Origin of the sequence: Streptomyces sp. NPDC007856 (genome assembly GCF_042868225.1) — a bacterium.
GTDB lineage: Bacteria > Actinomycetota > Actinomycetes > Streptomycetales > Streptomycetaceae > Streptomyces.
This window is the reverse complement of the sequence record NZ_JBIAEC010000002.1, coordinates 727,770-773,831: the sequence shown is the minus strand read 5'-3', so window position 1 is coordinate 773,831 and position 46,062 is coordinate 727,770. Positions and strand designations below refer to the sequence as shown.

Sequence of the window (46,062 nt, the reverse complement as noted above, 5' to 3'; positions counted from 1 at the left end):
TGCATTGGAGTTGGGAACAGATCTCCTCCGGAACCGCCATACCCTGACAACGAGCCCGCCCATGTAAAGCAGCACCTTGATTCTTTACGGCTTCACAAGATCGCAAACGTGCTCGACGCTCTCCCGAAGTCGGCCCAGCCCGGAGCGAAAAAGGCCCTGCAGGAGATCTACAACGCTGAGGACCGCGACCACGCACTCCTGGCGGTCGCGGCGTTCGAGAAGGCCTACGGCGCGAAGTTCCCCAAAGCCGTCAAGAAGATCACCGAGATCGCATGCTGAAGCTCGGGTTGAGCCGCGCCAGTCCGGAGTTCGGCCCAACGGCCCAAGAGGGGACATGTAGCGCTCTGAGCCTCCTGGGCCCTCGTGAGGATGTGCGAACAGCCACGGTGAACGCGTCCTGCGGGCGGACATCGCCGTTGGCGTGGCGACTTTCTGCGTTGTGGTGCGCCGTGTGCGTGTGCTGGTGTCGACGTGCCGGGGCGGTGGTTGCGTCCTGGATGGGTGATGGCCACCGTGAACGGGTGATTCTCGTTCCGGGCTGGCTGTGGCAGCGGGGGACGGCGAGCCGGGCTGTGGGCGCCGGCCTCGCCGCCGGCGTTTTTTTCGGGGCTTTCGTTCTCGTCGAGGCGCAGTCATGGGCGGGCGCCGCGGTGGTCTTCGTGGTGCTGAGCCTGTTCTACGGAGTCCGAGTGGCGCGCCGGATGGACGGGATCTGGTCCGCGGCCAAGGACCTGAACCGCGTCGACCGCGCGGCCGTGGTACGCGCCACCCGGCGAGGCGAGGCCATCGACGATCCCCGGCTGGCGCCCTCGGTCGTCGAGTACGCCGGCGCCCTGCGCCGGACCGCCGAGGGGGACCGGCTGGGCCGCCGGGTGGCCCTGCTCGTCACCGCGCTCGCGGTCGCTCTCGCCGTGTATGACACGGTTATGAGCACGGCTGGCGAGACCGTCGCCTCGTGGCTGGTGGTCGTGCTCTTCCTGGCTGACCTGATGTGGTGGCCTCGCCGTCGAGCCGTCCTTCTGGCTCGAGCCGATCGTGCAGCGGCATCGGCCCGCCGCATGGCAGGCGCGGGCTGACCTGGGCGGCACACCTGTGCTCCAGCGGTCCGCCAGTCCGAGGGGCCACCCTTCGGCCGATGTCGCACGGGGCGCCGCTCGCCGCGAAAGGTGGCCACTCGCGGTTCCACCGGCCGGGAAGAGGCCCCGGCCGGGCCTGGTTCAGGAGACCGCAGACGTCAGGTACGTCAGGTAGACCCCTCCCTCGCAGTCGGGCATCTTCCGCAGCGTCCAGCGGCCCCGGACGGTCGTGGTGGAGAAGTTCGACTCGGCGTCGTCCTCCTCCACCTCACCGTCCTTCGGGGTGTATCCGGCCTCGGGGAGCCGCTTGTGCAGAAAGGCCAGGGTGGCGTCGAAGCCGCTCCGTACGACCGTGGCGACGATGAGCCGGCCGGCGGTGCGGTGCTCCACCGAGGTCACGACCGCGCCCTCGGGCACCGGCAGATCCGCCGGGAAGTCCTTGGGAAGCGGCAGTGAGGCAGCGGTGGGGCAGCCGCCGGGCGCGGAGGCGGCCGTGTACGGCGTCGCAGGCAAGGGCCCTGCGTTCCGGGGCGTGGGCGAGCATCCGGTGACGGCCGCCAGGCCGAGGACGGCGCCGAGCAGCACGGCAGCCGGGGCGAACGGCTTCACCTAGCGGCCTCCCGTGGACTTCTTGTGCTTGCCGGCGACCACGGCGTCGTACGCGCCGTACAGCGTGTTGCCGGAGGACTGGCGGGCGGTGGAAGCCAGTGCGTCGTAGTTCTGCGTGCCGCCGGTGGCGCAGGTGCCGGTGCAGCCGTCGGCGTAGGCAGCGAGCACGCGGCCCTGGGCGTCGAGGGTGACGTCGATGAAGTCCAGGAGGTTGCGGTCCTGGCCGCAGGTGGTGCCGCCCGTGCAGATGGACCCCTTCTGCACCGGGTCGGTGGGGGTGGCGTCGACGGTGACCCAGGACTGGCCGCCGTCGTAGGTGGTGGCCACGTACAGGTGCCAGACGCCCTTGAAGTTGGCCGTGTCCTGGTAGTTGCCCCCGGTGGTGGTGCCCAGGAAGGCGAAGGCGGCGCGGCTGTCGTCGCCCGCGGTCACGGCCGGGAAGACGATGTTCTTGATGCCGAGGGACGCGCCGACGTTCTGGTCGTACAGCCACGTCTTGCCCTTGTCGTGGCTGGCGGCGATCCGCGCGGTGCCGTCGCTGTTCTGGTAGCCCATGTACACAGTCCCGCCGGCGCCGATTCCGACGCTCGGGTCGGAGTCACCGGGAGTGCTGGACGGGTTCTTGCGGACGGTCCACGTGAGCCCGTTGTCCTCGGAGACGGCCACGGCCTGGTTGCCGCCGCAGCCCTTGTTGGGCACGTACACCGTGCCGTCCGGGGCGACCTTCACGTGCCCGTGCAGGCCGCCGCAGTCCAGCAGCGAGTACATCGGAACGGCCGGCCCGTACGTCAGGCCGCCGTCCCGGCTGACCGCGCAGGAGGCGTCGGCGATGTCCTGGGAGCAGTAGTACACGGCGTTGGGGTACGACGTGATGGCGCCCGGCCCGCCCGGGGCGAAGGTGCCGCCGCCGATGGTCTGGTGGTCGACGCCGGAGTTGATGCCCGAGCCGCCCGTCGGTGTCCACGTCTCGCCGTCGTCGTCGGTGTAGCAGGTCAGGGCCGTCTTGCCGGCGAGCTGCGATTCGAAGGTGCGGTGGGTGGCCGGGTCGGTGAACAGGATCGGGTCGAGGCTGGTGGTGCTGCCCTGGGGACAGCCGTTGGCCGCGTTGGCGCTCTTGTCCTGCCAGGTGGCGCCGCCCGCGCCGGCGTAGGTGACCTTCAGCGTCGAGGTGTAGGCCTGGAACATCGCGGCACCGGTTGCGCGGTCGACGCCGATCGAGGGTTCGCCGGCGTTGTGCGCGTCCTTGATGCTGTCGGGCGCCGAGGAGTTCGCGTACGTCGGCGGGGTCGCCGTACTCGGCGGCGGATCGGCCGGATCGGCGACCAGGCTCGCCGTGCCGGTGAAGCTGTCGCCGAGCGGGGCGTACGGCACCACGCGCACGGTGTACGACGCCGTCACCGCCGGAAGCAGCACGGTCTCCGGGTCGCTGGAAGACGCGGAGGCGGCCACCTCGCGGCCGTCCGCGTCGAGGACGTACAGGTCGAAGTCGGCGGCGGAGTCCGGCCACTTGACGTCGACGCGCAGGCTGTGACCGGTGTCGTAGCCCACGGGCACCGACACCTTCAGGGCGTAGTCGTCGCAGGGTTGCGCATTCCCGCAGCTCACCGTCCCGGTAGTGCCGGAGACGTTCGGGACGGCGAAGGGACCGGCGCTCCACGTGGTCGTGGGCGCAGTGTCGCTGACCGATCCGGAGGGCGGCGTGGCGGCGTCGGCCGGCACACTCGGCAGGGTTCCGGCGATGAGTGCCAGCAACCCGACGGCGAGACGCCCCTGCGACCGCGGGTGGCGGTGAAGACGGAGTGTCGAAAGGAAAGCCACAGGTACCTCGTAGGTTCGCGAGTCGGACCAAGGGTGGTGGTGCGTAGCGGTACGGGTGGTGCCTTCGTCTGCTCTACGAGGAGGCGGGCGGCGTCCGTCGCGAGAAACCGAACTCTTTTCGAACCGGACCGGACCGTGCGCGAGCGCCCACTCGAAACCCGCCCGGTGTGCACGCGGCCCGCGACCAGTGGCGCGCGGAGGTCGCCGAGTGCCCGGTGCGCGATCAGCGGGACCCTCCGGCCCAGCCCGGCGGTCGACGCGCTCTGTCCTGCTCCCCGCCGGCAGGGGGCTCGGCCGGCTCGGCACGGTCCTCGTCGTCGTACCGGCGCTCTGGTGCCACCGGTGCCTGCTCACGCCCGCAGGGCACGCTGTCGCGTGGCTGGCGCGCGGGGTCGGCGCCGGGCTCGCCCGGGTGCACGCGTGCGTGCTGCGCCCCATCGGCCAAGCGGTCGCCTGGCTGCTGACGGGCATCGGCGCGGTCCTGGCCGCCATGGGCATCGGCGTGTACACGGCCGTGGCCCGACTGGCCCGGTGTCTGCTCGTCCTCCCCGCGCACTGGCTGTACGACCGGGTCCTCGCGCCCGTCGGACGTGCCGTCGCCCGGTGCGGACGAGGGCTGGGGTGGCTGCTGGGCGTGTTCGGCACCGGCGTCGCGATGGCCCTGTACTGGGCCCTCCGCGTCCTCATCGTCCTGCCCGCCCTCGCGCTGTGGCGCCGGGTTCTCGCGCCGGTCGGCCGGTTCCTCGCCGTCGTGACGCGCGAGGTGGGCGATGCCCTCGGGCACGCCTGGCGGATCGCCGGCCGGATCTCGCGGGCTGTCGGCCGCGTGCTCGGGACCCTCTTCCGGTGGATCTTCGTGGAGCCCCTGCGCTGGGTGTACCGGACCGTCCTCACCCCGGTCGGCCACCTCGTCCGGGGCGCGGTCCTGCGTCCCGCGGCCGAGGGCGCGCGCGTGGTGGGCCGGGCCGTCCGCGAGGCCCTCACGAGCGCCCGCGACACCGTACGGCAGGCCCGCGCCGACTTCCGGCGGATCCTGTTCGGCGAGCCCCGGCAGCCGGCCGCAGTGGACCGGCGGGAACCTCAGGGGCCCGCGACACGTACTCTTGGTAGCAGTACGACCGCACTCACGAAGGACTAGGACACTGGGCAAGCGACAGCCCGAAGGCCCGCCGCCCGCACCCGCGGTGCAGCGCATCCGACTGCGCTACACCAAGCGCGGCCGCCTGAGGTTCACCAGCCACCGAGACTTCCAGCGCGCCTTCGAGCGTGCGCTGCGCCGCGCCGCGGTGCCCATGGCGTACTCGGCCGGATTCACGCCGCACCCGAAGGTGTCGTACGCCAATGCCGCACCCACCGGCACGGGCAGTGAGGCGGAGTACCTGGAGATCGCGCTCACCGCCGCGCGCGAGCCGGAGACCCTGCGCGTCCTCCTCGACGAGTCGCTGCCCCCCGGGCTCGACGTGATCGAGGCGGTCGAGGCGCGGACCCCGGGCCTCGCCGACCGGCTGACGGCCTCCGTCTGGGAGCTGCGGCTGGACGGCGTCGACCCGGCCGACGCCGAGCGCGCGGTCGACGCGTTCAACCGGGCCGGCACCGTCGAGGTCCAGCGGATGACCAAGAACGGCGTCCGCACCTTCGACACCCGCCCGGCCGTGGTGAGCCTGGAAACGCACGGTTCACCGGCTGATAGGCCTAGCGACCAGCCCTGTGCGATACTGCGGCTGGTTGTTCGGCACGTGACGCCTGCCGTACGACCCGACGACGTCCTGTCCGGTCTCCGCGCCGTGGCCGACCTGGCGCCGCCGGTCCCCGCAGCGGTGACCAGGCTGGCGCAGGGGCTGTTCGATGAAGAGACCGGCACGGTGACCGACCCGCTCGCGCCCGACCGCGAGGCAGCCGAGGCCCTGACGGCCGCACCGGCCGCCGCCGCGACGGCGCCGACGCCGGAAGGTCCCGCGTAGGGACGGACGTCGTAGCGCCGCCCTCGTACTCGGGAGCCACCTGGGTCGGGCAGCGCACCGACCAGAAGACTTTCGCCAGGCCGTACCGACAAGGCGTACGGAACCGGCGAGACAGGACACAGAGTGCTCCCGTGCGGCGCCCGCGCCCCGGACGGCGGCCTTCGCGTACGACGCGGGCCGCGGACGTCAACGGCGGACGGTCCATCGAGACCGACGCCGGACCAGGCGCGGCGCCCGGGAGCCTGACGGGAGAAACGCCCGCATGCTCGAACCGACCGAACCCAACCAGGGTTCTGAACTGAACACTCCGAGCGACACCCTGCCGCCGCGCAGGAGTCGCCGTGCCGCCTCGCGCCCGGCCGGACCGCCGGCCGCGGCGGAGGCTCCCGCCGAGGTGACCGTGCCGGCCATACCGGCCGCCGAGTCCGACGAGGTCGCCGAGGTCCTTGCGGCCGCTGAGGCTCAGGCAACTGAAGAAGCAGCAGAGGCGATTGAGGCCGAAGAGGCCGCTGTGCTGGGCGCTGAGGCGCAGGCGGAAGCGGTCGAGGCCGCCCCGGCACCCGCTGCCGAGGAGGCCGAGCCCGCCGCGCGTCCGCGCCGCCGTGCCGCGCGTCGCGCCTCCGCGCCTGCCGGGGCGCCGGTGTCCGCCGAAGCCGTCGAGACCGTCGTTCCGGCCGCATCCGCCGCTGAGACCGAGAAGCCCGTCGCCGAGGGCGGCGAGGTCGTCTCCGGCGAAGAGGCCGCGCCCCGCCGCGTCCGCCGCCGCGCCACGCGCAGCGTCTCCGCGCCGGCCGCGGTTGTCTCGGGTGCCGATGAGGCCTCTGTGACGGAGGAGGCCGCAGAGGCCCCGCTCGCTGCGGAAACCGCCGCCCCCGCTGCCGCTGCCGCTGCCGCTGCCGCTGCCGCTGCCGCTGCCGCGGAAGAGGCCGAGCCCGCCGCGCGTCCGCGCCGCCGCACCACGCGCCGTGCGTCCGCGCCCACCGGCGCCCCGGCGGCCGCCGAGGCCGTCGAGGCCGTGGTTCCGGCCGCCGCCGCGTCCGACGCCGACCAGGCTCGGGAAGAGACGGCGGTCGTCGAGGCGCCCGCTGCCGAGGAGGCCGGTCGTCCGCGTCGCCGGGTCGCCCGCCGTGCGTCCGCGCCCGCCGGGTCCCCGGCCTCCGCCGAGGCCGCCGAGACCGTCGTCCCGGCCACCGCCGCGCCGGGTAGGGCCGCTGCCGCCGAGGCCGACGGCCTCGCTGAGCAGCCCGCCGTCCAGGCGCCCGCCGCCGCGGAGGAGGCCCCCGCCGCGCGTCCGCGCCGCCGTGCGACCCGTCGCGCGTCCGCGCCCGCCGGTGCGCCGAAGGCGGCCGAGTCCGCTGCCGCCGAGGCTCCCGCTGCCGAAACCCCCATCACCGAGGCTGCCGCTGCCACCGAGGTGAGCGGTGTCGCCGAGGAGGCCGCCGCTGCCGGTCGTCCGCGTCGCCGGGTCGCCCGCCGCGCGTCCGCGCCCGCCGGTGCGCCGAAGGCCGCCGAGGAGGCTCCCGCCGCCGAAGCCGTCCCCGCCCGGGCCGTCCGGGAAGCGGAGGAGACCGCGGAAGCCGTCCAGGTGCCGGTCGCCGAGGAGGCCGCCCAGCGCCGCACCCGTCGCCGGTCCACCCGCCGGGCGTCCGCGCCCGCCACCGACACCGCCGAGTCCGCGGAGGCCACGGCCGACGAGACCGCCGCCGGTGCCCAGACCCCGGAGGTCCCCGTCACCACGCACACCACCGAGCCCGCCACCGCCGCCCAGGCGGCGCAGGCCCCCGCGTCGCACGCCCCCACCGAGGAGGCCCCCGCCGAGGCGGCCGGCCCGCGCCGTTCCCGGCGCCGGGTCGTGCGCCCCGTGTTCGGGTTCTCCGAGCCCGCGCAGCCCGCCGAGGCGGAGACCCGCGAGCCCGAGCCCGAGCCCGAGCCCGAGGCCGCGCGCCGACCCGCGCGCCCGGCCGTCGCCGTCTTCCAGGCGCCGGTGTTCACCGAGCCGAGGTTCCAGACCCCGGAGCGCGCCGCCGCCCAGGCAGCTGCCGAGGCCGCCGAGGCGGAGGAGCCCGAGGAGTACCCGGAGGAGCGCGCCGAGACCGGCACGCGCCGCCGCCGTCGCCGCCGGGGCGCCGCCGAGGAGACCCCGGCCCTCGAGGCCGCCGCCGAGGAAGAGCCGGAGGAGCCCGCCGAGGCCGTCGCCGAAGCCGAGGAGGCCGAGGAGGAGGCCGAGGAGACGGAGGGCGCCGAGGGCTTCGAGGAGTCCGGTGCGCGCCGCCGTCGCCGTCGTGGCGGTCGGCGTCGCCGTCGCGGTGAGACCGCCGAGGGCGAGGGCGCGGAGGCGGAGGCCGAGGAACTGGCCGCCGAGCAGGCCGCGCAGGACGCCGAGGACACCGCCGAGCAGGAGGAGGAGGACGCCGAGGAGGCCCACGACGAGGCCGGTGTCTCCAGCTCCAGCAGCCGTCGCCGCCGGCGCCGTCGTCGGCGCGCCGGGGACACCAGCGTCGACACCGAGCCCGGCGAGGGCGACCCGGAGCGTACGGTCGTCAAGGTCCGCGAGCCCCGCAAGCCCGCCGAGCCGTCGGACGAGGTGCAGTCCATCAAGGGCTCGACCCGTCTGGAGGCCAAGAAGCAGCGCCGCCGGGAAGGCCGTGAGCAGGGGCGCCGCCGTGTCCCGATCATCACCGAGGCCGAGTTCCTGGCCCGCCGCGAGGCCGTCGAGCGCGTGATGGTCGTGCGTCAGCACGGCGAGCGCACGCAGATCGGCGTCCTGGAGGACGGCGTGCTCGTCGAGCACTACGTCAACAAGGAGCAGGCGACCTCGTACGTCGGCAATGTCTACCTCGGCAAGGTCCAGAACGTGCTGCCGTCGATGGAGGCCGCCTTCATCGACATCGGCAAGGGACGGAACGCCGTCCTGTACGCCGGTGAGGTCAACTTCGAGGCGCTGGGCATGGCCAACGGCCCGCGCCGCATCGAGTCCGCCCTGAAGTCCGGGCAGTCGGTCCTCGTCCAGGTGACGAAGGACCCGATCGGGCACAAGGGCGCGCGTCTGACGAGCCAGGTGTCCCTGCCCGGCCGCTACCTCGTGTACGTCCCCGAGGGCTCGATGACCGGGATCAGCCGCAAGCTGCCCGACACCGAGCGGGCCCGGCTGAAGACCATCCTCAAGAAGATCGTCCCCGAGGACGCGGGCGTCATCGTGCGCACAGCCGCCGAGGGCGCGAGCGAGGACGAGCTGAGCCGGGACGTCGAGCGGCTGCAGGCGCAGTGGGAGGACATCCAGAAGAAGTCGAAGAACGGCAACGCCCCGACGCTGCTGTACGGCGAGCCGGACATGACCGTCCGGGTCGTGCGCGACATCTTCAACGAGGACTTCTCCAAGGTCATCGTCAGCGGTGACGACGCCTGGGACACGGTCCACGGGTACGTCTCGCACGTCGCCCCGGATCTGGCGGGCCGGCTGTCGAAGTGGACCTCCGAGGTCGACGTCTTCGCCACCTACCGGATCGACGAGCAGCTCGCCAAGGCCCTGGACCGCAAGGTCTGGCTGCCCAGCGGCGGTTCGCTGGTGATCGACAAGACCGAGGCGATGGTCGTCATCGACGTCAACACCGGCAAGTTCACCGGCCAGGGCGGCAACCTGGAGGAGACGGTCACCAGGAACAACCTGGAGGCGGCCGAGGAGATCGTGCGCCAGCTGCGGCTGCGCGACCTCGGCGGCATCGTCGTCATCGACTTCATCGACATGGTCCTGGAGTCCAACCGCGACCTGGTGCTGCGCCGTCTGCTGGAGTGCCTGGGCCGCGACCGGACCAAGCACCAGGTGGCCGAGGTGACCTCGCTGGGCCTGGTGCAGATGACCCGCAAGCGGGTCGGCCAGGGTCTGCTGGAGTCCTTCTCCGAGACCTGCGTCCACTGCAACGGCCGCGGTGTCATCGTGCACATGGAGCAGCCGAGCGTCGCCGCCGGCGGTGGCGGCAAGCGCAAGAAGCGCGGGCGTGGCGGTGAGGTGCACGAGCACGTGCACGAGACCGCCGCCGTGGCCGTGGAGACCGGCGAGGCCGTCGAGCCCGAGGTGGAGACCGCCGCCGAGGTGGCCGCCGAGGTCGCCGAGCCGGTCACCCTGCCGGCTCCCGACTTCGCGCCGGACGAGGAGCTGTACAGCAGCGTCGCCGAGGCGGAGGCGGCGGCCACCCGTGGCCGTACGCGGCGCCGGGCGAGCCGCCGGGCCTCGGCTCCGGCGGGCGCGCCGAAGGCGGAGGCGCCTCGCCAGAAGGCCCGGAGGACCGAGACCGCCGAGGCGCCGACCGCGCAGGAGGTCACCGTCCAGGAGGCGGCGGCGCGCCCGGTGCGTCCGGAGCCGGCCGCCGAGGCCCTGGCCCAGCCCGCGGCCGTCGAGGACCAGATGGTCGCGGCGCCGCAGGCCGAGGCGGCCGAGGAGGCCGCGCCCAAGGGCCGTACGCGCCGTCGTGCGACCCGGAAGGTGTCGGCGCCGGCCGGTTCCCCCGCGGGATCCGAGGCGGCGGTGGTGACCGTGCCCGAGGCCGAGGAGCCGGTGGCACAGCCCGCGGCCGAGGAGGCCCCGGTCCCGGTCGCCGTCGAGGAGGCGCCCGCCGAGGCCGCCGCCCCGGCCCGCCCGCGCCGTCGTGCCGTGCGCAAGGTCGGCGCGCCGACCGCGTCCGAGGAGGCGGCCGTCGTGGTCGTCCCGTCGGCCGCGGCGGAGGAGGCGCCGGCCGGCGATGTCACGACCGAGGAGGTGGCCGAGGCGACCGCTCCGGCCAAGAAGGCGGCTCGCAAGACCGCCAAGAAGGCCACGGCGAAGAAGGCCGCCGCCAAGAAGACCGCGGTGAAGAAGACCGCGGCCAAGAAGACGGCAGCCAAGAAGACCACGGCCAAGAAGACCACGGCCAAGAAGGCGGCCAAGACGCCCGCCGCGAAGTCGGCGGCGAAGAAGACCACCACGGTCGTGGCCGCTTCGGACGCCTCCGACGAGGGCTGACGCCCGGGGTGTGGGGCCGGTCCGGGTGACCGGCCCCACACCCACCGGGGCCCGGTTTGACCCTCCAGGTCATGGCCCCGTAACCTTGACCGTCGGCGTGTCCACTGAACATGCCACATCCCCGTAAACCTCTTCCTCCCGGGCACAGGGTTGGCCGGGAGAGGTCGTCCGTGGTGTTTCTGGGCGGCTGGCCTGCGGGGGTGCCGTTTCTTCGAGCGAAAGAGAGATCCGCGTGTACGCCATCGTGCGCAGCGGTGGTCGCCAGCACAAGGTTGCTGTCGGCGACATCGTTGAGGTTGACAAGATTTCCACCGCCAAGGTTGGCGACACGGTCGAGCTCTCGACCCTGCTCGTTGTCGACGGCGACGCTGTGACCAGCGACCCGTGGGTGCTGGCCGGCATCAAGGTCCAGGCCGAGGTCGTGGACCACCACAAGGGCCAGAAGATCGACATTCTGCGCTACAAGAACAAGACCGGCTACCGCCGTCGGCAGGGCCACCGCCAGCAGTACACGGCGATCAAGGTCACGTCGATCCCCACGGCTGCGAAGTAAGGGACTGAGGAGACATGGCACACAAGAAGGGCGCATCGTCCACCCGGAACGGTCGCGACTCCAACGCCCAGCGGCTCGGCGTGAAGCGCTTCGGCGGTCAGGTCGTGAACGCTGGTGAGATCCTGGTCCGTCAGCGCGGCACCCACTTCCACCCCGGCGCCGGTGTCGGCCGTGGCGGCGACGACACGCTGTTCGCCCTGCAGGCCGGTGCGGTGGAGTTCGGTACTCACCGTGGCCGCAAGGTCGTGAACATCGTTCCGGTCGCCTGAATCGTCTGATTCGGCGCCGAACGCTTTCGCGAGGCGGACCTCACTTCCCGGTCGGGAAGGCGGGTCCGCCTTTCGCGTGTTGACCACTGTGTCGACGACGAGACATACCCGTACTTTCTGGAGGCACTGAACCATGACCACCTTCGTGGACCGCGTCGAACTGCATGTCGCCGCGGGTAACGGAGGTCACGGCTGTGCCTCCGTCCACCGCGAGAAGTTCAAGCCGCTCGGCGGCCCGGACGGCGGCAACGGCGGCCGTGGCGGTGACGTCATCCTCACCGTCGACCAGTCGGTGACGACACTTCTCGACTACCACCACTCCCCGCACCGCAAGGCCACCAACGGCAAGCCCGGCGAGGGCGGCAACCGCTCCGGCAAGGACGGCCAGGACCTCGTCCTGCCGGTGCCGGACGGCACGGTCGTGCTGGACAAGGCCGGCAATGTGCTCGCCGACCTGGTCGGCCACGGCACCTCGTACATCGCCGCGCAGGGCGGCCGTGGCGGCCTCGGCAACGCGGCGCTGGCCTCCGCCCGCCGCAAGGCGCCCGGTTTCGCGCTGCTCGGCGAGCCCGGGGACCTGCACGACATCGTCCTGGAGCTGAAGACCGTCGCCGACGTGGCGCTGGTCGGCTACCCGAGCGCCGGCAAGTCCTCGCTGATCTCCGTGCTCAGCGCGGCCAAGCCGAAGATCGCCGACTATCCCTTCACGACACTGGTGCCGAACCTCGGTGTCGTGACGGCCGGTTCGACCGTCTACACCATCGCCGACGTGCCGGGTCTGATCCCGGGCGCCAGCCAGGGCAAGGGCCTGGGCCTGGAGTTCCTGCGGCACGTGGAGCGGTGCAGCGTGCTGGTGCACGTGCTGGACACCGCGACCCTGGAGTCCGAGCGCGACCCGGTCTCCGACCTCGACGTCATCGAGGAGGAGCTGCGCCAGTACGGCGGCCTGGACAACCGTCCCCGGCTCGTGGTCCTGAACAAGGTCGACGTGCCGGACGGCAAGGACCTCGCCGAGATGGTCCGCCCCGACCTGGAGGCGCGCGGCTACCGCGTCTTCGAGGTGTCGGCGGTCGCCCACATCGGGCTGCGCGAGCTGTCGTTCGCGCTCGGTGAGCTGGTCGGCAAGGCACGCGCGGCCAAGCCGAAGGAGGAGGCGACCCGGATCGTCATCCGGCCCAAGGCCGTGGACGACGCCGGTTTCACCGTCACCCACGAGGAGGTCGGCGGCGAGCCGCTGTTCCGGGTGCGCGGCGAGAAGCCCGAGCGCTGGGTCCGTCAGACCGACTTCAACAACGACGAGGCCGTCGGCTATCTCGCCGACCGGCTGGGCCGCCTCGGCGTGGAAGAGGAGCTGATGAAGGCGGGCGCCCGGGCCGGCGACGCCGTCGCCATCGGTCCCGAGGAGAACGCGGTCGTCTTCGACTGGGAGCCGACGGTCATGGCCGGCGCGGAGATGCTGGGCCGCCGCGGCGAGGACCACCGCTTCGACGCGCCGAGGCCCGCGGCACAGCGCCGCCGGGACAAGCAGGCGGAGCGGGACGAGGCGCTGCGCGAGTACGACGAGTTCGACCCCTTCGAGTAAGGCTCGGACCGGCGCCGGGGCAACCCCGTTCCGCTCCGGTGAGTCGAACCGTGGGGGGGGGGGGGGGGGGGGGGGGGGCCCCCCCCCCCCGGCCCCGGCCCCCCGCCCCCCCCCGCCCCGGGGGGGCCGGGGGGGCCGGGCCCGGGCGCCCCCCGGGAGTCCCGCGCGACGCCGCCGGGGGGGCCGCCGGGGCGGGGGGGCGCCCGCCCCCGCCGCGGGGGGGGGGGGGGGGGCGCGCGCCGCCCCCCCCCCCCCCCCCCCCCCCCCCCCCCCCACTTCTCTGTCACCATGACTCCCGGAGCCGAGGTGTCCCGGTCGTCCCGGTCCCGTTCCGCCGCCGGTGCACGCTCGCGATCGCACCGGTGTCGCCCTGGCCGCCGCCCGCACCCGAGCCCGGGACTCATCCCGGTCCCAGGCTCCTCTCAGCCCCGCCTCAGGCAAGGCTCTTACCGTCCCCTGACCATGGAGACGGCCTGTACGACGACCCCCGCACCCCTGCCCCCGGGCACCCGCCTGCTGCACATCGGCCCGCACAAGACCGGGACCACCGCCATCCAGGGCGCCCTCTTCGCAGCCAGGGAGCGCATGCCGGAACACGGCGTCGCGTTCCCCGCGCACACCCGGCATCCCATGGAAGCCGCCCTCGCCGCCTGCGCCCGGCCGGCGATGATGGGCGACACCGTGCCCACCGACCGGCACTGGCGGCGGCTGCTGCACCAGGTGGCGGCCACCGGCGGGCTCACCTCGGTGATCAGCAGCGAGTTCTTCGCCGACGCCGAGGGCGACGGAACGATCGCCCGGATCGTGGAGCAGCTCGGCGGCGACCGCGTGCATGTGCTGGTCACGCTGCGTCCCCTGGTGAGGATCATGCCCTCGCAGTGGCAGCAGTACGTGCAGAACGGGCTGCGCATGGGCTGTGCGGACTGGCTGGAGCACATGCTGCGCAGGCCGCCGTACGAGAAGCCCAATCCGAGCTTCTGGCACCGGCACCGGCACGAGCGGCTGGTCGAGCGCTGGGCGCGGGCGGTCGGCCCGGGGCGGGTGACCGTGGTCGTGGTGGACGACCGTGACCGCGGTGGTCTGCTGCGCACCTTCGAGGCGCTGCTCGGGCTGCCGGAGAATCTCCTGCGGCCCGTTCCCGACGCCACTAATCGTTCTCTTACCCTCGCAGAGACCGAAATGCTGCGGAATCTTAATGTCGAATTCCGCGGCAATGGACTGCCGGCCGAGCTCTATTCCCGGCTTGTCCGGGGCGGCGCCGTGCTCCATATGAAGAACGCGTGCCCTCCCGAGCCCGGGGGAGTGAAGATCGTGACGCCGCGCTGGGCGGTCGAGCTGGCGGCCGGGATCGGCGCCGAGTCGGCCGAGCGGATCGCCGCGCTGGGGGCGCGGGTCCTCGGCGATCCGGCCCTGCTGTCCGCCGTTCCCGAACAGCCGCAGTCCGGGCAGGTCGAGCCCCGGATCGCCCCGGAGGTCGCGGCCGGCGCGCTGTACGGGGCGCTCGCCGCGGCGGCCGGGCAGGCCTCCGTCCGGACCGTGCGGCAGACGCCGTCGAGGGAACTCGTGCGGGTCCTCGGGCACCGCTGTCCGAAGCGGCTCGGGCGGCGCTGAACCGCGCCCATGACCCGTGACGGACCTGTGGACTTACTCACAGGAAATTCACGGGTGTTCGCCAGGTTCCGGACCCAATCACCGGGGTGCAAGGTGAATGACAGGTTGCGCTCACATATGCATGGGATGTCGCTCGCCTTGCACTGCGCTTACCTAAAGTGGGAGCATTTCACGGTTCCCTGACGCCCCAAGGTAGGTCACCTGTGTCCCAGCACATAGCCAAGCCCCGAACCACCGCAGTGATCCTGGCCGGTGGCACCGGCCAGCGGGTGGGTCTGTCGATCCCCAAGCAGCTGCTGAAGATCGCCGGCAAGGCAGTCATCGAGCACACCATGACCACCTTCGAGAAGGCGGACTCGATCGACGACGTCATCGTGCTGATGGCGCCGGGCTATGTCCCGGACGTCGAGAAGATCGTGGCCAAGGCCGGCTTCACCAAGGTGAAGAAGATCATCGAGGGCGGCTCGACGCGGAACGAGACCACCGAGCGCGCCATCTCCGCGCTGCGCGAGGGCCTGGCCGAGGGCGAGGACCTCAACGTCCTGTTCCACGACGCCGTACGCCCCCTGCTCTCGCGGCGCGTCATCGACGACTGCGTGGCCGCGCTGGAGCGTTACCAGGCCGTGGACGTTGCCATCCCGTCCGCGGACACCATCATCGTCACGCGAACGCACGGCGAGGACGGCGAGTTCATCACCGAGATCCCGGACCGCTCCCGGCTGCGCCGCGGCCAGACCCCGCAGGCCTTCAAGCTGTCCACGATCCGCCGCGCCTACGAGGTCGCCGCCGGCGACCCCAACTTCCAGGCCACGGACGACTGTTCCGTCGTGCTCAAGTACCTGCCGGACGTGCCGATCCACGTCGTCGCGGGTGACGAGTACAACATGAAGGTGACCCAGCCGGTCGACGTCTTCATCGCCGACAAGCTGTTCCAGCTCGCCTCCACCGCCGCACCCGAGCAGGTCGGCGAGGACGCCTACCGCGACCTGCTCACCGGCAGGACGCTCGTCATCTTCGGCGGCTCCTACGGCATCGGCAAGGACATCGCCGAACTCGCCGAGTCCTACGGCGCGAACGTCTACGCGCTGGGCCGCTCCACCACCGGCACCCACGTGGAGAACCCGGAGGAGGTCGACGACGCGCTGTCCAAGGCATACGCGGAGACCGGCCGGATCGACTACGTCGTCAACACCGCGGGCGTGCTGCGCATCGGCAGGCTCGCCGAGACCGACAACGCCACCATCGAGGAGGCGCTGAAGGTCAACTACCTGGCCCCGGTGCAGATCGCCCGGTCCAGCTACAAGTACCTCGCCGAGACCAACGGCCAGTTGCTGCTGTACACCTCCAGCAGCTACACCCGCGGCCGCGCCGAGTACTCCCTGTACTCCTCCACCAAGGCCGCCATGGTGAACCTCACCCAGGCGCTGTCCGACGAGTGGGCCGGCGACGGCATCCGCGTCAACTGCATCAACCCCGAGCGCACCGCCACCCCGATGCGCACCAAGGCCTTCGGCCAGGAGCCCGCGGGCTCGCTGCTCTCCTCCGAGGCCGTGGCCCGCACCTCTCTCGACGTGCTCCTGTCGGAGCTGACCGGCCATGTCATCGACGTCCGTCAGCAGGACCCGACGGCGGGTGCCGCCATGGCCTCCGGTTTCGAGCAGGCGCTGGCCACTGTTCTGGACCGCCAGGACGGCATGTAACAATTCGTCAAGAGCTTTTAGGAATTTCAGACCTCTGCCGTCGCTCATTAACCGGACGTTAGTAGAGGCCTGAATCCGTACATCTCTCACCATTTCCCGCGAACCGGCACTCTCCCTCCCAGAGCAGGTTTCTCCGTGATATCCACCGCTATTCGCGTCGCCCGGGTGGGCAGCGCGGCCGAGCTGACCGCGGCGGCCCTCATGATCCTGGGCTTCCCGGCGCTCATGCTGGCCGCGCTCGCCCCGAGCGTTCCCGCCTTCGCGGCCCTGGCCGCCGTGACGTACCTGGCGGATCACTATCTGCACCGCAAGGGCAGCTATCTGATCAGCCGCCTCAGCAAGATCCGGGCGGGTCTGTCGATCCGCTTCCTGATCCGGCAGCTGCTGCTGATCCTGCTGCTGGCCCGCCTGTCGCACGCGGACGACCTGATCTTCTACGGCGCCGTCGCCTGCTTCATCGCCTTCTACGGCCTCCAGGCCCCGCACGGCGCGCTGGTCACCCTCATCCGCAACCGCCGCCGGATGCCGGTCGCCACCCGCAACATCGACCTGAAGTCGCGCATCCGCATCCCGGACGCCCCGCCGCGCCGGCTGCTGCACCGCAGCGCGGAGAAGATGCTCCACCTGGACCTGTTCGCGATGATCGGCATCCTGGTCTCGGCCGGGCAGGACTCACCCGCCGCGCCGGGCTTCGCCGGCGTCGGTCTCACCGTCGGCCTCGGCGTCCTGTACGTCCTCGTGCTCGTGCCGTACATGCGCGGCCGGAAGATCCCGCCGAAGGCCGAGACCGTCCTCGCCGCCGTCGACGACTGGCTGGCCGGCTACAAGCCGGAGACGGTCCTGTACTTCTCCGGCTCCAAGGACTCCGCGTACCAGGTCAACATGTGGCTGGAGACGATGGAGCAGCTCGACACCCGGCCGCTGATCATCCTCCGTGAGCGGGCCATCCTGAGCAACCTCGCGCCGACCACGGTCCCCGTCATCTGCGTGCCCGGAGGGGTGCACCTGATGAACCTGGACCTGTCGACCGTGCGCGTGGCCCTGTACGCCGCGAACGTCGGCAAGAACATCCACCTGCTGCGCGTGCCCACCATGAAGCACGTCTTCATCGGCCACGGCGACAGCGACAAGCTCGCCAGCGTCAACCCGTACAGCAAGGTCTACGACGAGGTGTGGACCGCCGGCCGGGCCGGCCGCGACCGTTACGCCATCGCCGACGTCGGTGTCCGCGACGACGACATCGTGGAGGTCGGCCGTCCGCAGCTCGCGCCCATCGAGAGCCGGCAGGGCGGGCCCGACGGCCCCCGCGGTGGAGCCGCTGACGGACACTGCCCGACGGTTCTCTACGCCCCGACCTGGGAGGGCTGGGACGGCAACCCCGGCAACACCTCGATCGTGCTCGCCGGCGAGACCATCGTGAAGAAGCTGGTGACGGCGAACCCGCCGGTCCGCGTCCTGTACAAGCCGCACCCGTTCACCGGCACCGTCAGCAAGAAGGCCGCCGCCGCGCACCGGCGGATCACCGCCCTGGTCGAGAAGGCCGCCGCCGAGCGCGCCGCCGACTCCCGCTTCGCAGCCGACGGCAAGGCGCTCGCCCAGGCCAAGGCCGAGCTGACCCGGATCGAGGCCCGGCTCGCCGAACTGGTCGCGGCCGGCGACGACAAGGGCGACGAGGCCGAGGCCACCCGGGACGGCGTCGTCGACGTGGCGAAGCACGCGGAGATCGCCCGGCTGCGCGCCGAGTGGAACACCGCCTACTGGCGCTCCTTCCCGTCGTACGAGCACCGCGTCATCACCGGCGCCGAGCCGCGTCTGTACGACTGCTTCAACGTCTCCGACGCGATGGTCTCCGACATCTCCTCCGTGGTCTCCGACTTCATCGCGAGCGGCAAGCCGTACGCGGTCACCGACTCCGCGGCGCTCGGTCACGAGGAGTTCAAGCGGCAGAACACGGCGGTGCGCGCCGCGGTGATCCTGTCCAACGACGCGGGCGAGCTGGGCGCGCTGCTGGACGCCGTGCGCGATCCGTCGGCCGACCCGCTGACGGAGGCCCGCAAGGAGCTCAAGCGCTATCTGCTGGGCCCGGACGAGCCGAAGTCCATCGAACAGTTCAACACCGCGGTGGCCGACCTGGCCCGCAAGGCCGAGGCCCGCAACGTCGGCCAGCACTCCCGGCTGGGCGCCGCGAGCGCGGACCCCGCCGGGGCCGCCGGGCTGACCAACGCGGTGCCCAGCCAGCGGACCGCGTCGGCCGCCGACCAGGACGGTGTGAACGCCGGCTGACACACCCACTGCCCAGGAGGGCCGGCCCCGGGAGAGATCCCGGGGCCGGCCCCTCGCCGTTGTCCGGAAGCCATTGTTCAGATTTTCTTATGGGCGCTCTTACCCCGGCCCCCGACCGACGGTGAGCAACTCTTACCGACCCTACGTACTGTCGGGTGGACACCCGAGCCCGGCGTGACGTGCGTCACCGATTTCTCGATGCGGGGCAACCGCTCCCATGAGAAGACTGTCTGACAGGTTGCCATTGTGGCGATACGGGGAAAATTCTCTTTTGGTAAGTAAGGGGAAAGTGTGACCGTCGTGACGCAGCCTGATGTGAGCGTGATCATCGGGGCGTACGAAGCGATGCCTTACCTGGTCGAGTGCCTGGCGTCCGTCGAGGCTCAGACCATGGACCCGGCACGCTTCGAGGTCATCGCGGTCGACGACGGCTCGACGGACGGCACCGGGGAGTGTCTGGAGGAGTTCGCCGCCCGCGCCCCCATGCGCGTCACCGTCATCCGCCAGAAGAACTCCGGTGGCCCCAGCGGCCCGCGCAACGTCGGCCTCGGCAGGGCGGCCGGCCGGTTCGTGTTCTTCCTCGACGCCGACGACCGGCTCGGCCCCGAGGGCCTTGAGCGCATGGTCGCCATGGCCGACGAGAACGGCACGGACGTGGTGCTCGGCAAGGTCGAGGGCATCAACCGCATTCCGCCGAAGACCATGTGGGGCAAGACCCTCGGCCGTACCGACGTCTTCTCCTCCAACATCAAGTTCACGCTGAGCGCGCAGAAGCTGTTCCGTCGCGAGCTGCTCGACAGGCACGGCATGCGGTTCGACGAGTCGCTGTTCACCGGCGAGGACGCCCTGTTCACCATGGAGGCGTACCTGCGCGCGGAAGGCGTCTCGGTCCTCGCCGACTACCCCTGCTACTACCTGGTCGGCCGCGACGACGGCAAGCACGTCACCAAGAGCGGCAGCTACACCCTGCGCTTCGACTCCGCGCGGTCCCTGATGACGCTGATCGCCGACATGGTCCCGGCCGGCGACAAGCGGGACCTGCTCATGGTCCGGCCCTTCCTCATCACCCTGCTGCCGCAGTTCGGGCCGAAGTTCCTCAAGGACGGCGAGACGGTCCGCCGGCACAAGTTCGAGCTGGCCAAGCCGCTGATGGACGCCTACTGGACGCCCGGAGTGGCCCGGCGGCTGAAGGTGCACGAGCGGCTGCGGCTGCACCTGGTCGCCTTGCAGCGACCCGATCTGCTGCTTGACGTCGTGGAGTTCGTCAAGGCGAAGAAGCAGCCCGGCGCGATCCTGGAGAAGCGCGGCACCCGCGTCTACCTCGCCTACCCGCACTTCCGCTCGGAGACGGCCGCTGTCCCGGACGACATCTACCTCGCCGCACCCCGCGAGGCCCGCGCCGTCCACGGCTACCGCGAGGCCGCCGCCAACTCCTTCCTGCGCCGGGCGCTGCGCAAGGTACGGCGGACGCTGTCGGCGAAGAAGTTCAATCCGGCGGCGGCCTGACCGGGCGAGATCGCGGCGTGGCCGGGGTTGTGTGGCCCGGTTCGCTCGTCACTGACGGCGGATTGCGGGTGGAAGTCCGCTTGCCCGGTTGCGCGACCGGGCCGGCTCCTCGCGCGACTTCGCGTGGTCTTCGGCCAGTTCGCCGACCTGGGTGTGCAGCCGGCCGAACCGGCTGCCGAGCGAGGCGAGGTCCGTGTCGTTCCACGGCCGGCACGGTCGCGGGCGTCTCCGCCAGCAGCGCCGCGATGTCGCGTGGATGCGCGAGCCGAAGGATCTTCGACTTACGTCTGGACGAGTTTTAATTTCCATACACGACCAGTGCAGCCTTTTTGCCGTACGCAAACCGTGAAGGAACGGCTACGGACCGCGTGTCCGGAGGCTGGACCGGTGGGCGAGGGGCGATCCGCTTCGCGTAGATTGCCGCTCAGGCAGCCGGAACAGCGCGCGGGCCAAAGAGGGGAACAGAGGGCAAGGTGGCAAGGGCAAGGCAGGCCGTGGGCGAGGCCCGCAGGATCGTCGTCAAGGTGGGCTCCTCGTCGCTGACCACCGCCGCCGGCGGTCTGGACGCCGACCGCGTCGACGCGCTGGTCGACGTGCTGGCCAAGAGCCGCAGCGGGGGAGAGCGGGAGGTCGTCCTCGTCTCCTCCGGTGCCATCGCCGCCGGCCTCGCCCCGCTCGGTCTGCGCCGCCGCCCCAAGGACCTCGCCCGGCAGCAGGCCGCCGCCAGCGTCGGTCAGGGCCTGCTCGTCGCCCGGTACACCGCCTCCTTCGCCCGCTATGGCGTCCGCGTCGGCCAAGTCCTGCTCACCTCCGACGACATGAGCCGCCGCGCCCACCACCGCAACGCCTCCCGCACCCTCGACAAGCTCCTCGCGATGGGCGCCCTCCCGATCGTCAACGAGAACGACACGGTCGCCACCGACGAGATCCGCTTCGGCGACAACGACCGCCTCGCCGCCCTCGTCGCCCACCTCGTCCACGCCGACCTGCTCGTGCTCCTCTCCGACGTCGACGGCGTCTACGACGGCGACCCCAGCAAGCCCGGCACCTCGCGGATAGCGGAGGTGAAGGGGCCGGAGGACCTCGCGGGCGTCGAGATCGGCAGCGCGGGCAAGGCCGGCGTGGGCACCGGCGGGATGGTCACCAAGGTCGAGGCCGCCCGGATCGCGGCCGCGGCCGGCATCCCCGTGGTCCTCACCAGCGCCGTGCACGCTGCGGACGCCTTGAGCGGCGGCGACACCGGCACCTACTTCCACCCCACCGGAAAGCGCTCCGCCGACCGGCTTCTGTGGCTCCAGCACGCCTCCACCCCGCAAGGGGCGCTGATCCTGGACGACGGGGCGGTGGACGCCGTCGTGAAGCGGCGCACATCGCTGCTGCCCGCCGGAATCGCCGCTGTGGAGGGCGAGTTCAGCGCCGGTGACCCCGTCGAACTGCGCGACACCACGGGGCGCGCGGTGGCCCGTGGACTCGTCAACTTCGACGCCAAGGAGATCCCCCGGCTGATCGGGCGCTCGACCCGTGAACTGGCCCGGGAACTCGGCCCGGCGTACGAACGCGAGGTCGTACACAGGGACGACCTGGTGCTCTTGCACGCGTAAAACGGGACGTAACGGCAGCCCCCGGTGGGGGACGTTCCGTAAAACCGCCCCGCGGTGCCGTAGGGCCTGCTCAACTTTGTCTCAGAGAGACGTTCCGACAGACGTCCCCGAGCAGTGGGTGAAGGAGGCCGTCGTGAGACGAGTGCGCCCTGGGGTGGCCACCCGCGGTGCCCTGACGAGCGTCGCCGCCGGTGACACCTATGAGGAGCCCAAGGACATGCCCCGGCTCTGGCACGTCACTCTCAGCGTCTCCGGCCCGGACGTCCCCCTCACCGATCTGCGGCGGGCCCTGGAACAGCTGGCCCACGACCACCCCTTCCTGCTGACCAGCCGGTACGCGACCGACCACGCGGAGATCCGGTACTGGGAGGAGGCCCGCGACCTGCACGACGCCGCCGCCGTCGCCCTGCGCCTGTGGGGCGAGCACCGGCAGACCGCGGGACTGCCCCCGTGGGAGATCGTCGGCCTGGAGGTCATCGACCGCGAGACCTACCACCACCGCATCGCCGAGGGCTACGGCCCGCCGCCCGCCACACCGGTGGGAGTCCATCCCTTTTGATCCCTCCTGAGACCTTGTCTCGGGGTTTGGGATGAGCGGTGACCGACGCGAGCCGCGCACTACCCTTCCCTCATGACCACGCTCTCGCCGTACGACTCGATGTCCCCGGTCACCCAGGCCGCCTACCGGGCCAAGGCCGCCGCCGCCGACCTCGCGCCGCTCCCGCGGGCCGTGAAGGACGACGCGCTGCTCGCCATCGCCGACGCGCTGGAGGTCCGGACCGCCGAGATCGTCGAGGCCAACGCTCGCGACGTGGCCAAGGCCCGGGAGCACGGCACCAGCGAGGCCATCGTCGACCGGCTCACCCTCACCCCCGAGCGGGTCCGCGCCATCGCCTCGGATGTCCGTGACGTGGCGAAGCTGCCCGACCCGGTCGGCGAGATCGTCCGCGGCTCCACCCTCCCCAACGGCATCGACCTGCGTCAGGTCCGCGTCCCGCTCGGCGTCGTCGGCATCATCTACGAGGCGCGCCCCAACGTCACCGTGGACGCCGCCGCCCTCTGTCTGAAGTCCGGCAACGCCGTCCTGCTGCGCGGCTCGGCCTCCGCCTACGAGTCCAACACCGCCCTCGTCCGCGTCATCCGGGACGCCGTCGGCGGCGCCGGGCTGCCCGCCGACGCCGTCCAGCTGGTGCCGGGGGAGAGCCGCGAGAGCGTGCGCGAGCTGATGCGCGCCCGGGGCCTCGTCGACGTGCTGATCCCGAGGGGCGGTGCCTCCCTCATCCAGACCGTGGTGAGCGAGTCCACCGTCCCCGTCATCGAGACCGGCACCGGCAACTGCCACGTCTACGTCGACGCCCATGCCGACATCGACATGGCCATCGACATCCTGATCAACTCCAAGGCCCAGCGGGTCAGCGTCTGCAACGCCGCCGAGACCCTCCTCGTCCACCAGGACATCGCCCCGCTGTTCCTGCCGCGCGCCCTCGACGCCCTCGCCGAGGCCGGCGTCACCGTGCACGCCGACGAGCGGGTCATGGCCTACGCCGAGAACTCCAAGGCCACGGTGGTGGAGGCCGTGGCCGAGGACTGGGAGACGGAGTACCTCTCCTACGACATCGCCGCCGCGGTCGTCGACTCCCTGGACAGGGCCGTGGAGCACATCCGGCTGTGGACCTCCGGCCACACCGAGGCGATCGTCACCACCTCCCAGCAGGCCGCCCGCCGCTTCACCCAGCTGGTCGACTCCACCACCGTCGCCGTGAACGCCTCCACCCGCTTCACCGACGGCGGCCAGTTCGGCTTCGGCGCCGAGATCGGCATCTCCACCCAGAAGCTGCACGCCCGCGGACCGATGGGCCTGCCGGAGCTGACCAGCACGAAGTACATCGTCACCGGTGACGGCCACGTGCGCCCCTGAGGCTCACCCGTTCGGCCGTACGCCCCGCGCGTCGTGGCGGGCGGCCGAAACGGCGTCTCACCAGTCAGACGAATTTCCATACCGTCTGCCCAAATTGACCCCCCAGGTCTACTCTGGATGCGTGCCGGAGGACGTGGGGGGCACGCCGTTCCCTGACGGCTGGGAGCCCGACGACGACCACGACCACGGGGTGTCGGACGAAGAGTTCGCCTCCGTGGTCTTCGACGAGGCCTTCGTACAGGCGGCCACGGTCCATGAGCCGACCGCCGTCGAGCGCCTCCTTGCCGCCGCACAGGCCAGAGCCGAGGCCTCCGACGCGGAGGCTCGCCGCGCCCACGCCCGAGGCGAGCGCTACGACGACGCCTACGGCCCCGAGGGGACCGAATTCGGCCAAGATCCGGAGGACGACGAGCTGGAGGACACCTACGTCCTCGGCGACCGCCGCTTCGGCGGATACGGCAAGCAGGTCCGCTGGCACCGCCCCGTGGCCTGGGTGCTGGCCGTCGTGATGGGCATCGGCATGGTTGCCCTGGCCTTCGCCGCCGTCTACCGCGGCGGCTCCGCGGGCACCCGTGACGGGATTCCCGCGCCCGCCCCGACCGGCCTGGAACAGGGCAGCGCCGCCGCGCCCTCCGTCTCCGCCGACACCGCCCAGCCGCCGGCCTCGGCCATCCCGCGCTCCCCCTGAACGCCCGCCCCCGTTCTTGGTGAGCACCTGTCAGAAGTTGTCGTGTAGCAGGGCGTTTACCTGAGGCCTACGCGACCTACTCTGAAAGTATGAGCGGGCCTGGAGACCCACCGGAGGGCACACCCGAGGGCGGGCTCGGAGGTGGCGAGGACGAGTACCGATCCGTCGTGTTCGACGAGTCGTTCGTCCGTGCTGCGCGCCTTCAGGAGTACTCCGCCGAGGAGCGGATGGCCGACCACGCGCCCGCCGTACGCCGCCGCCCGCCCCTGCACCGCGGACTCACCCGGCAGGCCCTGATCCTCGTCCTGCTGATCGCCGTCGCCTTCGGCACCGCGATCTACATGGGCGTCCGCCACCCCTACGGCACCCCGGAGACCCGGCGCCCCGTCGAACCCCTGCGGATGACGGTGATCCCGCTCGCCCCCACGGGCAAGGTGCCGGGCACCGCCGGCGCCGAGAGCCTGTTCGCGCACAGCCCCGCCGCGTCGTACGACGTCGGCGCCGAGGGCATACCGCTGCCGGCCGCCCGTGGCACCGCCCACTTCTCCGACAGCCAGGTGGTGACCGCGCTCACCACCGCCAAGGACTACGTAGTCCGCTCCTCGCTCGACCCCGAGGTGCTGACCGGCCGCCAGGTCGGCCCTGTCCGGTCCCTCATCGACGCCGACCAGCTCGATCAGTTCGACCAGAGCTTCGACCACCCGGCGACGGACGGCCGGCACGCCCCCACCGGCTGGCTGGTCCGTCTCGACCCCTCCCGCGTCCAGCTCGCCGCCGACGGACCGACCCGCGTCCAGGGCAACCTCCAGGCCGTCGAGAGCGACGCGAGCACGCTGGAGGTCACCGCCGACCACACCTTCGTCTACGCCCTGCGCCCCACCGGTGCCGCGGCCGGCGCCCCCGCGTCCCTGTTCACCGTCCGCCGCGAGGTGACCTTCCGCTTCACCCGCGACGATCTGCGCACCCACCAGGTACAGCTGGTCACGTCCTACGTCCAGGCGGGCCCGCTCGCCTGCGCCGAGGACTCCACGGCCTACCTCCGCCCCCTCCTGGCCGGCCAGACGGCCCACACCGGCGGCCCCGCGGGCACCGACCCCTACGAGACGGGCAGCCCCGCGGCCCTGTGCGGGACGCTGGCCGCCGGGGCTGAGCCGAAGGTGTGAGCGGGGGAGTCTTCGAGAGCGGCCGGGGTCGGCCACTTCGGGCCGAGGAGGGTCGGCACCGCCGGATCCGGCCGCTGTGGCTCAGCGGACCGCCGGTGCCGCTGTGGCTCAGAGCGGGGCCGGTGCCGCTGTGGCTCAGCGGGGAGCCGGTGCGTTGCGGCGGGCGAGGGGAGCCGGTGTCCGTGTGGCGGGCTGGTGTCACCCCTCCTGAGGGGCGTCCGCGGGGCCTCCCTTGGCCGGGGGCGGGCTGCGGAAGCCGTCGAAGCCGCGGCGCACCCGGCCGCTCAGGTCGCCCGCGCCGTCCGCGAGGTCCGTGACCAGCTTCATCAGCGGGTCCTTGGAGGTCTTCACGTCGCTCGCGTAGCTGGCCGCCGACTCGCGGAAGGAGTCGCTGACCGAGGTGTCCTTGTCCTCGTCACGCCGCGGGTAGTGGCCGTCCATGATCCGCTGGAAGTCCCGGGACTCGGCCCACTTCTTCAGCTCGGCCGCTCGGATCGTGGCGAAGGGGTGCGAGCGGGGCAGCACGTTCAGGATCTTCAGCACGGAGTCGCGCAGATCGCCCCCGGAGTCGTACTCCTCGGCCTGCTCCAGGAACGCGTCCACGTTCATCTCGTGCAGATGGTTGCCGCCCGCGATCTTCATCAGGCCGCGCATCGAGGCCCGGACGTCCTGCCCCACCAGCAGACCCGCCCGGTCCGCGGACAGCTCCGACTTGCGGAACCACTCCCTGAGCGCCGTGATGATAGCCATGATCGCGAAGTTGCCCAACGGGATCCAGGCGACCTTCAGCGCGAGGCTGGTCAGGAACAGCAGGATCGTGCGGTACACCGAGTGACCGGACAGCGCGTGTCCCACCTCGTGCCCGACGACCGCCCGCATCTCCTCCTCGTCGAGGAGTTCCACGAGCCCCGTGGTGACCACGATGATCGGCTCGTCCAGGCCGATGCACATCGCGTTCGGCTGCGGGTCCTGGTTGACGTACATCGGCGGGACCTTCTCCAGGTCCAGGATGTAACAGGCGTCCAGCAGCATGTCGTGCAGATGCTGGAACTGCCGCTCGGAGACGCGCACCGAGTCGGACAGGAACAGCAGTCTCAGGCTCCGCTCGGGCAGCAGCCCGCTGAGCGCCTTGAAAACGGTGTCGAATCCGCTCAGCTTGCGCAGCGCGACAAGGGCCGAGCGGTCGGCCGGATGCTCGTAGGCACGCGAGGAGATCCCCGGGAAGCGCCTGCGCTGCCTGCTCGGCACACGCTCGTGCCCGGTCTCCTGCTGGCCGTCGTCGGACATGTCTTCCCCCATGTGCGTGTGAGTGCCCACTGTGCCCCCGAAGCGGAGCCCAGCCTAGGCGGAGATACCGTGGACGGGCAGTACAGCCGAAGGAGTCCACTCATGGAGCACCACTCCACAGCCGCCTGGCTGACCGATGCCGCCGCAAGCGCCGTCCAACAGCACGGGTCGGGCAATCTGCTCCGTATCGTCCTGATCGTGATGGTCCTGGGCTGTGCACTGACCGCCTGGTTCCTGCTGAGCGGCTACAAGCGGAAAGACGACTGACAGCTCGCGAAAGTTCCCCGCGGGCCCAACGGCGGAGTCGGCGTGATCGCCGCCAGGAGGCCCGCATACGATGAGCCGACATCTTTATCCCGCCCACACGCGTTAGGTCCTGCCGAAGATGAGCCTTCCCAGCACCGCAGCCCACTTGGTCACTCTCGCCGAAGCCGGGGGCGGCCACCACAACAGCCTCAACCCCGCGGTCACCGGAGGCAGCGCCCTCGCCATCCTGCTGCTCCTGCTGTGGATCACCACCCGCTTCAACCGCGACCGCTGAGCGGGGACCCCGTCCCCGGCCGGACGCCCAAGGCCGGGCCGGTAGGGTCTGCACGCATGGGAGAGCAGGACATGCCTACCGGTCCGGTGGACGAGACCGCCGACGACACGGTCAAGCACCCGCAGTACCGGCAGCACCGGCCGGGCCACGGCCCCGCCCACACGGGCAAGCGGCGCCTGGGCGTCATGGGCGGGACCTTCGACCCGATCCACCACGGGCACCTGGTGGCGGCCAGCGAGGTCGCCGCGCAGTTCCAGCTGGACGAGGTGGTGTTCGTGCCCACCGGCGAGCCGTGGCAGAAGTCCCACCGCAGGGTATCGCCGGCCGAGGACCGCTATCTCATGACGGTCATCGCCACCGCCGAGAACCCGCAGTTCTCCGTCAGCCGCATCGACATCGACCGCGGCGGCCCCACCTACACCGTGGACACCCTGCGCGACCTGCGCGCCCTCAACCCCGACACGGACCTCTTCTTCATCACCGGCGCCGACGCCCTCGCGCAGCTGCTGACCTGGCGAGACAGCGAGGAGCTGTTCTCCCTCGCGCACTTCATCGGCGTCACCCGGCCCGGCCACCATCTGACCGATCCCGGCCTGCCGGAAGGCGGCGTCTCGCTCGTCGAGGTGCCGGCGCTGGCCATCTCCTCCACGGACTGCCGTGCGAGAGTCGCCAAGGGAGAACCCATCTGGTACATGGTGCCGGACGGAGTCGTGCGCTACATCGACAAGCGCGAGCTGTACCGCGGCGAGTGAGCCGAGAGGGGCACCGGTGAACGACCGATACGACGCGGGTGACGTTGGCCATGGCGCCGGCCCGTACGAAATCGTCGGCTATGACGAGTACGGCCGGCCCATGTACCGGCAGGTCCCGGCACAGCAGGCACCGCAGGCGACCTACGACCCGTACGCCCAGCAGCAGGGCTACGGCTACGACCCCTACGCCACCGGCCAGCAGCCACCGGTGACCTCCTACGAGCGCGGCGCGCCCGCACCCGGGTACGACCCCTACGGCTCCCAGGCCCCGTACGACCCCTATGGCACCGGCACCCAGCACCTCGTCGGCCACGACCCCTACGGGCAGTCCGCGAACAGCGGACAGCAGCCCCGGGTCACCGAGCAGACCGCCCACATCCCGCAGCAGGCCGGCCCGGCGCAGCGCCCGCAAGCCCCGGCGCCGTCCCAGGGGCCGCAGGACGCGGGCGAACGGGATTACCACACCGAGCAGTTCGCATTCGTCGAGGAGCCGGACGGCAACTCCGAGGACGTCATCGACTGGCTGAAGTTCACCGAGAACCGCACCGAGCGCCGCGAGGAGGCCCGCCGCCGCGCCCGCAGCCGGATCATCGCCCTCCTTGTCGTCCTCGCCCTCGTCGCGGTCGGCGGCGTCGGCTACCTCTGGTACGCCGGAAAGCTGCCCGGTCTGTCCTCCTCCGGCTCCAAGCCCGGCGCGGCGACGCCGGTCGCCGCCCAGAAACGCGACGTGATCGTCGTCCACCTGCACAACACCGGCAAGGGCGGCACCTCCACGGCGCTGCTGGTCGACAACACGACCACCAAGCAGGGCAGCACCGTGCTGCTGCCCAACTCCCTCGCCCTGAGCGCCGACGACGGCTCCACCACCACTCTCGCCAAGTCGGTGGACGACGACGGCGCCTCCGGCACCCGCGACCAGCTGGCCACGGTCCTCGGCACCGACATCCAGGGCACCTGGCGCCTGGACACGCCCTACCTGCAGAACCTCGTCGACCTGGTCGGCAACATCGACATCGACACCAACACCGACGTGCCCGACCCGGACACCAAGAAGAAGGGCGCGGAACCCCTCGTCCACAAGGGCAGCGACCAGACCCTCAGCGGCAAGATGGCCGTCGCCTACGCCACCTACCGCGCCGCCGGAGAGTCCCAGAACGCCCAGCTGGAGCGGTTCGGCCAGGTCATGCAGGGCGTGCTGCGCAAGATGTCCTCCGACCCGTCGTCGGCCACGACCACCGTGCAGACCCTCGCGCAGATCCTCGACCCGCCGCTCACCGACAAGGACCTCGGCACCTTCCTCGCCAAGCTCGCCGACCTCGCCAAGAGCGGCGCCTACAAGACCGCCCTGCTGCCGGTCCAGGCCGACGGCACCCTGAGCGCGAGGACCAGCGACAGCGTGGTGAAGGACATCCTCGGCGGCACCGCCAAGAGCCCCGACGCCGGCTCCGCGGTCCGGGTCTCCGTGCAGAACGCCACCGGTGTGAAGGACGACGCGGAGAAGGCCCGTGTGGTGCTGCTCAACGGCGGCTTCACCTTCCTTGAGGGCGGCACCGCCCCCGGTGCGCAGGCCACCTCGAAGGTGGTCTACTCGGACGCCTCCCACAAGTCGGACGCCACCGAGGTCGCCAAGACCCTCGGCCTGCCCGCCGGCTCCGTGGCCAAGGGCTCCGTCTCCTCCGGCGCCGACGTCTCGGTCGTCCTCGGCCAGGACTACAAGCCCACCCGCTCCTGACGGGTGGTCCCACGCACCCCACGTGCCACCGTAATCACGTGGGGTGCGCCCGGCGGTCCGTGAGACCCTTGAGGTCCAGTGACCGCCGACCGAAAGCTTCGTAGTGACCGCCACCGACCGTTCTCTTGAGCTCATCAACACCGCCGCCCAGGCGGCGGCCGACAAGCTCGCCCACGACGTCATCGCCTACGACGTCAGCGACGTACTGTCGATCACGGACGCCTTCCTGCTGGCCTCCGCGCCGAACGACCGCCAGGTCAGGGCCATCGTCGACGAGATCGAGGAGCGCCTGCTGAAGGAACTCGGCGCCAAGCCGGTCCGCCGCGAGGGCGACCGCGAGTCCCGCTGGATCCTGCTCGACTACGTCGACATCGTCGTGCATGTCCAGCACAGCGAGGAGCGCGTCTTCTACGCCCTGGAGCGGCTGTGGAAGGACTGCCCCGAGCTGGAGCTGCCCGCCGACGCCAAGGCCACCCGCGGCAAGGCGGAGGAGCACGCGAAGCTGCAGGCCGCCGAGGCAGAGCAGCAGCCGGGCGGGGACTGGTGATGAGCGCCACCGGCGAGGTCACCGACCGCAAGAATGGCGGCCGCCGCATCATCCTGTGGCGGCACGGCCAGACCGCCTGGAACGTCGAGCGCCGCTTCCAGGGCAGCACGGACGTCGCGCTGACCGAGACCGGCATCGGCCAGGCCCGCCGTGCCGCCCGGCTGCTCGCCTCCCTGGGACCGGACGCGATCGTCTCCTCGGACCTGCAGCGGGCGGCGAACACCGCTGCCGAGCTCGCCGCCCTGACCGGCCTCGACGTCACCCGCGAGGAAGGCCTGCGCGAGACCTACGCGGGCGTCTGGCAGGGGCTGACGCACGAGGAGATCATCGCCCGCTACGGCGAGGAGTACGCCGCCTGGAAGCGCGGCGAGGCGGTCCGCCGCGGCGGCGGCGAACTGGAGACCGAGGTCGCCGACCGTGCGGCTCCCGTCGTACTGCGGCACCTCGAGAAGCTGCCGGAGGACGGCACTCTCGTCGTCGTCAGCCACGGTGGCACCATCCGCACCACCATCGGCCGGCTGCTCGGCCTGGAAGCCAGGCACTGGGAGAGCCTCGGCGGCCTCTCCAACTGCTGCTGGTCCGTGCTCGGTCAGGGCGCCCGCGGCTGGCGCCTGCTGGAGCACAACGCCGGCACCCTCCCGGAGCCGGTCCTCGGCGACGACGACTGAGCCTCAGGGGGCTCGCGACCCCGGATTTCACTTTCTGGCAGGTCACAGGCTAAAGTTCTTCTTGTTCGCCCCGCCGAGCGGGGCGAGACACCATGCGGCTCCGCCGCGTGGCGCCAGGGGCTATAGCTCAGTTGGTAGAGCGCCTGCATGGCATGCAGGAGGTCAGGAGTTCAATTCTCCTTAGCTCCACTGATCGACGCTCTGTTGAGTTGTCAAAGATCGGTGATGAAGGTCCCGTCCTCTCAGAGGGCGGGATTTTCTGTTGTGTATGCCGGCGGCCACAGCCGCTCCCTTCGCTCCCGCAGCAACGTGATCTTCTCTCGTGACTCCTCGTCCTCCGGGGTGTAGACGACCATCCGGCACTCGGCCATCCCGTCGATGGACAGCGACTGCGAGGTCATCCGCATGTCGCCCACCGCCGCGTGACGGAACGTCTTGACCCGAGGGCCCGGCGGTATCACCTCACCACCCGCCCACAGTCGCGCGAACCAGGGGCTCGCCGCCGACAGCGCGCGTATGTACTCCTCCCAGGCCGACTCACCCACGTGTCTGCCGTACGCCGAACGCAGCGTCGCCACCATCACCGGCAGCTCGCGCTCCCGGTCCACCACCGGGCAGTCCTCGGCCGTCGCGGTGAACAGCGTCCACAGCGCGTTCGGTACGCCGATCCTGCGGGCCTTCCGAGCCGCGAACAGGTCACGGTAGGCCGAATTGGCGGCCAGGATGTCGTAACGCGAGTTGTACACCACCGCCAGCAGGGGATCGAGGGTGTCGATGATGCCCTGCACCTCAGGGGCGACCCGGCGGGGCAGGGCACCCGGCTCTGCCTCGAACGGCACCTCCGCCAGCCGGTACAGATGCTCCCGCTCCGGCGCGTCCAGCCGCAGCGTGCGGGCGACCGCGTCCAGCACCTGCGGCGAGGCGTTGATCGGCCGACCCTGCTCCAGCCATGTGTACCAGGTCACACCCACGCCGGAGAGCTGGGCGACCTCCTCTCGGCGCAGACCGGGTGTGCGCCGCCGCAGGCCCGGTGGCATCCCCACGTCGGCCGGTGTTACCCGCGCCCGCCTGCTGCGCAGGAAGGCGGCCAGCTCCGGCCTGCGGCGCTGAGCGCTCGCCGGCCGGACCGTCTTCGCCGTCCCCGCCCGGTTCGCTGTCCTTGTCGTCTGCGTCGCCTGTGTCGTCTTCCTTGTTTGCGCTGTCTGTGTCGTCGGCGTCGTGTTCGTCGTGCTCGCCGTCATCGTGCGACCCCCGTCGTCCCCGTCATCCTCGCCATCCCCTGCATCCCACGTCGTCCCCTCATCCCCCTGCGTCCCCCGTCGTCCCCGTCCTCATCGTCGGCGCCCCGACCCGGCCCTGCCAGGTGTTGGCAGTACCAGCATCGCCGGGCTCTCGGCACCCGTACCGGAGCGCCGTCAGGCTCGGCGCCATGACGACGACATCCCGAAGCGGGCCGGGCAACGGCCCCGCTGCGAACCCTGCGACCAGTGAAGCACCTGCCACTGACAGTCACCCCTCGACCGCCGAAGTCGCCGCCGGCGGCCCCGCATCACCCGTCACGGACAGTGAAGCACCCCGCACTGACAACCGGCCGCGGCTGCTGCTCGCCGTCCTGCTCGCCGCCCTGTTCATGGCGGCCCTCGACGTCTTCATCGTGAATGTCGCCGCTCCCACCATCGGTTCCGGACTCCATGCCTCGGGCGCCGACCTGCAGCTGGTCATCGCCGGCTACGCCATCTCCTACTCCGTGTTGCTGATCACCGGCGCCCGGCTGGGCGACCGGCTCGGCCATGCCCGGGTCCACCTCGCCGGGGTCGCCCTGTTCACCACGGCCTCACTCGCCTGCGGGCTGGCGCAGGGGGCGACCGAGCTGATCGTCCTGCGGATGGTGCAGGGCGCCGGTGCGGCGCTGGCCATCCCGCAGGTGCTCAGCCTGATCCAGCGAACCTTCACCGGCGCGGCCCGGGCCCGGGCACTCGGCGCCTATTCGGCGGTCCTCGCCGTCGGTGCGGCGGCCGGGCAGACAGCGGGCGGTGTGCTGGTCAGCGCCGATCTGTTCGGGACCGGCTGGCGGCCGGTGTTCCTCGTCAACGTGCCGGTCGGCGTCGTGCTGCTCGTCATCGGCCGCCGGGTCCTGCCACTGGGCGGCGCGGAAGGCAGGGAGCGGTCACGTGCGCTCGACCTGCCCGGACTGGTGCTGCTGGGCGCGGCCGTGTCGCTGCTGACGGTGCCGCTGGTGCTCGGGCAGGAGGAGGACTGGCCGCTGTGGTCCTGGCTGTCACTGGCCGGTGCGGTGGTGCTGTTCGCGCTGTTCTGCGGGTTCGAGACCTGGCTGGCCCGGCGCGGCGGCGCCCCGCTGATCGCGCCCCGGGTGCTGCGCCACCCCGGCATCGGCCTGGCCGTCTTCCGCATCCTCGTCGTGATGTCGGTCAACGCGGGCTTCCTCTTCGCGCTGACCCTGCATGTCCAGGGCGGCCTCGGCTACAGCGCGCTGCGGGCCGGCCTGAGCTTCGCCCCGACCGCCGGCGTCTTCGGCGCCGTCAGCCTGACGTGGCGGAGGTGGCCCGCCGGGCTGCAGCGGGTGCTGACCCCGGCCGGGTTCGCGCTGACCGCGGTCTCCGTGGCCGTCGTGGGGCTGGCCTTCCACGGGGGCGGCGGCGGGGGAGCGGTGCTGCACGCCGGGTACGTGGGCGTGGGCGCCGGGCTCGCGCTCGCCTTCAGCCCGACCCTCACCCGCGCGCTCGCCACTGTGCGGCCCGAGGACGCGGCGGACGCCAGTGGCCTGCTGGCGACGGTCACCCAGCTCGGTCAGCTGATCGGCGTGGCGTCTTTCGGCACACTGTTCCTGAACCGGGTTGAGTCACCGGGGGTTCTGCGCTCGTATACCTCTGCGGAGGCGTTCTCGGTGTGTGCCTGGGCGCTGGCCTCAGCGGCCGTGGTGGGCGCCGCGTCCGGACTGGTACTGAGGCGTCGCTGACCGTATTGCTCCGGCCGTGGCAGAATCAAACGGCCGGAAGGGGGCACGGCCCGACGGGAGGGAGTAGCGATGCCTGCGAGCATCCTTGAGGAGGTCGGCCACCTCCTCGGTGCGGCGTTGATACGGGACACGACCACCCGGCTGAGCTGCCCTTCCTGTGGTTCCGCGCATGTCGCTCAAGTGCTCGGCGACAACGGCGGAATCTCCTACGTGTGCACGGCCTGCGGCCACATCTGGAGCTGATCGATGGGTGCACACAGGCGAAAGTGCGACTGGTGTGGGAGCGGTACGCCGATCGTCCGTGACATGGAGCCGATCAATCCCGACTACCAGTACTGGTGCGAGGAATGCGCGCGGGCGCTGATCATAAAAGGCGACCCGATCGAGACGTACCGGGAATTGGAGGGCGAGCCGATCTACGGGCGCCTTCTCGAAGAGCACTGCACACTCAAGCGGTTCTACTCCTTCGTGACCGCCTGATCCCCGGCGTGCCGCCGTCGTGTTCCGGCGCCGAGGTCCGGGTCAGCACGAGGAATGGCGCACCGGCTGCCGCGTAGAGCGCCGGATGCGTCAATTCCCCGGCTTCCTGGTGCGGTTCGGGCCGCCCGGTTCCGTGCGGCCCCCACCGGGGGTCCGTGGGCCCGCAGCAACGGTACGAGCGGACCCACCCAGCCACGGCGGCCGCGAGGCCCACAGCGGCCATGACAGCCGCCGAGGCAGCCCAAAGGGCATCCTCGAACGCGACGGCCGCCCCGCGCGCGTGCCGCAGCCATGGCGTCGCGCCCCCGCCTCGCAGGTGGGTCATCACACCCGTCACGATCAGGAACACCGGGAACAGCGCGGGCGTCAGTTCGATCCGGGCCACAAAAGCGGACATTGGCGACGTATCGATGTGAAGCCGAAACCGATTTTGCGCTGCGCCCCCGGGCCTGTAATGTTTACGTCGTCGCCGGGGGAACCGGGCGAAAGAACAAAACAAGGGGCTATAGCTCAGTTGGTAGAGCGCTTGCATGGCATGCAAGAGGTCAGGAGTTCAATTCTCCTTAGCTCCACAGAAGTCGAAGGCGGATCATCCCGACGGATGGTCCGCCTTCGGCGTGTTGCGTCGCCGCGAGCCGCAGCCGAACGACGGCGGTCGAGCCAAGGGGCGGTCACCCGGACCGGGTGACCGCCCCTTCGTGTGCTCAGCGGCCGAGAGCGCGCCGGCCGCGGCCCTGGGAGACGACCGGAAGGTTGCGGGACGGTGCCTGCCCGCGGGTGTCCTCCTCGATGCGCAGGGCGAGCGCCGGGCAGCGGCGCACCGCACGCAGGGCCTTCGCCTCCGCGTACCGCGGCACCTGGGCCTGGGCGACGGTCGGGAAACCGTCGGCGCCGAGTTCGAAGACCTCCGGGAGGATGTCGGCGCACAGTCCGTGGCCCCGGCACAGCGTCCAGTCGACGTAGATCTTCTGGCGGCTGGCGCCGGTTTCCTCGGGCTCTCCGCCGCCCGGGATGCCCGTAGGGGCCCTGCCGCCCTCGAAGAGTGGCAGAACGCCCTCCACGGGCCGTCCACAGCCGTTTCCGAGGACATGCGCGGCCAGGTCGTCGGTGAACGCCTTGATGGTCGACTCCAGGAACATCGCCGAGCCGTCCGGATGCGAACACGCGCCGCGGCGCTTGACGTTCTTCGCGACCTGCTTCAGCGCCTCCAGCGCGGCCGGACCGCCGCCGCTCAGGATGTCCTCCATGCCGCGCGCGGCGGCCGGCAGCCCGAGGTAGCAGGGCCCGCACTGGCCCGCGCTTTCCTCGGCCAGCCACTGCGCCACCCGCAGCGACTCGCCCAGCGGGCAGGTCTCCTGGCTGATCGGCAGAATCGCGCCCGCGCCCAGCGAACCGCCCACCGCGTCCAGCGAGTTGCGCGAGACGATCGCCTCGTTGACGGTCGCCGCGTCGATCCACTTGCCGTGATAGCCGCCGGTCAGCACGCCCTGCGGCACCGGCGGGGCACCCGCCAGCTGCAGCACGTAGCGCAGCGGCACGCCCGTGGGCACCTCGATCACCATCGGGCGGGCGACCGCGCCGGACACGGTGAGCATGACGGTGCCCGGCTCGTCGTACAGGCCGGTGTTGCCGTAGCGCTCGGGGCCGATGCGGGCGGCGATGGCCAGCTGCGCGAACGTCTCCGCGTTGGACAGCAGCGTGGGCGCGCCGCCGACGCCGCTCTGCGAGGCGCTGATCTTGCGGCCGGGCGGGATCGCCGGGCCGCCGTCGACCGAGCGGATCAGCGAGGCGGCGGCGCCGGTGACCATCCGCACCGGGTTGCGCTGCACCCACGCGCGTAGCGCCGATCTACGGCTGTTGCTCAGCCCGCGTTCGGCGAGCGCGGCCTCCATGGAGCGCTGCGTCGACTCGCGGGTGACACCGATCACCAGCGTCCGCGCGCCGAGCGCCTCGGCGCACAACAGCGCGCCGTCCAGGATCAGGTGCGGGGCGCGGTTGATCAGCACCGTGTCCTTGCGGCAGGCAGGCTCGTCCTCGCTGCCGTTGACCACGACGACCGGCCGCACCCCGCGCTTGATCGCCGACTCGGCGACCGAGCGCAGCTTCTTGTGGAAGGGGAAGCCCGCGCCGCCACGGCCCCTGAGGTTGATGCGTTCGGCGAGCTGAGCGAGCTGCTCGCCGCCGAGCGGGTCGAGCGGTCCGTGCACCTTCAGGTGCATGGGCAGATCGAGCCGTTCCACAAGGTCGAAGCCCGACGTGAGCTGCGGAAGACCGACCACGCGGACTTCGGGTACGTCGGGCAGGGCCTCGTTCACTTAAAAGCCTCCGGACGGCGTGTTCCAAGATTCGCCCGAACCCGGAGTGTCGTAGGACGCGCCGGGCAGCGTTTCGGTAGCGGGACCGCTGTTGTATGTGTCACTGGCGTTGTACGTGCCGTAGAGGCCGTTTGTCTCACCGGTGTCGTACATGTCACTTCCGCCGTAACCGACGGTGCCCGAATTGCCGTAGACCGGAATGGTCTGCCCGGTGTCCTGGAACGGGTCGTACGCGGACGGCGGGGCCTCGCCGACCGGCGGCGGGGACGGGATCGGCCAGCTGCCCGAGGTGCTGGACAGGCCGTCCACGCGCGGCATGGCCTCCGTGGCCTGCATGTCCAGCGGCAGGTCCATACGGGAGGTCTGACCGGCCGGGTACGACTGCCGGGAGCGGCCCGGTGTGGAGACCGCGCGGTAGGCGGCCGCGAAGCCCGACGCGGGTTCCGCGGCGGGGGCGGCGGGGGACTGGTACAGCGGCGCCGACGGAGCGGCGGCTCCCCTCGGCTCGCGCCGGCTCTCGAAGCCCGCCGGAGCCGGCTCGGCCGCCCGGGAACGGCTCGCGTCCAGCTCCTCGAGTCCGGGCCGCTCCGAGCTGCCGAACAGCGCCACCAGCCGGTCGGCGACCCGGCGCTTGACCGGGCGCGGGGCGGCGCGCAGGGCGAGGGCGGCCATCACGCCCAGCAGCGACAGGCCGTAGGAGATCACGAAGAACGGCTTGGCCGCGCGACCCGCGTACAGGCCGTGGATCAGCGCGGCGCACCAGGCCGGGTAGGCGAGCATGTGCATGGCGCGCCAGCGGGCGGCGACCGGGGCCGGGGTGGCGAAATTGCTGCGCAGGGCGCCGGTGACGCCCACGAAGATCATCAGCAGGCCCGCCAGCGAACCCAGGCCGATCAGGCCGCCGATTCCGGTGACACCGAGCGCGAAAGGAATGATCGCGGCGATCGCCTTCGTGTGGCCGAGCGCGACCTTCGTGGTGATGTGCAGCAGGAGGAACGCGATCGAGGCGACCCCGAGCGTGCGGTGCACCGCCTGGCCGACGATCCGCTGCCGGATGTTCAGGAAGATCCGGTCCTGCGCGAACAGGCCCCAGATCACCGAGCAGCTGAGCGAGACCAGGGACAACACGCCCGCGCCGAAGTTGAGGAAGTCGCGGAACTGGTTGCCTCCGGCCAGCACGACCACGGGTATGAGCAGCAGGACGACAGCCGATGCCACCCCGGAGGCCGAGCGGCCAGGCTTGGGGAGGGAGCTGGTACTACGACGAGGGTTCATGGGGGCAACTCCGAGCAGTTTCGGGAAAGCGGTCCCGCTGCCGAACTCTAAGTGGCGCCATACCGATCAGTACGGGGTTTGAGTTATTGCGTTGTTATCAGCGGACCATGCGACTGGGCTGTTGTCCCTTGGCGGACGGTGCGCAGGGTAATTGTCGACCTTGGTTGAGCCTCCTCGAGGGTTCTGGCATGTCCACAAGGGATACGGAAGAGTGCCGCCGCTTGCTCAAGCGTGTCGCGGCTCGTCGAAGGCCGTCCCCGCGCGCTGAAGGCCTGCGGTACCCTAGCGCCATGCGTGCCGTACGCCTTCTGCTTAGCGGGCCGCGCTGATCAGTACCGACCCCGGGTCGAACCGTGAGGTCGGCATCGGCGCGGCGTCCCCTCCTGTGCGAGGGGTTTTTTCATTTCCGCAGGCAGAGACGATCGATGGAGCTTTGAGGATCATGAGCGAGACGAACCCCGCTGCCGCCGCCACGTCGGCGGAGGCCGCGCCGCACCGCTACACGGCCGCCATGGCGGCCGAGATCGAGGCACGCTGGCAGGACTTCTGGGACGCCGACGGCACGTACGCGGCGCCGAACCCCGAGGGCGACCTGGCGGGCGACCCCGAGCTGGTCGCCAAGCCCAAGAAGTTCATCATGGACATGTTCCCGTACCCCTCGGGTGCGGGCCTGCACGTCGGCCACCCGCTGGGCTACATCGCCACCGACGTCTTCGCCCGGTTCCAGCGCATGACCGGCCACAACGTCCTGCACACCCTGGGCTTCGACGCCTTCGGCCTGCCCGCCGAGCAGTACGCCGTGCAGACCGGCACGCACCCGCGCGTGTCCACCGAGGCCAACATCGAGAACATGAAGACCCAGCTGCGCCGGCTGGGCCTGGGCCACGACAAGCGCCGGTCCTTCGCCACGATCGACCCGGACTACTACAAGTGGACCCAGTGGATCTTCCTGCAGATCTTCAACTCGTGGTACGACGACGAGGCGAAGAAGGCCCGCCCGATCTCCGAGCTGATCGCCCGGTTCGAGTCCGGTGAGCGCCCGATTCCGGGCACCACGCGCGCGTGGAGCGAGCTGAACGCCCGCGAGCGCGCCGACATCCTGGGCGAGTACCGCCTGGCCTACGCCTCCGACGCGCCCGTCAACTGGTGCCCGGGCCTGGGCACCGTACTGGCCAACGAGGAGGTCACCGCCGACGGCCGCTCCGAGCGCGGCAACTACCCGGTCTTCAAGGCCAAGCTGCGCCAGTGGAACATGCGCATCACCGCCTACGCCGACCGGCTGCTGGAGGACCTGGAGGAGCTGGACTGGCCCGAGGCCATCAAGCTGCAGCAGCGCAACTGGATCGGCCGCAGCGAGGGCGCCCGCGTCGACTTCCCGATCGACGGCGAGCACATCACGATCTTCACCACCCGCCAGGACACCCTGTTCGGCGCGACCTACATGGTGCTGGCGCCCGAGCACCCGCTGGTCGAGAAGTTCACCCCCGAGGCCTGGCCCGAGGGCACGCACGAGGTGTGGACCGGCGGACACGCCACCCCGGCCGAGGCCGTCGCCGCCTACCGCGCGCAGGCCGCCTCGAAGTCCGACGTCGAGCGCCAGGCCGAGGCCAAGGACAAGACCGGCGTCTTCACCGGCGCGTTCGCGACCAACCCGGTCAATGGCGAGCAGGTCCCCGTCTTCATCGCCGACTACGTCCTGATGGGCTACGGTACCGGCGCGATCATGGCCGTCCCGGCGCACGACACCCGTGACTTCGCCTTCGCGCGCGCCTTCGAGCTGCCGATCCGCTGCGTGGTCGAACCGACCGACGGGCGCGGCACCGACACCGCGACCTGGGACGACGCCTTCGTGTCGTACGACGCGACGCTGGTCAACTCCGCGAGCGACGAGGTCTCCCTGGACGGCCTGGGCGTCGTCGAGGCCAAGGCCCGCATCACCGAATGGCTGCAGGACAAGGGCATCGGCGAGGGCACCGTCAACTTCCGTCTGCGCGACTGGCTGTTCAGCCGCCAGCGCTACTGGGGCGAGCCCTTCCCGATCGTCTACGACGAGGACGGCGTCGCCCACTCGCTGCCCGAGTCGATGCTGCCGCTGGAGCTGCCCGAGGTCGAGGACTACAGCCCGCGCACCTTCGACCCGGACGACGCCGACACCCAGCCCGAGACCCCGCTGTCGCGCAACGAGGAGTGGGTCAACGTCACCCTGGACCTGGGCGACGGGCCGAAGAAGTACCGCCGCGAGACCAACACCATGCCCAACTGGGCGGGTTCCTGCTGGTACGAGTTCCGTTACCTGGACCCGCACAACGAGCGGCAGCTGGTCGACCCCGAGATCGAGCAGTACTGGATGGGCCCGCGCGAGGGCCGGCCGCACGGCGGTGTCGACCTGTACGTCGGCGGCGCCGAGCACGCGGTGCTGCACCTGCTGTACGCGCGCTTCTGGTCCAAGGTGCTGTACGACCTGGGCCACGTGTCGTCGGCCGAGCCGTTCCACAAGCTGTTCAACCAGGGCATGATCCAGGCCTACGTCTACCGCGACAGCCGTGGCATCGCGGTGCCGGCCGCCGAGGTGGAGGAGCGCGACGGCGCCTACTACTACCAGGGCGAGAAGGTCACCCGCCTGCTGGGCAAGATGGGCAAGTCCCTGAAGAACGCGGTGACCCCGGACGAGATCTGCGCCGAGTACGGCGCCGACACCCTGCGCCTGTACGAGATGGCCATGGGCCCGCTGGACGTCTCCCGGCCGTGGGACACGCGCGCGGTGGTCGGCCAGTTCCGGCTGCTGCAGCGACTGTGGCGCAACATCGTCGACGAGGCGACCGGTGAGGTCACCGTCACCGACGCCGAGCCCGACGAGGAGACCCTCCGCGCCCTGCACAAGGCGATCGACGGCGTCCGCCAGGACCTGGATGGCCTGCGCTTCAACACCGCGATCGCCAAGGTCACCGAGCTGAACAACCACCTGACCAAGACCGGCACCGCGGTGCCGCGTTCGGTGGCCGAGCCCCTGGTGCTGATGGTCGCCCCGCTGGCCCCGCACATCGCCGAGGAGCTGTGGCGCAAGCTGGGCCGCACCGACTCGGTCGTCCACCAGGACTTCCCGGTCGCCGACCCGGACTACGTCGTGGACGAGACCGTGACCTGCGTCGTGCAGATCAAGGGCAAGGTCAAGGCCCGCCTGGAGGTGCCGCCGGCCATCTCCGAGGAGGAGCTGGAGAAGGTGGCGCTGGCCGATGACAAGGTCGTGGCGGCGCTGGCCGGCGCGGGTATCCGCAAGGTGATCGTCCGGGCGCCGAAGCTGGTGAACATCGTTCCGGCGTGATGACCGGACACCGGCCACGGCCGGCATCGGGGTAGTCCCCTACGGGCAGGTTCGGGGTTTTTCTGGAACTCCGGGCCTGCCCGCTGCGTTTACCGTGGAAAGCGCAGCGGCGTGTGCCGCACCAGCCGGAGGAGGAGCGTCATGGAAGCAGTGATCGCCGTGTTCGCCCTGCTCTTCCTGCTCTTCATCGGCCTGGGCGCGTACGCCACGGTCAAGGCGGTCGGCGCCGCCAAGCGCGGGGTGGACCGGACGATCGAGCAGGCCCGCCGCACCGTCGAGGACCACACCCTGCGCGCCAAGTCCTTCGTCCAGGTCGGCCCGGCCGCGGAGATCGCGCAGCTGAGGCTCGCGCTGCGCACCTCGATGCGCGCCACCCAGGACGCCCTGCGCGCGGGCGCGGCCGAGGACGAGTCGCTGAAGGAGTCCCTCGGCCTCTTCGAACGGCTCAGCGCACACGGGCAAGAGCTGGACACCGACCTCAGGCGGCTGGCGTCGGAGCCGGGCCGGGCCGAACTCGCCGCGCGGCTGCCCGAGCTGCGCAGCCGCACCGAGCGCATCACCAAGTCCGCGGACTCGCTGCGCTGGGCGGTCCGCGACCGGGCGCGCCGCTTCTTCGAGGACGATCTGGGCGCGCTCAGCGACCAGATTGACATCGAGGCCGACGCCCTGCGTCACTGGACCCCGGCCGGTTCCCCACCGGCGCAGGGACAGCGGCCCGGCACATCCGCCGCGTCCACCCCCGACGGCCCGGCGGCCCAGCACGCTCGCTCGCGGCCCTCCCACCCCGACGAGGAGCAGGCGCGCCAGGCGATCACCCCGCCGTCGCCACACCTCACCCACCCTTGGCAGAAGAAGCCGCGCCCCGAGAGCACCACCTGACCTGGCCGCTTTGGACCCGCACCATGGGGGCCGGGCTGCCACGCGAGCACTACGGCAGGTAACCTCCAGCTCATGTCCCGCCATGTCGCGATCGTCACCGATTCAACGGCCTACCTGCCGCCGCGGACGATGGAGCGTCACGGCATCACCGCGGTGCCCCTGACCGTGGTTCTCGGCGACCAGGCACTCGAAGAGGGCACCGAGATCTCCACCCGCTCCCTGGCCCAGGCGCTGCAGAAGCGGCGCCCCGTCACCACCTCGCGCCCGAGCCCCGAGGTGTTCGCGGAAACCTACCGCAGGGTCGCCGAGTCCGGCGCGAGCGGCATCGTCTCCCTGCATCTGTCCGCCGAGTTGTCCGGCACCTACGACGCGGCGGTCCTCGCCGCCCGCGGGGCGCCGGTGCCGGTACGGGTGGTGGACACCGGGATGGTGGCGATGGCGCTCGGCTTCTGCGCGCTCGCCGCGGCTGAGGCGGCCGGAGCCGGCGGCACGGTGGACGAGGCCGTCACGGCCGCCGAGAAGCGGGCCGCGGGCACGTCCGCCTACTTCTACGTCGACACCCTCGACTATCTGCGCCGTGGCGGCCGCATCGGAGCCGCCCAGGCCCTGCTCGGTTCCGCACTCGCCGTCAAACCCCTGCTCCAGCTGGACGGCGGACGCATCGAACTGCTCGAGAAGGTCCGTACGGCGTCCAAGGCCATCGCGCGTCTGGAGGAGATCGCCGCCGAGCGGGCGGGCGATGCCGAGGTCGACATCGCCGTCCATCACCTCGCCGCCCCCGACCGTGCCGCCGCACTCGCCGACCGGCTGCGGGAACGGCTGCCGGGCCTGGCCGACCTCCATGTCAGCGAGGTCGGGGCGGTGATCGGCGCACACACCGGCCCCGGGCTGCTCGGAGTGGTGGTTTCGCCCCGCTGACCCAGTCACTCGTACGGGTGGCAGAGTTATCCACAACTGGGCTGTCATCCCCGGGAATTGACCAAGATCATTGCGAATCGACGGGATGTCCCATCCTCGTCGCATGGCACTTCGATCGCGTTCACGCACGGCCACCCCGACCAGCGGCCCCGGCCGTGGCCCCACCTCTGACGGCCGCATCCGCCACCGCCGTGGAATCGATGGCGGCCGTGCCCGCCACCGCCCGCCGGCACCGGCCGAGGAACTGCGCCGCCGAGCGGAACTCCTCTTCGGCGAACGAGCCGTGCGATGGCGGGAGTCGGGGAACGGACCGCCGGACGGGGCGGGTGCCGTGAATCCGGCAACCGCGAGGGCAACCGAGGTGGCCACCGGGGTGGCGGCCGAGGCTGCTACGGCATCGGTCACGGGCCGGGCGCCCGGGCTGAGCCCGGCGAAGGCGGTGACGACCACGGTCGCGCCTGTTTTCACCGAGCCACCGCACGCCGCACCGGCTGACGGGCCGACGCCCACCCCGACGACCACATCGGCACTGAGCACACCCCGAGACCCCGAAACAGCTGTTTACGTGCACCCGTTGGACTTGCCAGGACCCGTCGGCCCCGGCTGGCGGGAGCGGTTCGGGCCGGCGTTGCGGGAGCGGCTGCCGGTGTGGTTGCAGGCGCGGTGCGGGGTGGAGCGGCGGGGAGTCGTGGCGCTCACCGTGGTGCTCGTGGCCGCCGCAGTGTTCGCCTTACAGCACTTCTGGGCCGGGCGGACCGAATCCGTGAGCGCTCCTCAAGTGGTGCGTGCGGAGGTACCTCACGCCAAGGCGGACACGCCCTACGCCAAGAAGGGAGACGACGCGAAGGCCGGTGCGGGTGCGAGCGCCTCGGCGACGCCGGGCGGACAGATCGTCGTGGATGTCAGCGGCAAGGTCCGTCACCCGGGGATCCAGCGCTTGCCGGCCGGTTCCCGGGTGGCCGACGCGCTGCGGGCGGCCGGCGGTGTCCGTCCGGGGGTGAGCACCGAGGGCCTCAACCGGGCCCGCTTTCTCGTCGACGGCGAACAGGTCGTCGTCGGCGCGCCCGCCGGGGCGGTGCCTCCACCCAGCCCGTCGGCCGGGGCCGCCCCCGGACCGGCCGGCACGGGCCCCGCGGCGCCCGTCTCCCTCAACACGGCCACGGCGGACCAGCTCGACGCGCTGCCGGGAGTCGGCCCGGTCCTCGCCCAGCACATCATCGACTACCGCACCCAGCACGGCGGCTTTCGCTCGGTGGACGAACTGCGTGAGGTCAACGGCATCGGCGACCGTCGCTTCAGCGATCTGCGGCACATGGTGCGGCCATGAGCCGCGCGATCGTCGACGGGTCGCAGGGCCGCGTGAGGACCGGCGCATTCGCGCACGCCCGGCGCAGAGGCGAGCGGTCAGGAGACCCGGGGTCCGACGGCGCGGTGGTCCGCGACACCGCGGAGAACGGGACCGCTGCTCGCGGCGACCGAGCGGGGCCCATGGACCTGCGTCTGGTGCCGCCCGCGCTCGCGGCCTGGGGCACGGCGGCCCTGACGCTGGACACCCCGGCGGCCTGGACGGCCGGGATCGCGCTCACCTGCCTGGTGGGCGGGATCGCTCTGCTGGCGGCGCGGAGGTCCTCACAGCCCGCACAGTCTGTAGCGGACGGGCGGGTCACGCGGAGAGGGCAGGCCGAGAGGCCGATCGGCGGATTCGCGTGGGCCCGTGCTCCGATCGCAGCCGTGCTGCTGTGCGTCGCCGCGGCGGCGGCCTCGGCCGGACTGCACGGGGCCGACCTGCGGCGCGGGCCGGTGCCCGAGCTGGCCCGGCGGTACGCGACCGTGACCGCCGAGGTCGAGGTGACCGGCGACCCCTGGCTGAGCCGACCAAGGGTGCGCGGTGACCACGCCGCGCCCCAGGCGGTACTGGCCCAGGCGGAGGTGCGGCGCGTCGAACGGAGCGACGGGACGAGCGTACTGACGCGGACTCCGGTGCTGCTGGTCATCGATGCGGACGTTCCGGCACCGCAAGGGACAGCTGCCCGCGTACAAGGCGCCCAGGGTGCGCGGGGTGTGCGGCGCGGGCAGGGTGCTCGTGAGGCCTGGCTCGGGTTGTTGCCGTCCACGCGGGTGCGGGTGAGCGGGGGGCTGGCGCCCGCGCTGACCGGTGGGGAGCGGACCGCGGCCGTGCTGCGGGTGCGTGGCCGGCCGGGGCCACGGATCGTAGCGGGGCCCAGCGGGGCGCAACGACTCGCGGGACGGCTCCGGGCCGGACTGCGGGAGGCGACCGACACGCTGCCGGGGGACGCGCGGGCGCTCCTTCCAGGGCTGGTCGTCGGGGACACCTCACGGATCACGCCCGAGCTGGACGAGGCGTTCAAGGAGACGGACCTGGCGCACACGCTCGCCGTGTCCGGCAGCAACCTCACCGTCCTGCTCGCGCTGCTCATCGGGCCGCCCGGAATGGCCCGGCTGGTCGAACGCCGTGGCCTCGCTCCGCGCCTCGGGCTCTCGCTGCGGGCGACCGCACTGCTCGCCGGAGCGCTCACATCGGGATTCGTGGTCGTGTGCCGGCCCGACCCCAGTGTGCTGCGGGCCGCCGCCTGTGGCGCGGTCGCGCTGCTCGCCCTGGCCACCGGGCGCCGCAGATCCCTGATCCCGGCACTGGCCACGGCGGTTCTGCTGTTGGTGCTCTACGACCCGTGGCTGGCCCGAGGCTATGGCTTCCTGCTCTCCGTGCTGGCCACCGGCGCGCTGCTCGTCCTGGCACCGGGCTGGTGCGAGGCGCTGCGGCGGCGCCGGGTGCCGCCGAGGCTCGCGGAGGCGCTGGCGGCGGCCGCGGCGGCACAGGCGGTGTGTGCTCCGGTCACGGCGGTGCTGTCGGCGCGGGTCAGCCTGGTGGCGGTGCCGTGCAACCTGCTGGCCGAGGTGGCGGTGGCACCCGCCACCGTGCTGGGCTTCACGGCGCTCATGACGGCGCCGGTGGCGATGGCACCGGCCAAGGCGCTCGCTTGGTGCGCGCGTTGGCCCGCCGAGTGGATCGCCCA

At 71.6% G+C, this 46,062-nt stretch carries 36 protein-coding genes, 2 tRNA genes and 1 pseudogene (1 of these 39 cut by a window edge); 33 read left to right on the top strand and 6 right to left on the bottom strand.

Annotated elements, in window-relative coordinates:
- Positions 1-93: 93 nt before the first annotated feature.
- Together ACFYOH_RS07995 and ACFYOH_RS07990 are read left to right on the top strand one after the other, a co-directional pair.
- Positions 94-267, top strand: a pseudogene (locus ACFYOH_RS07995) (transposase); the annotation flags it as partial.
- Positions 268-521: 254 nt separating this feature from the next.
- Complete coding sequence (locus ACFYOH_RS07990; protein ID WP_388622300.1) at positions 522-1,076, top strand: hypothetical protein; 555 nt, start codon at positions 522-524, stop codon at positions 1,074-1,076.
- Between the two features lie 141 nt (positions 1,077-1,217).
- Here the strand turns inward: ACFYOH_RS07990 and ACFYOH_RS07985 are convergent, their stop codons facing one another.
- Both ACFYOH_RS07985 and ACFYOH_RS07980 read right to left on the bottom strand, forming a co-directional pair.
- On the bottom strand, positions 1,218-1,685 hold the full coding sequence (locus tag ACFYOH_RS07985; protein ID WP_388622298.1) for a hypothetical protein: 468 nt from the start codon (positions 1,683-1,685) through the stop codon (positions 1,218-1,220).
- Complete coding sequence (locus ACFYOH_RS07980; RefSeq protein WP_388622296.1) at positions 1,686-3,404, bottom strand: sialidase family protein; 1,719 nt, start codon at positions 3,402-3,404, stop codon at positions 1,686-1,688.
- A gap of 307 nt (positions 3,405-3,711) precedes the next feature.
- Here ACFYOH_RS07980 and ACFYOH_RS07975 point away from each other — a divergent pair, with 307 nt between their 5' ends.
- The 15 genes from ACFYOH_RS07975 to ACFYOH_RS07905 all read left to right on the top strand — a co-directional run bounded on the left by ACFYOH_RS07975 (position 3,712) and on the right by ACFYOH_RS07905 (position 25,334).
- Positions 3,712-4,641, top strand: a complete 930-nt coding sequence (locus tag ACFYOH_RS07975; RefSeq protein ID WP_388622294.1) for a hypothetical protein — start codon at positions 3,712-3,714, stop codon at positions 4,639-4,641.
- Positions 4,642-4,687: 46 nt separating this feature from the next.
- A complete protein-coding gene (locus ACFYOH_RS07970) occupies positions 4,688-5,464 on the top strand; it encodes a TIGR03936 family radical SAM-associated protein (RefSeq protein ID WP_388622292.1) in 777 nt (258 codons plus the stop codon).
- Between the two features lie 262 nt (positions 5,465-5,726).
- The gene (locus ACFYOH_RS07965; protein ID WP_388622290.1) at positions 5,727-10,460 is read left to right on the top strand and encodes a ribonuclease E/G; all 4,734 of its coding nucleotides are present in this window, start codon (positions 5,727-5,729) and stop codon (positions 10,458-10,460) included.
- A 232-nt stretch (positions 10,461-10,692) separates the two neighbouring features.
- Positions 10,693-11,013, top strand: coding sequence for a 50S ribosomal protein L21 (gene rplU, locus ACFYOH_RS07960; RefSeq protein WP_009188585.1), 321 nt, complete (start codon positions 10,693-10,695; stop codon positions 11,011-11,013).
- A 14-nt stretch (positions 11,014-11,027) separates the two neighbouring features.
- Positions 11,028-11,282, top strand: coding sequence for a 50S ribosomal protein L27 (gene rpmA, locus ACFYOH_RS07955; RefSeq protein WP_023550764.1), 255 nt, complete (start codon positions 11,028-11,030; stop codon positions 11,280-11,282).
- 133 nt (positions 11,283-11,415) lie between these two features.
- Positions 11,416-12,864: a GTPase ObgE gene (gene obgE / locus ACFYOH_RS07950; RefSeq protein ID WP_388622287.1), complete on the top strand. Its 1,449-nt coding sequence runs from the start codon at positions 11,416-11,418 to the stop codon at positions 12,862-12,864.
- A gap of 462 nt (positions 12,865-13,326) precedes the next feature.
- Positions 13,327-14,475 (top strand): hypothetical protein, encoded by a 1,149-nt coding sequence (locus ACFYOH_RS07945; RefSeq protein ID WP_388622285.1) that lies wholly within the window; start codon positions 13,327-13,329, stop codon positions 14,473-14,475.
- A 203-nt stretch (positions 14,476-14,678) separates the two neighbouring features.
- Positions 14,679-16,175 (top strand): D-ribitol-5-phosphate cytidylyltransferase, encoded by a 1,497-nt coding sequence (locus ACFYOH_RS07940; protein ID WP_388622283.1) that lies wholly within the window; start codon positions 14,679-14,681, stop codon positions 16,173-16,175.
- A 165-nt stretch (positions 16,176-16,340) separates the two neighbouring features.
- Complete coding sequence (locus ACFYOH_RS07935; RefSeq protein ID WP_388622351.1) at positions 16,341-18,458, top strand: hypothetical protein; 2,118 nt, start codon at positions 16,341-16,343, stop codon at positions 18,456-18,458.
- Positions 18,459-18,749: 291 nt separating this feature from the next.
- Complete coding sequence (locus ACFYOH_RS07930) at positions 18,750-19,964, top strand: glycosyltransferase family 2 protein (RefSeq protein ID WP_388622281.1); 1,215 nt, start codon at positions 18,750-18,752, stop codon at positions 19,962-19,964.
- A 494-nt stretch (positions 19,965-20,458) separates the two neighbouring features.
- On the top strand, positions 20,459-21,565 hold the full coding sequence (gene proB / locus ACFYOH_RS07925; RefSeq protein WP_388622349.1) for a glutamate 5-kinase: 1,107 nt from the start codon (positions 20,459-20,461) through the stop codon (positions 21,563-21,565).
- 133 nt (positions 21,566-21,698) lie between these two features.
- Positions 21,699-22,124, top strand: coding sequence for a hypothetical protein (locus ACFYOH_RS07920; RefSeq protein WP_388622279.1), 426 nt, complete (start codon positions 21,699-21,701; stop codon positions 22,122-22,124).
- Positions 22,125-22,196: 72 nt separating this feature from the next.
- On the top strand, positions 22,197-23,483 hold the full coding sequence (locus ACFYOH_RS07915) for a glutamate-5-semialdehyde dehydrogenase (protein WP_388622277.1): 1,287 nt from the start codon (positions 22,197-22,199) through the stop codon (positions 23,481-23,483).
- Between the two features lie 94 nt (positions 23,484-23,577).
- Positions 23,578-24,171, top strand: coding sequence for a hypothetical protein (locus tag ACFYOH_RS07910; protein WP_388622275.1), 594 nt, complete (start codon positions 23,578-23,580; stop codon positions 24,169-24,171).
- Between the two features lie 89 nt (positions 24,172-24,260).
- Complete coding sequence (locus tag ACFYOH_RS07905; RefSeq protein ID WP_388622273.1) at positions 24,261-25,334, top strand: hypothetical protein; 1,074 nt, start codon at positions 24,261-24,263, stop codon at positions 25,332-25,334.
- 198 nt (positions 25,335-25,532) lie between these two features.
- Here the strand turns inward: ACFYOH_RS07905 and ACFYOH_RS07900 are convergent, their stop codons facing one another.
- Positions 25,533-26,621 carry a M48 family metallopeptidase gene (locus ACFYOH_RS07900; protein ID WP_388622271.1) on the bottom strand — a complete coding sequence of 363 codons (1,089 nt, stop codon included), beginning with the start codon at positions 26,619-26,621 and terminating at the stop codon, positions 25,533-25,535.
- A 102-nt stretch (positions 26,622-26,723) separates the two neighbouring features.
- Here ACFYOH_RS07900 and ACFYOH_RS07895 point away from each other — a divergent pair, with 102 nt between their 5' ends.
- The 7 genes from ACFYOH_RS07895 (at position 26,724) to ACFYOH_RS07865 (ending at position 31,050) form a co-directional block, all read left to right on the top strand.
- A complete protein-coding gene (locus ACFYOH_RS07895) occupies positions 26,724-26,888 on the top strand; it encodes a hypothetical protein (RefSeq protein WP_388622269.1) in 165 nt (54 codons plus the stop codon).
- 118 nt (positions 26,889-27,006) lie between these two features.
- Complete coding sequence (locus ACFYOH_RS07890) at positions 27,007-27,162, top strand: hypothetical protein (RefSeq protein WP_388622267.1); 156 nt, start codon at positions 27,007-27,009, stop codon at positions 27,160-27,162.
- A 56-nt stretch (positions 27,163-27,218) separates the two neighbouring features.
- The gene (gene nadD / locus ACFYOH_RS07885; protein ID WP_388622265.1) at positions 27,219-27,914 is read left to right on the top strand and encodes a nicotinate-nucleotide adenylyltransferase; all 696 of its coding nucleotides are present in this window, start codon (positions 27,219-27,221) and stop codon (positions 27,912-27,914) included.
- Between the two features lie 16 nt (positions 27,915-27,930).
- The gene (locus ACFYOH_RS07880) at positions 27,931-29,646 is read left to right on the top strand and encodes a LytR C-terminal domain-containing protein (RefSeq protein WP_388622263.1); all 1,716 of its coding nucleotides are present in this window, start codon (positions 27,931-27,933) and stop codon (positions 29,644-29,646) included.
- A 103-nt stretch (positions 29,647-29,749) separates the two neighbouring features.
- Positions 29,750-30,193, top strand: coding sequence for a ribosome silencing factor (rsfS, locus tag ACFYOH_RS07875; RefSeq protein ID WP_388622261.1), 444 nt, complete (start codon positions 29,750-29,752; stop codon positions 30,191-30,193).
- Entirely contained in the window at positions 30,193-30,861 is a 669-nt protein-coding gene (locus ACFYOH_RS07870) for a histidine phosphatase family protein (RefSeq protein WP_388622259.1), read from the top strand. The genes rsfS and ACFYOH_RS07870 overlap by 1 nt, the downstream gene beginning before the upstream one ends.
- Positions 30,862-30,977: 116 nt before the next feature.
- A tRNA-Ala gene (locus tag ACFYOH_RS07865) sits at positions 30,978-31,050 on the top strand.
- Positions 31,051-31,103: 53 nt separating this feature from the next.
- Here ACFYOH_RS07865 and ACFYOH_RS07860 read toward each other — a convergent pair.
- On the bottom strand, positions 31,104-31,898 hold the full coding sequence (locus ACFYOH_RS07860) for a helix-turn-helix transcriptional regulator (RefSeq protein WP_388622347.1): 795 nt from the start codon (positions 31,896-31,898) through the stop codon (positions 31,104-31,106).
- 575 nt (positions 31,899-32,473) lie between these two features.
- Between ACFYOH_RS07860 and ACFYOH_RS07855 the strand changes: the two genes are divergently transcribed.
- The 4 genes from ACFYOH_RS07855 (at position 32,474) to ACFYOH_RS07840 (ending at position 34,890) form a co-directional block, all read left to right on the top strand.
- Positions 32,474-33,838 carry an MFS transporter gene (locus tag ACFYOH_RS07855; RefSeq protein ID WP_388622345.1) on the top strand — a complete coding sequence of 455 codons (1,365 nt, stop codon included), beginning with the start codon at positions 32,474-32,476 and terminating at the stop codon, positions 33,836-33,838.
- Positions 33,839-33,907: 69 nt separating this feature from the next.
- Positions 33,908-34,081, top strand: a complete 174-nt coding sequence (locus tag ACFYOH_RS07850) for a hypothetical protein (RefSeq protein ID WP_388622257.1) — start codon at positions 33,908-33,910, stop codon at positions 34,079-34,081.
- Positions 34,082-34,084: 3 nt separating this feature from the next.
- On the top strand, positions 34,085-34,318 hold the full coding sequence (locus ACFYOH_RS07845) for a hypothetical protein (RefSeq protein WP_006136074.1): 234 nt from the start codon (positions 34,085-34,087) through the stop codon (positions 34,316-34,318).
- Between the two features lie 499 nt (positions 34,319-34,817).
- A tRNA-Ala gene (locus tag ACFYOH_RS07840) sits at positions 34,818-34,890 on the top strand.
- Positions 34,891-35,022: 132 nt separating this feature from the next.
- Here ACFYOH_RS07840 and ACFYOH_RS07835 read toward each other — a convergent pair.
- Positions 35,023-36,633 (bottom strand): NADH-ubiquinone oxidoreductase-F iron-sulfur binding region domain-containing protein, encoded by a 1,611-nt coding sequence (locus tag ACFYOH_RS07835; RefSeq protein ID WP_388622255.1) that lies wholly within the window; start codon positions 36,631-36,633, stop codon positions 35,023-35,025.
- Positions 36,634-37,908 carry a cytochrome b/b6 domain-containing protein gene (locus ACFYOH_RS07830; RefSeq protein ID WP_388622253.1) on the bottom strand — a complete coding sequence of 425 codons (1,275 nt, stop codon included), beginning with the start codon at positions 37,906-37,908 and terminating at the stop codon, positions 36,634-36,636. It abuts the gene before it with no gap.
- Between the two features lie 442 nt (positions 37,909-38,350).
- On the opposite strand from ACFYOH_RS07830, the gene leuS reads away from it, so the two are divergent.
- From leuS to ACFYOH_RS07805, 5 genes are all read left to right on the top strand, one after another.
- Positions 38,351-41,230: a leucine--tRNA ligase gene (gene leuS, locus ACFYOH_RS07825; protein ID WP_388622251.1), complete on the top strand. Its 2,880-nt coding sequence runs from the start codon at positions 38,351-38,353 to the stop codon at positions 41,228-41,230.
- Positions 41,231-41,371: 141 nt separating this feature from the next.
- Positions 41,372-42,109, top strand: a complete 738-nt coding sequence (locus tag ACFYOH_RS07820) for a hypothetical protein (RefSeq protein WP_388622249.1) — start codon at positions 41,372-41,374, stop codon at positions 42,107-42,109.
- A gap of 72 nt (positions 42,110-42,181) precedes the next feature.
- Positions 42,182-43,027 (top strand): DegV family protein, encoded by an 846-nt coding sequence (locus tag ACFYOH_RS07815; RefSeq protein ID WP_388622247.1) that lies wholly within the window; start codon positions 42,182-42,184, stop codon positions 43,025-43,027.
- A gap of 103 nt (positions 43,028-43,130) precedes the next feature.
- Positions 43,131-44,354, top strand: a complete 1,224-nt coding sequence (locus tag ACFYOH_RS07810; RefSeq protein WP_388622245.1) for a helix-hairpin-helix domain-containing protein — start codon at positions 43,131-43,133, stop codon at positions 44,352-44,354.
- Positions 44,351-46,062: the 5' portion of a ComEC/Rec2 family competence protein gene (locus ACFYOH_RS07805; RefSeq protein ID WP_388622243.1), read on the top strand. It continues 1,033 nt past the right edge of the window; the window shows 1,712 of its 2,745 coding nt (coding positions 1-1,712); its start codon is at positions 44,351-44,353; its stop codon lies beyond the right edge, outside the window. The genes ACFYOH_RS07810 and ACFYOH_RS07805 overlap by 4 nt, the downstream gene beginning before the upstream one ends.

What these genes read in the sequence shown, in the direction of transcription:
- nadD (WP_388622265.1), top strand. Translation starts at nt 27,219, where the DNA reads ATGGGAGAGCAGGACATGCCTACCGGTCCGGTGGACGAGACCGCCGAC.
- ACFYOH_RS07845 (WP_006136074.1), top strand. Translation starts at nt 34,085, where the DNA reads ATGGGTGCACACAGGCGAAAGTGCGACTGGTGTGGGAGCGGTACGCCG.
- ACFYOH_RS07895 (WP_388622269.1), top strand. Translation starts at nt 26,724, where the DNA reads ATGGAGCACCACTCCACAGCCGCCTGGCTGACCGATGCCGCCGCAAGC.
- ACFYOH_RS07815 (WP_388622247.1), top strand. Translation starts at nt 42,182, where the DNA reads ATGTCCCGCCATGTCGCGATCGTCACCGATTCAACGGCCTACCTGCCG.
- ACFYOH_RS07915 (WP_388622277.1), top strand. Translation starts at nt 22,197, where the DNA reads ATGACCACGCTCTCGCCGTACGACTCGATGTCCCCGGTCACCCAGGCC.
- ACFYOH_RS07945 (WP_388622285.1), top strand. Translation starts at nt 13,327, where the DNA reads ATGGAGACGGCCTGTACGACGACCCCCGCACCCCTGCCCCCGGGCACC.
- leuS (WP_388622251.1), top strand. Translation starts at nt 38,351, where the DNA reads ATGAGCGAGACGAACCCCGCTGCCGCCGCCACGTCGGCGGAGGCCGCG.
- ACFYOH_RS07900 (WP_388622271.1), bottom strand. Translation starts at nt 26,621, where the DNA reads ATGTCCGACGACGGCCAGCAGGAGACCGGGCACGAGCGTGTGCCGAGC.
- ACFYOH_RS07850 (WP_388622257.1), top strand. Translation starts at nt 33,908, where the DNA reads ATGCCTGCGAGCATCCTTGAGGAGGTCGGCCACCTCCTCGGTGCGGCG.
- ACFYOH_RS07870 (WP_388622259.1), top strand. Translation starts at nt 30,193, where the DNA reads ATGAGCGCCACCGGCGAGGTCACCGACCGCAAGAATGGCGGCCGCCGC.
- ACFYOH_RS07860 (WP_388622347.1), bottom strand. Translation starts at nt 31,898, where the DNA reads ATGCCACCGGGCCTGCGGCGGCGCACACCCGGTCTGCGCCGAGAGGAG.
- ACFYOH_RS07820 (WP_388622249.1), top strand. Translation starts at nt 41,372, where the DNA reads ATGGAAGCAGTGATCGCCGTGTTCGCCCTGCTCTTCCTGCTCTTCATC.
- ACFYOH_RS07905 (WP_388622273.1), top strand. Translation starts at nt 24,261, where the DNA reads ATGAGCGGGCCTGGAGACCCACCGGAGGGCACACCCGAGGGCGGGCTC.
- ACFYOH_RS07965 (WP_388622290.1), top strand. Translation starts at nt 5,727, where the DNA reads ATGCTCGAACCGACCGAACCCAACCAGGGTTCTGAACTGAACACTCCG.
- ACFYOH_RS07830 (WP_388622253.1), bottom strand. Translation starts at nt 37,908, where the DNA reads ATGAACCCTCGTCGTAGTACCAGCTCCCTCCCCAAGCCTGGCCGCTCG.
- rpmA (WP_023550764.1), top strand. Translation starts at nt 11,028, where the DNA reads ATGGCACACAAGAAGGGCGCATCGTCCACCCGGAACGGTCGCGACTCC.
- ACFYOH_RS07890 (WP_388622267.1), top strand. Translation starts at nt 27,007, where the DNA reads ATGAGCCTTCCCAGCACCGCAGCCCACTTGGTCACTCTCGCCGAAGCC.
- obgE (WP_388622287.1), top strand. Translation starts at nt 11,416, where the DNA reads ATGACCACCTTCGTGGACCGCGTCGAACTGCATGTCGCCGCGGGTAAC.
- ACFYOH_RS07810 (WP_388622245.1), top strand. Translation starts at nt 43,131, where the DNA reads ATGGCACTTCGATCGCGTTCACGCACGGCCACCCCGACCAGCGGCCCC.